Source organism: Citrobacter sp. S46_ASV_140 (assembly GCF_018919545.1).
Lineage (GTDB): Bacteria > Pseudomonadota > Gammaproteobacteria > Enterobacterales > Enterobacteriaceae > Citrobacter > Citrobacter braakii.
Window position 1 is genome coordinate 1 of record NZ_JAHLRC010000011.1, and the last position, 57,671, is coordinate 57,671.

General features: G+C 53.1%; 51 protein-coding genes and 1 pseudogene (1 of these 52 running past the window's edge). 17 read left to right on the forward strand and 35 right to left on the reverse strand.

Annotation, left to right across the window (positions count from 1 at the left end; all coding sequences use genetic code 11):
• Nucleotides 1-268: 268 nt before the first annotated feature.
• Nucleotides 269-835, reverse strand: a complete 567-nt coding sequence (gene gmhB / locus KQJ19_RS05290) for a D-glycero-beta-D-manno-heptose 1,7-bisphosphate 7-phosphatase (protein ID WP_016151783.1) — start codon at nt 833-835, stop codon at nt 269-271.
• Nucleotides 836-1,024: 189 nt separating this feature from the next.
• On the opposite strand from gmhB, the gene metN reads away from it, so the two are divergent.
• The 7 genes from metN (at nt 1,025) to KQJ19_RS05325 (ending at nt 7,496) form a co-directional block, all read left to right on the forward strand.
• Nucleotides 1,025-2,056 carry a methionine ABC transporter ATP-binding protein MetN gene (metN, locus tag KQJ19_RS05295; protein ID WP_216403404.1) on the forward strand — a complete coding sequence of 344 codons (1,032 nt, stop codon included), beginning with the start codon at nt 1,025-1,027 and terminating at the stop codon, nt 2,054-2,056.
• The gene (locus tag KQJ19_RS05300) at nt 2,049-2,702 is read left to right on the forward strand and encodes a methionine ABC transporter permease MetI (protein WP_016151781.1); all 654 of its coding nucleotides are present in this window, start codon (nt 2,049-2,051) and stop codon (nt 2,700-2,702) included. The genes metN and KQJ19_RS05300 overlap by 8 nt, the downstream gene beginning before the upstream one ends.
• Before the next feature lie 44 nt (nt 2,703-2,746).
• A complete protein-coding gene (metQ, locus tag KQJ19_RS05305) occupies nt 2,747-3,562 on the forward strand; it encodes a methionine ABC transporter substrate-binding lipoprotein MetQ (protein ID WP_006686809.1) in 816 nt (271 codons plus the stop codon).
• A gap of 116 nt (nt 3,563-3,678) precedes the next feature.
• Nucleotides 3,679-4,083, forward strand: coding sequence for an Rcs stress response system protein RcsF (gene rcsF / locus KQJ19_RS05310; protein WP_016151780.1), 405 nt, complete (start codon nt 3,679-3,681; stop codon nt 4,081-4,083).
• Complete coding sequence (tsaA, locus tag KQJ19_RS05315) at nt 4,080-4,787, forward strand: tRNA (N6-threonylcarbamoyladenosine(37)-N6)-methyltransferase TrmO (RefSeq protein WP_153689705.1); 708 nt, start codon at nt 4,080-4,082, stop codon at nt 4,785-4,787. The genes rcsF and tsaA overlap by 4 nt, the downstream gene beginning before the upstream one ends.
• A gap of 113 nt (nt 4,788-4,900) precedes the next feature.
• Nucleotides 4,901-6,619 (forward strand): proline--tRNA ligase, encoded by a 1,719-nt coding sequence (proS, locus tag KQJ19_RS05320; RefSeq protein ID WP_016151778.1) that lies wholly within the window; start codon nt 4,901-4,903, stop codon nt 6,617-6,619.
• Between the two features lie 52 nt (nt 6,620-6,671).
• Nucleotides 6,672-7,496, forward strand: coding sequence for a YaeF family permuted papain-like enzyme (locus KQJ19_RS05325; RefSeq protein ID WP_053389214.1), 825 nt, complete (start codon nt 6,672-6,674; stop codon nt 7,494-7,496).
• Between the two features lie 47 nt (nt 7,497-7,543).
• On the opposite strand, the gene nlpE is transcribed toward KQJ19_RS05325, so the two are convergent.
• Genes nlpE through KQJ19_RS05340 form a run of 3 tightly spaced genes read right to left on the reverse strand, consistent with a single transcriptional unit; the run spans nt 7,544 to nt 9,240 of the window.
• Nucleotides 7,544-8,245 carry an envelope stress response activation lipoprotein NlpE gene (gene nlpE, locus KQJ19_RS05330; RefSeq protein ID WP_087121852.1) on the reverse strand — a complete coding sequence of 234 codons (702 nt, stop codon included), beginning with the start codon at nt 8,243-8,245 and terminating at the stop codon, nt 7,544-7,546.
• A gap of 30 nt (nt 8,246-8,275) precedes the next feature.
• Complete coding sequence (gene arfB / locus KQJ19_RS05335) at nt 8,276-8,698, reverse strand: alternative ribosome rescue aminoacyl-tRNA hydrolase ArfB (protein WP_016151775.1); 423 nt, start codon at nt 8,696-8,698, stop codon at nt 8,276-8,278.
• Nucleotides 8,698-9,240: a YaeQ family protein gene (locus KQJ19_RS05340; protein ID WP_016151774.1), complete on the reverse strand. Its 543-nt coding sequence runs from the start codon at nt 9,238-9,240 to the stop codon at nt 8,698-8,700. Before KQJ19_RS05340 ends, arfB begins: the two co-directional genes overlap by 1 nt.
• Nucleotides 9,241-9,428: 188 nt before the next feature.
• Between KQJ19_RS05340 and KQJ19_RS05345 the strand changes: the two genes are divergently transcribed.
• Complete coding sequence (locus tag KQJ19_RS05345; RefSeq protein ID WP_003018499.1) at nt 9,429-9,629, forward strand: YaeP family protein; 201 nt, start codon at nt 9,429-9,431, stop codon at nt 9,627-9,629.
• Nucleotides 9,616-9,876, forward strand: a complete 261-nt coding sequence (rof, locus tag KQJ19_RS05350) for a Rho-binding antiterminator (RefSeq protein ID WP_047417117.1) — start codon at nt 9,616-9,618, stop codon at nt 9,874-9,876. The genes KQJ19_RS05345 and rof overlap by 14 nt, the downstream gene beginning before the upstream one ends.
• 54 nt (nt 9,877-9,930) lie before the next feature.
• Here the strand turns inward: rof and tilS are convergent, their stop codons facing one another.
• The 20 genes from tilS to rpsB form a co-directional block, all read right to left on the reverse strand.
• Nucleotides 9,931-11,223: a tRNA lysidine(34) synthetase TilS gene (gene tilS / locus KQJ19_RS05355; RefSeq protein ID WP_216403405.1), complete on the reverse strand. Its 1,293-nt coding sequence runs from the start codon at nt 11,221-11,223 to the stop codon at nt 9,931-9,933.
• Nucleotides 11,224-11,284: 61 nt separating this feature from the next.
• Nucleotides 11,285-11,674, reverse strand: coding sequence for a VOC family protein (locus tag KQJ19_RS05360; RefSeq protein ID WP_016151771.1), 390 nt, complete (start codon nt 11,672-11,674; stop codon nt 11,285-11,287).
• Nucleotides 11,675-11,740: 66 nt separating this feature from the next.
• Nucleotides 11,741-13,879, reverse strand: coding sequence for a lysine decarboxylase LdcC (ldcC, locus tag KQJ19_RS05365; RefSeq protein WP_181221221.1), 2,139 nt, complete (start codon nt 13,877-13,879; stop codon nt 11,741-11,743).
• Between the two features lie 99 nt (nt 13,880-13,978).
• On the reverse strand, nt 13,979-14,938 hold the full coding sequence (gene accA, locus KQJ19_RS05370; RefSeq protein WP_216403406.1) for an acetyl-CoA carboxylase carboxyl transferase subunit alpha: 960 nt from the start codon (nt 14,936-14,938) through the stop codon (nt 13,979-13,981).
• Between the two features lie 12 nt (nt 14,939-14,950).
• Nucleotides 14,951-18,433, reverse strand: a complete 3,483-nt coding sequence (dnaE, locus tag KQJ19_RS05375) for a DNA polymerase III subunit alpha (protein WP_216403407.1) — start codon at nt 18,431-18,433, stop codon at nt 14,951-14,953.
• Nucleotides 18,434-18,457: 24 nt separating this feature from the next.
• A complete protein-coding gene (rnhB, locus tag KQJ19_RS05380; RefSeq protein ID WP_019078405.1) occupies nt 18,458-19,054 on the reverse strand; it encodes a ribonuclease HII in 597 nt (198 codons plus the stop codon).
• Nucleotides 19,051-20,199, reverse strand: coding sequence for a lipid-A-disaccharide synthase (gene lpxB, locus KQJ19_RS05385; RefSeq protein WP_047498529.1), 1,149 nt, complete (start codon nt 20,197-20,199; stop codon nt 19,051-19,053). The genes rnhB and lpxB overlap by 4 nt, the downstream gene beginning before the upstream one ends.
• Complete coding sequence (gene lpxA, locus KQJ19_RS05390; protein ID WP_003018525.1) at nt 20,199-20,987, reverse strand: acyl-ACP--UDP-N-acetylglucosamine O-acyltransferase; 789 nt, start codon at nt 20,985-20,987, stop codon at nt 20,199-20,201. The genes lpxB and lpxA overlap by 1 nt, the downstream gene beginning before the upstream one ends.
• A 3-nt stretch (nt 20,988-20,990) precedes the next feature.
• Nucleotides 20,991-21,446, reverse strand: coding sequence for a 3-hydroxyacyl-ACP dehydratase FabZ (gene fabZ, locus KQJ19_RS05395; protein WP_003018528.1), 456 nt, complete (start codon nt 21,444-21,446; stop codon nt 20,991-20,993).
• A gap of 103 nt (nt 21,447-21,549) precedes the next feature.
• Nucleotides 21,550-22,575, reverse strand: a complete 1,026-nt coding sequence (gene lpxD, locus KQJ19_RS05400; RefSeq protein WP_047498531.1) for a UDP-3-O-(3-hydroxymyristoyl)glucosamine N-acyltransferase — start codon at nt 22,573-22,575, stop codon at nt 21,550-21,552.
• Nucleotides 22,576-22,578: 3 nt separating this feature from the next.
• Nucleotides 22,579-23,064 (reverse strand): molecular chaperone Skp, encoded by a 486-nt coding sequence (gene skp / locus KQJ19_RS05405; protein WP_016151765.1) that lies wholly within the window; start codon nt 23,062-23,064, stop codon nt 22,579-22,581.
• A 122-nt stretch (nt 23,065-23,186) separates the two neighbouring features.
• Entirely contained in the window at nt 23,187-25,601 is a 2,415-nt protein-coding gene (gene bamA, locus KQJ19_RS05410; protein ID WP_016151764.1) for an outer membrane protein assembly factor BamA, read from the reverse strand.
• Nucleotides 25,602-25,630: 29 nt separating this feature from the next.
• Nucleotides 25,631-26,983, reverse strand: a complete 1,353-nt coding sequence (gene rseP / locus KQJ19_RS05415) for a sigma E protease regulator RseP (protein WP_016151763.1) — start codon at nt 26,981-26,983, stop codon at nt 25,631-25,633.
• Nucleotides 26,984-26,994: 11 nt separating this feature from the next.
• A complete protein-coding gene (gene cdsA / locus KQJ19_RS05420) occupies nt 26,995-27,852 on the reverse strand; it encodes a phosphatidate cytidylyltransferase (RefSeq protein ID WP_016151762.1) in 858 nt (285 codons plus the stop codon).
• A 12-nt stretch (nt 27,853-27,864) separates the two neighbouring features.
• Nucleotides 27,865-28,623, reverse strand: coding sequence for a (2E,6E)-farnesyl-diphosphate-specific ditrans,polycis-undecaprenyl-diphosphate synthase (ispU, locus tag KQJ19_RS05425; RefSeq protein ID WP_003018543.1), 759 nt, complete (start codon nt 28,621-28,623; stop codon nt 27,865-27,867).
• A gap of 312 nt (nt 28,624-28,935) precedes the next feature.
• Nucleotides 28,936-30,132: a 1-deoxy-D-xylulose-5-phosphate reductoisomerase gene (gene ispC, locus KQJ19_RS05430; protein WP_049281543.1), complete on the reverse strand. Its 1,197-nt coding sequence runs from the start codon at nt 30,130-30,132 to the stop codon at nt 28,936-28,938.
• A gap of 218 nt (nt 30,133-30,350) precedes the next feature.
• Entirely contained in the window at nt 30,351-30,908 is a 558-nt protein-coding gene (frr, locus tag KQJ19_RS05435) for a ribosome recycling factor (RefSeq protein WP_016151760.1), read from the reverse strand.
• Nucleotides 30,909-31,047: 139 nt separating this feature from the next.
• On the reverse strand, nt 31,048-31,773 hold the full coding sequence (pyrH, locus tag KQJ19_RS05440) for a UMP kinase (protein WP_005132114.1): 726 nt from the start codon (nt 31,771-31,773) through the stop codon (nt 31,048-31,050).
• A gap of 145 nt (nt 31,774-31,918) precedes the next feature.
• Nucleotides 31,919-32,770 (reverse strand): translation elongation factor Ts, encoded by an 852-nt coding sequence (tsf, locus tag KQJ19_RS05445; RefSeq protein ID WP_003018551.1) that lies wholly within the window; start codon nt 32,768-32,770, stop codon nt 31,919-31,921.
• A gap of 134 nt (nt 32,771-32,904) precedes the next feature.
• Complete coding sequence (gene rpsB / locus KQJ19_RS05450; protein ID WP_016151758.1) at nt 32,905-33,630, reverse strand: 30S ribosomal protein S2; 726 nt, start codon at nt 33,628-33,630, stop codon at nt 32,905-32,907.
• Nucleotides 33,631-34,079: 449 nt separating this feature from the next.
• Here rpsB and map point away from each other — a divergent pair, with 449 nt between their 5' ends.
• The 4 genes from map (at nt 34,080) to KQJ19_RS05470 (ending at nt 39,013) form a co-directional block, all read left to right on the forward strand.
• Complete coding sequence (map, locus tag KQJ19_RS05455; RefSeq protein WP_016151757.1) at nt 34,080-34,874, forward strand: type I methionyl aminopeptidase; 795 nt, start codon at nt 34,080-34,082, stop codon at nt 34,872-34,874.
• Nucleotides 34,875-34,988: 114 nt separating this feature from the next.
• Nucleotides 34,989-37,661 (forward strand): bifunctional uridylyltransferase/uridylyl-removing protein GlnD, encoded by a 2,673-nt coding sequence (glnD, locus tag KQJ19_RS05460; RefSeq protein ID WP_016151756.1) that lies wholly within the window; start codon nt 34,989-34,991, stop codon nt 37,659-37,661.
• A 31-nt stretch (nt 37,662-37,692) separates the two neighbouring features.
• The gene (gene dapD / locus KQJ19_RS05465; protein WP_003829186.1) at nt 37,693-38,517 is read left to right on the forward strand and encodes a 2,3,4,5-tetrahydropyridine-2,6-dicarboxylate N-succinyltransferase; all 825 of its coding nucleotides are present in this window, start codon (nt 37,693-37,695) and stop codon (nt 38,515-38,517) included.
• 109 nt (nt 38,518-38,626) lie between these two features.
• Nucleotides 38,627-39,013, forward strand: a complete 387-nt coding sequence (locus KQJ19_RS05470) for a DUF3461 family protein (RefSeq protein WP_003018562.1) — start codon at nt 38,627-38,629, stop codon at nt 39,011-39,013.
• Nucleotides 39,014-39,055: 42 nt separating this feature from the next.
• On the opposite strand, the gene cdaR is transcribed toward KQJ19_RS05470, so the two are convergent.
• The 3 genes from cdaR to dgt all read right to left on the reverse strand — a co-directional run bounded on the left by cdaR (nt 39,056) and on the right by dgt (nt 43,442).
• On the reverse strand, nt 39,056-40,213 hold the full coding sequence (cdaR, locus tag KQJ19_RS05475) for a DNA-binding transcriptional regulator CdaR (protein ID WP_016151755.1): 1,158 nt from the start codon (nt 40,211-40,213) through the stop codon (nt 39,056-39,058).
• 148 nt (nt 40,214-40,361) lie between these two features.
• Nucleotides 40,362-41,795, reverse strand: coding sequence for a serine endoprotease DegP (gene degP, locus KQJ19_RS05480; protein WP_016151754.1), 1,434 nt, complete (start codon nt 41,793-41,795; stop codon nt 40,362-40,364).
• 129 nt (nt 41,796-41,924) lie between these two features.
• Nucleotides 41,925-43,442, reverse strand: a complete 1,518-nt coding sequence (dgt, locus tag KQJ19_RS05485; RefSeq protein ID WP_200108410.1) for a dGTPase — start codon at nt 43,440-43,442, stop codon at nt 41,925-41,927.
• Between the two features lie 83 nt (nt 43,443-43,525).
• Here dgt and mtnN point away from each other — a divergent pair, with 83 nt between their 5' ends.
• The 3 genes from mtnN to KQJ19_RS05500 are packed head-to-tail and all read left to right on the forward strand — an operon-like array spanning nt 43,526 to nt 45,678.
• The gene (gene mtnN / locus KQJ19_RS05490; RefSeq protein WP_016151752.1) at nt 43,526-44,224 is read left to right on the forward strand and encodes a 5'-methylthioadenosine/S-adenosylhomocysteine nucleosidase; all 699 of its coding nucleotides are present in this window, start codon (nt 43,526-43,528) and stop codon (nt 44,222-44,224) included.
• A complete protein-coding gene (gene btuF / locus KQJ19_RS05495; RefSeq protein ID WP_016155723.1) occupies nt 44,217-45,017 on the forward strand; it encodes a vitamin B12 ABC transporter substrate-binding protein BtuF in 801 nt (266 codons plus the stop codon). Before mtnN ends, btuF begins: the two co-directional genes overlap by 8 nt.
• A gap of 37 nt (nt 45,018-45,054) precedes the next feature.
• Entirely contained in the window at nt 45,055-45,678 is a 624-nt protein-coding gene (locus tag KQJ19_RS05500) for a TRIC cation channel family protein (RefSeq protein ID WP_047498537.1), read from the forward strand.
• A gap of 119 nt (nt 45,679-45,797) precedes the next feature.
• On the opposite strand, the gene erpA is transcribed toward KQJ19_RS05500, so the two are convergent.
• The 3 genes and pseudogenes from erpA to clcA all read right to left on the reverse strand — a co-directional run bounded on the left by erpA (nt 45,798) and on the right by clcA (nt 47,645).
• Nucleotides 45,798-46,142, reverse strand: a complete 345-nt coding sequence (gene erpA, locus KQJ19_RS05505) for an iron-sulfur cluster insertion protein ErpA (protein WP_216403408.1) — start codon at nt 46,140-46,142, stop codon at nt 45,798-45,800.
• Nucleotides 46,135-46,200, reverse strand: a pseudogene (gene yadW / locus KQJ19_RS05510) (small protein YadW). The gene erpA and the pseudogene yadW overlap by 8 nt, the downstream one beginning before the upstream one ends.
• A 23-nt stretch (nt 46,201-46,223) precedes the next feature.
• A complete protein-coding gene (clcA, locus tag KQJ19_RS05515; RefSeq protein WP_019078400.1) occupies nt 46,224-47,645 on the reverse strand; it encodes a H(+)/Cl(-) exchange transporter ClcA in 1,422 nt (473 codons plus the stop codon).
• A 168-nt stretch (nt 47,646-47,813) separates the two neighbouring features.
• On the opposite strand from clcA, the gene hemL reads away from it, so the two are divergent.
• A complete protein-coding gene (gene hemL / locus KQJ19_RS05520; RefSeq protein ID WP_016151749.1) occupies nt 47,814-49,094 on the forward strand; it encodes a glutamate-1-semialdehyde 2,1-aminomutase in 1,281 nt (426 codons plus the stop codon).
• 100 nt (nt 49,095-49,194) lie between these two features.
• Here hemL and fhuB read toward each other — a convergent pair whose 3' ends face one another.
• The 5 genes from fhuB to mrcB all read right to left on the reverse strand — a co-directional run.
• The gene (fhuB, locus tag KQJ19_RS05525; RefSeq protein WP_103766818.1) at nt 49,195-51,177 is read right to left on the reverse strand and encodes a Fe(3+)-hydroxamate ABC transporter permease FhuB; all 1,983 of its coding nucleotides are present in this window, start codon (nt 51,175-51,177) and stop codon (nt 49,195-49,197) included.
• Complete coding sequence (gene fhuD / locus KQJ19_RS05530) at nt 51,174-52,064, reverse strand: Fe(3+)-hydroxamate ABC transporter substrate-binding protein FhuD (RefSeq protein WP_019078397.1); 891 nt, start codon at nt 52,062-52,064, stop codon at nt 51,174-51,176. The genes fhuB and fhuD overlap by 4 nt, the downstream gene beginning before the upstream one ends.
• Entirely contained in the window at nt 52,064-52,861 is a 798-nt protein-coding gene (gene fhuC, locus KQJ19_RS05535) for a Fe3+-hydroxamate ABC transporter ATP-binding protein FhuC (RefSeq protein WP_216403409.1), read from the reverse strand. The genes fhuD and fhuC overlap by 1 nt, the downstream gene beginning before the upstream one ends.
• 47 nt (nt 52,862-52,908) lie before the next feature.
• Entirely contained in the window at nt 52,909-55,158 is a 2,250-nt protein-coding gene (gene fhuA / locus KQJ19_RS05540; protein WP_216403410.1) for a ferrichrome porin FhuA, read from the reverse strand.
• Nucleotides 55,159-55,390: 232 nt separating this feature from the next.
• Nucleotides 55,391-57,671, reverse strand: partial view of a bifunctional glycosyl transferase/transpeptidase gene (gene mrcB, locus KQJ19_RS05545; protein WP_016151745.1) — the 3' portion only. Its footprint extends 260 nt past the window's final position; the window shows 2,281 of its 2,541 coding nt (coding positions 261-2,541); its start codon lies beyond the right edge, outside the window — the gene reads right to left on this strand; it ends in the stop codon at nt 55,391-55,393.

Consider the following 57,671-nt stretch of genomic DNA (forward strand, 5'->3'; position numbering starts at 1 on the left):
CTTCGAGTGCCCACACAGATTGTCTGATAAATTGTTAAAGAGCAGGTGCGACGCGCTTTAGCGCTCTGTCGCGAGGTGGCGTATATTACGCTTTCCTCTTTCAGAGTCAACCCTCATTTTCAGGTTTTTCTCTTCAACCGAACCGGCTGTTTGTGTGAAGTGATTCACATCCGCCGTGTCGATGGAGGCGCATTATAGGGAGTCGACTCAGGAAGACAAGCGGAAAAATGCATTTTTGTTTCAACCGCTCACCTTTTATCCATTGCGCTTACTTTTGCTGCTTTTTTATCGCCATTGGCAAGTCTGCCAGACTATTTATGACCAAATCTGCCGCATTTTCTGCTTCCGGCGTAACAGGTTTACCCGTGCGCACCAGAACCTTCGTTCCAACATTCGCCGCTGCCGCTGCCTGCATATCTTCTATCTTGTCGCCTACCATATAGGAAGCGGCCATATCGATATGCAGGAAGTCTCGGGCGGAGATCAACATTCCAGGATGCGGTTTACGACAGTCGCAGACCTGACGATACTCTTCTACTGTGCCCTGCGGATGATGCGGGCAATAGTAGATACCATCCAAATCAACGTCGCGATCGGCCAGCGACCAGTCCATCCATTCGGTCAACGTTTCAAACTGTGCCTCAGTAAATTTGCCACGAGCGATACCAGACTGGTTTGTCACGATAATGAGCGCGTAACCCATATTTTTAAGTTCACGCATGGCATCAATAACGCCGTCGATAAACTCGAACTCGTCAATCTCATGTACGTAACCGTGGTCCACATTAATGGTGCCGTCGCGGTCGAGAAAAATTGCGGGTACAGATTTTGCCACCTTTTATAGCTCCTGAATAAGGCATGTGGCTCTAGTATCGCATGTTTCGGCGGGCAAGAAAGTGCTCATCGTGCAAAGCTAGATTGATTTAGACGTCTGGATGCCTTAACATCCATCTTGTTGACGGCTTCGACCGTCCCAGACAGACGAAAATGCCACGGCTAACTTAATTACGATAATAAATAACCAATGATTAAACTTTCGAATATCACCAAAGTGTTCCAGCAGGGGACTCGCACCATTCAGGCGCTAAATAAAGTCAGCCTGCACGTTCCTGCCGGGCAGATTTATGGCGTCATTGGCGCCTCCGGTGCCGGTAAAAGTACGCTCATTCGCTGCGTTAACTTACTTGAACGCCCAACCGAGGGCAGTGTTCAGGTTGGCGGTCAGGAGCTGACGACGCTTTCTGAATCCGAGCTGACTAAAGCTCGCCGTCAAATTGGCATGATTTTCCAGCACTTTAACCTGCTTTCTTCCCGTACCGTGTTTGGCAACGTCGCGCTGCCGCTGGAACTGGATAACACGCCAAAGGAAGAGATCAAATGCCGTGTAACAGAACTGCTGGATTTAGTCGGCCTTGGCGACAAGCACGACAGCTACCCGGCCAACCTTTCCGGTGGACAAAAACAGCGAGTGGCGATTGCGCGTGCGCTGGCCAGCAATCCAAAAGTGTTGCTGTGTGATGAAGCCACCAGCGCACTTGATCCGGCAACAACCCGCTCGATTCTGGAATTATTGAAAGACATTAACCGTCGTTTGGGACTCACCATTCTGCTGATTACCCATGAGATGGACGTTGTAAAACGCATTTGTGACTGCGTGGCGGTCATCAGTAATGGTGAGCTGATTGAGCAGGACACCGTCAGCGAAGTGTTCTCCCACCCGAAAACGCCGCTGGCACAGAAATTTATCCAGTCCACGCTACACCTGGATATCCCGGAAGATTATCTGGAACGTTTAAAAGCAAAGCCAGAAGCCGACAGCGTGCCAATGCTGCGCATGGAATTCACCGGTCATTCGGTTGATGCGCCATTACTTTCTGAGACGGCCCGTCGCTTTAATGTGAATAACAACATTATTAGCGCGCAGATGGATTACGCCGGCGGCGTGAAGTTCGGCATCATGCTGACTGAAATGCACGGCACACAGGAAGATACACAAGCGGCCATTAACTGGTTGCAGGAACACCATGTAAAAGTAGAGGTACTGGGTTATGTCTGAGCCGATGATGTGGCTACTGGTTCGCGGCGTATGGGAAACGCTGGCAATGACCTTTGTGTCCGGTTTTTTTGGTTTTGTGATTGGCCTGCCGGTTGGCGTGTTGCTGTACGTAACGCGGCCGGGGCAAATCATTGAGAACGCGAAGCTCTACCGCACGCTCTCTGCACTGGTGAATATTTTCCGTTCCATCCCGTTCATTATCTTGCTGGTGTGGATGATTCCGTTCACCCGCATGATCGTTGGCACCTCTATTGGGCTGCAGGCCGCTATCGTCCCGCTGACCGTCGGCGCCGCGCCGTTTATCGCCCGTATGGTGGAAAACGCGCTGCTCGAAATCCCGACCGGGCTGATTGAAGCCTCTCGTGCAATGGGTGCCACGCCGCTGCAAATTGTACGTAAGGTATTACTACCAGAAGCACTGCCTGGACTGGTCAATGCGGCCACCATCACCCTTATCACGCTGGTGGGGTATTCCGCGATGGGCGGTGCCGTCGGTGCCGGTGGTCTTGGCCAGATTGGTTATCAGTACGGTTATATTGGCTACAACGCTACCGTCATGAATACAGTGCTGGTATTGCTCGTCATTCTGGTTTATTTAATTCAGTTATCCGGCGATCGCATCGTCCGGGCTGTCACGCACAAATAACGTTGCACACAACACTAAAAACTCATTAAGAAAAGGAAATAAGCATGGCGTTCAAATTCAAAACCTTTGCGGCAGTTGGAGCCCTGATCGGTTCTCTGGCACTTGTGGGTTGCGGTCAGGATGAAAAAGATCCTAACCACATCAAAGTGGGCGTTATTGTTGGCGCAGAGCAGCAGGTCGCAGAAGTCGCGCAGAAAGTGGCTAAAGAAAAATACGGTCTGGACGTTGAGCTGGTCACGTTTAACGATTACGTCCTGCCTAACGAAGCACTGAGCAAAGGCGATATTGATGCTAACGCCTTCCAGCACAAACCGTACCTGGATCAACAGATCAAAGATCGCGGCTACAAACTGGTTGCCGCAGGTAATACTTTTGTTTACCCGATTGCGGGCTACTCTAAAAAAATCAAGTCACTGGATGAGTTGCAGGAAGGTTCTCAGGTCGCGATTCCAAACGATCCGACTAACCTTGGCCGCTCCCTGCTGCTGCTGCAAAAAGTGGGCTTAATCAAACTGAAAGACGGTGTTGGTCTGCTGCCGACCGCGCTGGACGTGATTGAAAACCCGAAAAACCTGAAGCTGGTTGAACTGGAAGCGCCGCAGCTGCCGCGTTCCCTGGACGATGCACAAATCGCACTGGCGGTCATCAACACGACCTACGCCAGCCAGATCGGCCTGACCCCGGCTAAAGACGGTATCTTTGTTGAAGATAAAGATTCTCCGTACGTAAACCTGATCGTGACTCGTGAAGACAATAAAGATGCTGAGAATGTGAAGAAATTCGTTCAGGCATACCAGTCTGACGAAGTGTACGAAGCAGCAAACAAAGTCTTCAACGGCGGTGCTGTTAAGGGATGGTAATTTTAGGCTGTTTCCAGAATCTGTAATATCATCAGGACGGGCGCTTGCCCGTCTTGTCATTTATGCAAGCACCTGATTCAATATCTGACGTTTAGATCATTCATTGAGGAAATATTATGCGTGCTTTACCGATCTGTTTAGTAGCACTCATGCTGAGCGGCTGTTCTATGTTAAGCAGATCCCCTGTTGAACCCGTTCAAAGCACCGCTACCCCGCCTAAAGCGGAGCCGGAAAAACCCAAAGCACCGCGCGCGGCGCCAGTAAGAATCATTACTAACGCTGAAGATTTAGTTGGCAAACCGTTCCGCGATCTCGGCGAAGTCAGCGGCGAATCCTGCCAGGCATCCAACCAGGATTCTCCACCGAGCATTCCAACCGCACGCAAACGCATGCAGATTAACGCATCTAAAATGAAAGCAAATGCGGTATTGCTGCACAGTTGCGAAGTAACCAGCGGAACGCCGGGTTGCTATCGCCAGGCGGTTTGCATCGGTTCTGCACTGAACATTTCGGCGAAATGAGCCATTTTCAGCTCGAGCAAATAGGCGTTATCCGCTCACCTTATAAAGAAAAGTTCGCCGTTCCACGCCAGCCAGGTCTGGTGAAAAGTGCCAACGGTGAACTGCATTTGCTCGCACCTTATAACCAGGCCGATGCCGTTCGCGGCCTGGAAGCCTTCAGCCATTTGTGGGTGATTTTTGTTTTTCACCAGACAATGGAAGGTGGATGGCGTCCAACCGTGCGCCCTCCCCGTCTTGGCGGCAATGCCAGAATGGGCGTCTTTGCCACGCGTTCAACGTTTCGTCCGAACCCTGTTGGCATGTCGTTGGTTGAGCTGCGGGGCATCCGTTGCCATAAAGAGCATGTAATCCTTGAGCTCGGCGGGCTGGATCTTGTTGATGGCACGCCGGTAGTGGATATAAAACCGTATCTGCCGTTTGCCGAATCGCTGCCTGATGCTCGCGCCAGCTATGCTCAGGACGCGCCGCAGGCCAGTGTAGACGTGACGTTCAGTGAAGAGCTCGCTGAGCAACTACCAAAGCTCGAACAGCGTTACCCGCATCTTCGTCAGTTTATTGCCGAAGTGCTGGCGCAGGATCCGCGTCCTGCCTACCGTAAAAACGAGGAAGAAGGCAAAACCTATGCCGTCTGGTTGCTGGACTTTAACGTCCGCTGGCGCGTGACGCCGTCAGGATTTGAGGTCTTTGCTCTGGAAGCCCGCTAATTTGCATCGCGTACTCTTTTGACATCCCCTTCTCGCTGGTAAACTAAACCACTTTTGTTTTGTGCCAGGCTCATTTTGAGCCTGTTCGATCGTTCAACTGGAACCGTAACAACATGCGTACTAGCCAATATCTGCTCTCCACTCTGAAGGAGACACCTGCCGACGCCGAGGTCATCAGCCACCAGCTGATGCTGCGCGCCGGGATGATCCGCAAGCTGGCCTCCGGGTTATATACCTGGCTGCCGACCGGCGTGCGCGTCCTGAAAAAAGTCGAAAACATCGTGCGTGAAGAGATGAATAACGCCGGTGCGATCGAGGTGTTGATGCCGGTCGTTCAGCCTTCTGAACTGTGGGAAGAGAGCGGCCGTTGGGAACAATACGGCCCGGAACTGCTGCGTATTGCTGACCGTGGCGATCGTTCGTTCGTACTCGGCCCAACGCATGAAGAAGTGATCACCGACCTGATCCGTAATGAGCTGAGCTCTTACAAACAGCTGCCGCTGAACTTCTATCAGATCCAGACCAAATTCCGTGACGAAGTGCGTCCGCGCTTCGGCGTGATGCGTTCCCGCGAATTCCTGATGAAAGATGCCTACTCTTTCCACACCTCTCAGGAATCTCTGCAGGAAACCTACGACGCGATGTACGCTGCGTACAGCAAAATCTTCAGCCGTATGGGGCTGGATTTCCGTGCGGTACAAGCGGATACCGGTTCTATCGGTGGCAGCGCCTCTCACGAATTCCAGGTGCTGGCGCAGAGCGGTGAAGACGATGTGATCTTCTCTGACTCTTCCGACTATGCGGCAAACATCGAGTTTGCCGAAGCTGTTGCACCGAAAGAACCGCGCGCCGCTGCAACGCAGGAAATGACGCTGGTTGATACGCCGAACGCTAAAACTATCGCCGAGCTGGTTGAACAATTCAACCTGCCTATCGAGAAAACCGTGAAAACCCTGCTGGTGAAAGCGGTTGAAGGCAGCAGCTACCCGCTGGTTGCGCTGCTGGTTCGTGGCGATCACGAGCTGAACGAAGTCAAGGCGGAAAAACTGCCGCAGGTTGCCAGCCCGCTGACCTTCGCCACCGAAGAAGAAATTCGTGCGCTGGTTAAAGCAGGTCCAGGATCTCTGGGTCCGGTGAACATGCCTATTCCGGTGGTTATCGACCGTACCGTTGCGGTAATGAGCGATTTTGCTGCCGGTGCCAACATCGACGGTAAACACTATTTCGGTATCAACTGGGATCGCGACGTGGCCACCCCGGAAGTGGCTGACATTCGTAACGTGGTCGCCGGCGATCCAAGCCCGGATGGCAAAGGTACGCTGATGATCAAACGCGGTATCGAAGTGGGCCACATCTTCCAGTTGGGTACCAAGTACTCTGAAGCGATGAAAGCCGCCGTTCAGGGAGAAGATGGTCGTAACCAGACGCTGACCATGGGCTGCTACGGTATCGGGGTCACTCGCGTTGTGGCTGCTGCGATTGAACAGAACTACGACGATCGCGGCATTGTATGGCCAGACGCCATTGCCCCGTTCCAGGTTGCTATTCTGCCGATGAACATGCACAAATCCTACCGTGTGCAGGAGCTGGCTGAAAAGCTGTACGCGGAGCTGCGCGCGCAGGGTATTGAAGTGCTGATGGACGATCGTAAAGAGCGTCCAGGCGTGATGTTTGCTGATATGGAGCTCATCGGTATTCCGCATACCATCGTGCTGGGCGACCGTAACCTCGACAACGACGATATCGAATACAAATACCGTCGTAACGGCGAGAAAGAGCTGATTAAAACCGGCGACATCGTCGACTACCTGGTCAAAGCTATTAAAGGCTAATACCAGCACAAGGCCCTGAGGATCAGGGCCTTTTTTACATGGATTGTATAAAATGGCTAAACCAACGGCGTATTACCGCCTGCTCCTCCCCTTCGTTCTTCTGCTTTCAGCCTGCACGATTGACGTCAGTCAGCAAAATTCATCAGCAACCGCTGTTGATGCCCAGGCAAAGAAATGGGAGATAAAACTCCAGCATCAAAGCTCATTTACCGATCAAGCGCTGCATGAAATTACGGATACCGACCTCAGGCCGGGCGACCTGCTGTTTTCCTCTAGTCTTGGGGTGACCTCATTTGGTATTCGCGCGTTCAGCACCTCTTCTGTCAGCCATGTCGCCGTTTACCTTGGCGATAATGAAGTTGCCGAAGCGACCGGGGCGGGAGTACAAATCATTTCGCTCAAAAAGGCTGAAAATCACAGCGATAAGCTTTTTGCTCTGCGGGTCCCCAACCTCACGCCGCAGCAGGCCGAAGAAATCAAAACATTCGCTTATAAAATCAAAGATAGCGGCTATAACTACCGCGGCATCGTCGAATTTATTCCGTTTATGGTGACCCGGCAAATATGTTCATTGAATCCTTTCTCAGAGGATTTTCGCCAGCAATGCGTCAGCGGGCTGGCAAAAGCACAGTTGAACAATACCAGCGAAGGAGAAAAGAAGGCGTGGTTTTGCTCCGAATTCGTAACCGATGCGTTTGCCACAGCCGGGCACCCGCTAACAATGGCGCAGCCGGGTTGGATTAGCCCTTCCGACCTGATGCATATGCGCGAAGGTGACATTTCCGCGTTTAAGTCTGAAACGCAGCTACAGTATATCGGCCACCTGAAGTTAGGGATTTATATCAAAACCAGCCGTTTTGTTGGATTGATCCGATAAGGAAAAACTGTCCGGGCGATCGCCGGACAGTTTTTATAAGCTGCAGATTAATCATCGCAACTCTGACCAGGGATAAACTTAATTTCTTTATCCGCTCTTAAGGTTTTCACTGGCGTGCCTGTATCAGGATTTTCTTCCATCGTGAAGTGCCCTTCCACAGTAAGCAGAACTGCCTTATCCGTTGCACCACGCGCAGTCAGATAATCTCGCTCCAGTTGTGCATTGTTCGCGACAGAGACTCTTTTACCCGTCGCACAATCAGTGAAGGTTGCCGCGTCAGCCATATAGAAGTACATCCCCCGCATCGGCATTGGCGTCACCGGTAAGCTGGCAGAAACTGGCTCAAGCGTGTAGTTGAACTGTGACTCAATCGGGTTACCTTCACGATCGAGCATCTCCAGCGCTTCACCTTTTGCCCGGTAGTACGACTTTTCACCTTTGCTGTCAGTCAGCACCAGCTTATCGGCAGTGCGCGCCCATGTACCATAAGAAGCAAAGGAGGACGGTTCATCCCGCACGCCCTGATAGCGTTCGTTCATCACCCATGTGCCGTCTTTTTCCAGGAACAGAGAGGTTTCAATTCCTTCGCAGTCCGCGCAAGGCAAAATGCCACGCCAGCTTTGCTGCATCGGTTTTAATTCTGCCGCCCGCGTCGGCTGTAGTACATCGACTTCAGTACGGTTGTTACAGCCGATCAAGGAAAAAAGCGTGCATGCAGCGACCACGGACAATATTGCTGTTTTCACTATGAATTCCTTATAATTTTTTATTCCCGCTCGTCAGTCTTGCGTTCGACGAACTCTCCCACGCAGTGCTTTCACTGTGGATTTTTGCGCCTTCGATGACAACCTGCGCTCTTTCGAGGCGCGCGTAGGACGTGTTGCCTGTCGGCTTTTTTGCACCGCGGTTAATTCTTTTATCACCGCTACCAGTCGGGAGATTGCCGCTTCCCGATTTAACTCCTGGCTACGGTATTCCTGCGCCTTAATGATAATAACGCCATCGCTGCTAATCAGATGATGGCTGGCGGCCAGCAGACGTTCCTTGTAATACTCTGGCAGGCCTGAGGCCCGAATGTCAAAGCGCAAGTGGATAGCCGTCGAGGTCTTGTTAACGTGCTGACCGCCCGCGCCCTGTGCCCGAATCGCCGTGATTTCCAGCTCACTGTCAGGGATAGAGACGTTTCGGGAGATAACAATCATCAACGCGGCTGCCACGCGGTCAGATGAATTTCCAGATTGTTCTGAGAATCAGACAGCCAGATAGCGCCATCCTGGATAGTTGCCTGCAGCGCCATTGTACGACCAGCAAAATCACTCAGTTGCGCCAGCTGTTCATCATCCAGATACCACACGGTGAGATTTTTAAACTGCGCACACTTGTTCTGGTTTTGCTGCCACCAGATCTGGGCCGCACGGCTGTTGTAAGTAAACAGAGCAACCTCACCAGACTGGGTACAGGCTTTTTTAATACGACGCTCATCCGGCAGACCCAGTTCAATCCAGAGATCGATGCCCAGATGGTCGTTACGCAGCCATGCTTCAGGCTCGTCTTCAGCACTCAGGCCACGCGTGAACTGCAACCGTTCATCGGCATATTTAATCCAGGCCAGCAGGCGCAGCATCATGCGCTCCTGGGTTTCAGAGGGATGACGCGCCAGCGTCAAGGCCGCGTCAAGGAACTGGTTGCGGTCGAGATCCGCTACGTTGACGACGGCTTTATAAATTGTCGCTTTAAGCGCCATGAGAGAACTCCTTTCGAATCAGGCGCTCATTGTAGCGAAAACTGCGGCAAAAGGCTGCTAACAGCTCCTCAATCAAGGCGCTGATATTGCTTGAATGAGTATGGTATAGTCACCTTGCTAAACAGAGTTTATCTTCGTAGGCTTAGACTTGCATCCACGGTTAAGTCAGAGTGCTGACAGGAGGGCATGTGGAAAAATATTGTGAGTTAATACGCAAGCGGTACGCGGAAATCGCCAGCGGAGACTTAGGGTATATCCCGGATGCGCTGGGTTGCGTATTGAAGGTGCTTAATGAAGTGGCGGCAGACAGCGCCCTTCCAGAGTCGGTCAGGGAAAAAGCGGCCTATGCTGCCGCCAACTTACTGGTGAGCGATTATGTCAATGAATGAAACGTATCAACCCATCAATTGTGATGATTACGACAATCTTGAACTCGCCTGCCAGAACCATTTGTTACTGACGCTGGCGCTAAAAGATGGCGAAGTTTTGCAGGCGAAAGCGAATGACCTGGTTTCACGCAAAAACGTGGAGTATCTGGTCGCAGATGTCGCGGGTGAAACCCGGGAGCTTCGTCTCGATAAAATTGCCAGCTTCAGCCACCCGCAAATCGGTACCGTGGTCGTCAGCGAATCTTAACTTTTCTTGCACCTTATCAGGCCTAAATGACCAGGCCTGATAATCGCACCGCCATCAGGCATGCCAAATCAGACTCAGACCTTCTTCATCTACCGCCGCCCCCTCACGCGTCACAAAAACACCCGCAGCCGCAATCAACGTTTCACCGTAAAACAACAACGGCGTGGTATCTCGTCGCCAGGGCGGGATCCCCTGCTCCTGCCAGATTTTCTTTAATTTACGTCCACCGTTACGCCCGACAATATGCAATACGCCTGGCGCTTTAAAACGAATACTGATCGCTTCACCTGCTTGCGGCATGCGCAATTCGCCAGCAGAGATTAGCTGCACCGAGCCTAACCCGGCAGGCAATGTCAACGGCGTTTCCCGACATGACCACGGGATGACGGTTTCGCTTTGCCCGTCGACCGATTTAACCCACCATAGCTGTGACTGATAGCGACGGACCTCATATTCTCCTAGACGAAAACAGGGGGAAGCATCTTCTCGCGCCAACGCCACTTCCTGCCAGATACGTTCCAGCCCGTCCCGGGAAGGCATCGGCGCATTTAACCCCGCCAGCCAGCGACGCAGCAAAGCGGCACGCCGCACGCCACTCATCATCATTAACGGTGCCAGTAACAGTGTGCCTTGAACAGTCACGCAGTCGGCTAAATCGTTGGCCAGCAGTTCATCCAGTAAACTCTCCTGCTCGGCGCACAGCGCGGCGCTGCGGGCTGCGGCTTGCGCGAAGTGCGGCCATCGTTGTTGGAGCAACGGGGTAACGCGCAATCTGAGAAAATTGCGATCGTAGGCATCATCCTGATTACTTTCATCTTCGATCCAGCATAATTCATGCTGTCGCGCCCATACTTCAAGCGCCTCTCGCGTTTGCGCCAGCAGCGGTCGAATCAGTTGGGTTCCGGCAAATGGTGAGCTTTCGCCCATGGCGGAAAGCCCGGCAGGACCACTGCCGCGCTTAAGCGCCAGTAGAAAGGTTTCACACTGGTCGTCGAGATGCTGGGCGGTCATCAGCACTTCACCCGGTAGTAAGGTCTGCGCAAATGCCTGATAGCGCGCGCGTCGCGCCTGAGCTTCGATGCCCAGACCATCATCCTCAAGTTGGACCCGTTCAACCACCAGCGGCACCTGCCACTGTGCGCATACCGACTCACAGTGTTGCACCCAACTGTCTGCCTGCGGGCTTAATCCGTGATGAATATGGATTGCGCGCAAGGCAACCTCAGGATTTTGCGCTCGCCACAGTACCAGCTGATGCAGCAGCACGGTGGAGTCCAGCCCGCCGCTAAAGGCGGCCAGAATCGATTGAGAATTTAGCAGTGAAGTATTCAGCGTGAGTGTCGTCATGATGGTTACTTACAATGGCATTGCCCGGCACATTGCCGGGCTAATGCCACAATGATAAGACTTACAGCTCGTACAGTTCGAGCGGTAATCCGTCCGGATCGTTAAAAAACGTAAAGCGTTTGCCGGTAAACGGATCGATACGCACGGATTCGCACTTCACGTGGTGAGCTTCCAGATGCGCGATCGCTTTTTCCACGTCATCTACGCTGAACGCCAGATGGCGTAAACCGCAGGCTTCCGGTCGGCTCGGACGGCAAGGCGGAAATGGAAAAGAAAAAAGCTCAATCACATACTGACCGTTCAATGCCAGATCACCCTTCCACGAGTCACGTTCTTCCCGGTAGGCTTCGCTGATTAGCGTAAAGCCCAGCACATCACAGTAAAATGCCTTACTCGCCGCGTAATCCGTCGCAATAATGGCAATATGGTGAACCTGTTTTAATCCCAGCATAGCGTCATCGCCTCTTTCGTTTTTCTGCCAGCACGTTACTCGTGCGTAATGGGTTCACGCAAGTCGTCATGCCATTTTTAGGACTCGCACGCGATACACGCCATCCTCACCCAGTTTAGCGCCATGGATATCGGTTTCAAATCCGGGATAGTGATGACCCACTGAACACAACATCAGCAGAAAATCGAGTACAGCCCGACTTTTGGCCGTGATCATTTCCCCGGGCATCAAGAGCGGCACACCGGGAGGATAAGGCAGAATCATATTGGCAGAAATGCGCCCCACCAGTTGATCGAGCGCCACCGTTTCGACCTCACCTTTGATCTGCCGCTGCCAGGCCTGGTGCGGGGTCATTTTCATTTCCGGTAAGGTATCAAATGCCCGCAGCATCAGCCCGGAGAGATCGTGCTGGCGGATCAGCTTATGGATCCCCTGCGCCAGATCCTGAATACGCATATTACGATAGAAATCGGGATCCTCGGCATACAGATCCGGCAGCATATTTTTCACGCGTAAATTCAGATCGTACGAGCGTTTAAATTCCGTCAGGCCGCGCAGTAGCCCCATCGCCCGGGTTTTATCAATGCCAATACTAAACAGGAACAACAGATTATACGGTCCTGTTTTCTCGACAACGACGCCGCGCTCATCAAGGAATTTCGCCACCAGCGCCGCAGGGATCCCCTCTTCACTCATATTTCCCTGTTCATCCATTCCCGGCGTAAGAATGGTGACCTTCACCGGGTCGAGGAACATATGATCGGCGTCAGCATCAACAAATCCGTGCCAGTCTTCACCAGGCGCTACCGGCCAGCACTCCGCTTCATCTACCCTTTCCGGCTGCCAGATATCAAAGAACCAGCCATCCGACTCTTCGCGTAGCCGCTGCACTTCTTTACGGAAATGCAGCGCCCGCTCCACCGAACGATTGATCAACCGCTTGCCTGAATTGCCACGCAGCATTGCCGCCGCCGTTTCTATCGACGCGACAATCGGGTAGCTCGGGGAAGTGGAAGTGTGCATCATAAAGGCTTCGTTGAACGTCTCTTCGTCGTAGTCGCCCTTAATGTGGATCAGAGAAGCCTGTGATAGTGCCGCCAGCATCTTGTGGGTTGACTGGGTTTCAAAAATCACTTTCCCCGGCACCCGTTCGCCGCTCATCCCGCTTTTCCCCTGATAGATCGGGTGAAAATGGGTATACGGCACCCAGGCAGAATCAAAATGAATGGAGGGCACATCCAGGGTTTGCTTGATCCAGTTGGTGTTATACAACAGGCCGTCATAGGTGGAATTGGTGATCACCGCGTGTACCGGCCATTGCGCCTGAGGGGTCTCTTCTACCTTGCGTTCAATGCTTGCGCGGGTGAATTCCCGACGAGGTATACCGCCGAGGATCCCCAGCGCATTGCGCGTAGGCTTCAGCCAGATTGGCACCACATCGCTCATCATTAGCAAATGCGCCAGCGACTTATGACAGTTGCGATCAATCAGTAGCGTACTGCCTGAAGGCGCGGCATACATGCCGACAATCTTGTTCGACGTCGAGGTGCCGTTGGTCACCATATAGCTCTGCTCGGCGCCAAAGGTGCGCGCGATATACTCCTCCGCTTCCAGATGCGGGCCGGTATGATCCAGCAGCGAACCCAGTTCAGTCACGGAAATAGACACGTCGGCCTTCAGCGTATTGCCGCCAAAGAAATCATAGAACAGGCAGCCGACCGGGCTTTTCTGATACGCCGTTCCCGCCATATGTCCGGGCGTGCAGAAGGTGTACTTTCCTTCCTTCACATAGGTAAACAGCGCCTTGGTGAAAGGAGGCGTGATGTTATCGAGGTATTCGCTGGTGTACTGACGGATGCGGGTTGCAATATCTTCAGACTGGCCCAGCGCATACTCAAAAAACCACAGCGCCATGCGCAGGTCGTGCGCGCTAACATCCATCGTCGAATGGGTATTAATAAAGGCGTAGAGCGGGAGATACTCGTTGAGCTGGTTGATGTCACTGCACAGATCCAGACTGTATTCATCCCAGTCAAAAATGACACCGCAAATTCGTGGGTTATGTTCGATAAACTTAAGCAGGTCGACGCTATTCTGCGGCCAGATAATCTGAAACCCCTGCTGTTGCAGCGCACGCTCAAGTTCCTTGATGGGCTCATCTTTATAAAAGACGCCATGCGGTCCCATGATGGCAATGATATTCATGCGATCCTCCTGGAAAAACCTTAGTTAATCATAGCCTGGTGAAACCACAGGTAAAAAAAAGGGCCACAGCGTTGTGGCCCTTTTCAGAATTAATGCAGTTTACGCGTAACCGTAGCTCATCAGACGCTGGTAACGACGGTTTTTCAAATCATCTTTGCTTAACACGTCGAGGTCGGCGAGATCGGCCAGCAGTTGTGATTTCAGGGACGCAGCCATCACTTCCGGGTTGCGGTGCGCGCCGCCCAGCGGTTCCGGGATGATAGAGTCGATAAGCTTCAGCTCTTTCAGACGCGGCGCGATAATCCCCATCGCTTCTGCGGCCAGCGGCGCTTTGTCGGCGCTTTTCCACAGAATGGAGGCACAACCTTCCGGGGAGATAACGGAATAGGTGCTGTATTGCAGCATATTCACTTTATCGCCTACGCCGATCGCCAGCGCGCCGCCGGAACCACCTTCACCAATAACGGTGCAGATTACCGGTACGCTCAGACGCGACATTTCACGCAGGTTGCGCGCAATCGCTTCAGACTGACCACGTTCTTCCGCGCCCACGCCCGGATAAGCCCCAGGGGTGTCGATGAAAGTAATGATCGGCATATTGAAACGCTCGGCCATTTCCATCAGACGCAGCGCTTTGCGATAGCCTTCCGGTGCCGGCATGCCGAAATTACGACGAATTTTTTCTTTGGTCTCACGGCCTTTCTGATGACCAATGATCATCACCGGACGACCATCCAGACGCGCGATGCCGCCGACAATAGCTTTATCATCCGCATAGGCACGATCGCCCGCCAGCTCATCAAATTCATCAAATGCCAGGCGGACATAATCCAGGGTGTACGGACGCTGTGGATGGCGCGCCAACTGGGCTACCTGCCATGCGCCAAGATCGGCGAAGATTTTACGCGTCAGCTCTACGCTTTTTTCACGCAGACGATGCACTTCTTCATCGATGTTAATATCCAGTTTCTCATCCTGACGGCTAACCGCAGTCAGAGAATCGATTTTTGCTTCCAGCTCTGCAATCGGCTGTTCAAAATCAAGGAAATTCAGACTCATAGTATTCCTGTATTAGTCAAACTCCAGTTCCACCTGCTCCGAACCAATAAGGCCACGGAGATCGTTTAGCAAACGATCGCTCGGAGAAACACGCCACGTTGCGCCAAAACGCAATCGCGCACGTGCATCCGCCCTCTGATAGTAGAGATGTACTGGAATTGTCCCCGAGCGGTGGGGTTCCAGAGACTGACGGAGTCGGTTTAAAAGCTGGTCATCAATTTGCCTGTCCGTCAGCGAGATAGCAAGCCCGCGAGCATATTTTTCCCGGGCTTCGTCAATATCCATGACTTCACGGGCCATCATTTTAAGCCCGCCGCTGAAGTCATCAAAGCTGACCTGTCCGCTGACGATAAGTATGCGGTCTTTTTCCAGCAATTGCTGGTATTTATCCAGGGCGTCGGTAAACAACATAACTTCCAGACGCCCGGAACGGTCATCCAGGGTACAGATGCCGATACGATTGCCGCGCTTGGTGACCATTACCCGCGCAGCAATGACGAGCCCCGCAGCCGTGGTGACTTTACCACGTTCTGTCGGATGCATGTCTTTCAGCCTGTGGCCTCCAACATAGCGCTCAATTTCTTTTAAATACTGGTTGATGGGGTGTCCCGTCAGGTAAAGCCCTAACGTTTCACGTTCCCCCTCTAATACCACCTGCTCCGGCCACGGTGTACAGTTAGCATAAGACTGTTCAATTTGTTCCGGCTCTTCAGCCAGCACGCCAAACATGTCCGCCTGACCCGTTGCCTCGGCTTTCGCATGCTGATCGGCGGCTTTTAGCGCATCGTTGAGCGAATTCATCAGCGCCGCACGATGCGGACCAAGGCGGTCAAACGCCCCGGACATGATTAACTTTTCCAGCACCCGGCGGTTGAGTTTTTTGATGTCCGTGCGCGCACAGAGATCAAACAGCTCGCGGAAGTAACCGCCTTCGTTTCGCGCCTCAATAATAGCTTCAATTGGCCCTTCACCCACGCCTTTTATCGCGCCGATGCCATAGACAATTTCGCCATCATCATTCACGTGAAAATGATAAAGCCCGGAGTTGATGTCCGGCGGCAGGATTTTGAGCCCCATACGCCAGCATTCATCCACCAGCCCGACCACTTTCTCGGTGTTATCCATATCGGCGGTCATTACCGCCGCCATAAACTCGGCGGGGTAATGCGCCTTCAGCCATAGCGTCTGGTAAGAGACCAGCGCATAGGCAGCGGAGTGCGATTTGTTAAATCCGTAACCGGCGAATTTCTCCACCAGGTCAAAGATTTTCATCGCCAGTTCGCCGTCGACGCCGCGCTTTTTCGCCCCTTCTTCAAAGGTGCCGCGCTGCTTAGCCATCTCTTCCGGCTTTTTCTTACCCATCGCACGACGCAACATGTCCGCACCGCCAAGGGTATATCCGGACAGCTCCTGGGCAATCTGCATAACCTGTTCCTGATACAGGATAATGCCGTAGGTCGGCTCCAGTACCGGTTTCAGACACTCATGCTGCCATTGTACGTCCGGGTAGGAAATCTCTTCGCGACCATGCTTACGGTCGATAAAGTTATCTACCATCCCCGACTGTAGCGGACCCGGACGGAACAGGGCCACCAGGGCGATCATATCTTCGAAGCAGTCAGGCTGCAGACGTTTGATAAGATCTTTCATGCCGCGGGATTCAAGCTGGAAGACCGCCGTGGTCTCCGAGCGTTGCAGCATGTCGAAGCTTTTCTTGTCATCCAGCGGGATAGCGGCGATATCCAGCGGCGGCTCGCCGTTCTTTTCACGGCGCGCGTTAATCATTTCCAGCGCCCAGTTGATGATGGTGAGCGTACGCAGGCCGAGGAAGTCGAACTTCACAAGGCCGGCATATTCCACGTCGTTCTTATCAAACTGAGTAACCGGGTGCAGCCCCTGTTCATCGCAGTACAGCGGCGCAAAATCGGTAATTTTGGTCGGCGCGATAACTACACCACCGGCGTGTTTACCGGCGTTACGCGTGACACCTTCCAGCTTACGCGCCATATCGATCAGCGCTTTAACCTCTTCATCTGCCTCATAGATTTCCGGCAGTTGGGGTTCGGCTTCAAAGGCTTTTGCCAGCGTCATGCCCGGATCGGGCGGCACCAGTTTCGAAATACGGTCCACGAAGCCGTACGGGTGTCCCAGCACGCGCCCCACGTCGCGGATAACCGCTTTGGCCGCCATCGTACCGAAGGTAATAATCTGCGAAACCGCATCACGACCGTACATTTCCGCCACGTGTTCAATTACCCGGTCGCGTTTCTCCATACAGAAGTCAACGTCGAAGTCGGGCATTGAGACACGTTCCGGGTTCAGGAAACGTTCGAACAGCAGGTCAAATTCCAGCGGATCCAGGTCGGTAATTTTCAGCGCATAGGCGACAAGCGAGCCGGCACCGGAACCACGTCCAGGGCCTACCGGTACGCCGTTATCTTTCGACCACTGGATAAATTCCATCACGATCAGGAAGTAGCCAGGAAATCCCATCTGGTTGATAACTTTAAGTTCAACTTCCAGACGTTCGTCATAAGGCGGGCGCTTCTGCGCGCGAACTTCAGGGTCCGGGAACAAAAACGCCAGACGCTCTTCCAGACCTTCGCGCGATTTCGCCACGAGGAAATCCTCGGTGGTCATATCACCGGTCGGGAACTGTGGCAGGAAATACTCACCCAGACGTACCGTCACGTTACAGCGCTTAGCTATCTCAACGGTGTTTTGCAGCGCTTCCGGAATATCGGAAAACAGCTCGCACATCTCATCTTCGCTACGCATGTACTGCTGCGGCGAATAATTACGCGGGCGTTTCGGGTCGTCAAGGGTGAACCCGTCGTGGATTGCCACGCGGATTTCATGCGCGTCAAAATCACCGGTTTCAAGGAAACGAACATCGTTGGTCGCCACCACCGGAAGACCACGCCTTTCCGCCAGTTCTACCGCTGCATGCAGATAATTTTCTTCATCTTGTCTGCCGGTGCGGATAAGCTCGAGGAAATAGCAATTTGGAAAATGTTCTTCGTAAAACGCTACGCACTCATCAACCAGCGCGTTATTACCGCGCAGCAGGCTGCGCCCGACGTCGCCCATGCGGCCGCCGGAGAGCAAAATCAAACCTTCTTTTAACTCGGCCAGCCAATCCCGGTCGATGACCGGCCCTTCTGCGCCATAACCACGCTGATAGGCTTTCGATATCAACAACGTCAGGTTCTGATAGCCAGTATTGTTTGCGGCCAGCACGGTGAGCTGCGTGAGTTCATCGCCCAGCAGCTCGCTACGGACATGAAAATCTGCGCCAACTATCGGCTTGATACCCGCACCGTGACCCGCTCCGTAAAACTTCACCAGACCACACAGGTTGGTAAAATCGGTGATCGCCAGCGCAGGCATGCCTAACGCGGCCGCCTTTTTCACCAGCGGCCCGGTTTTCGCCAGCCCATCGATCATGGAGTAGTCGCTGTGCACCCGCAGGTGGACGAAACGAGGTTCAGACATCTTCAGATTCCTTCGACACAAGAATCAGGACGTGAGTCCCAGTGCGCGTTTGACGGGGCCAAAACTACGGCGATGGTGCTCTGTTGCGCCATGCATTGCCAACTTTTCCAGATGAAAAGCGGTTGGATAGCCTTTGTGCTGTGCAAAGCCATACTGCGGGAACACCGTATCCAGGGCCGCCATTTCAGCATCACGAGTGACTTTTGCCAGTATCGACGCCGCGCTAATCTCCGCCACACGGCTATCACCTTTTACCACCGCAAGCGATGGCACCGGTAATGCCGGGCAACGATTGCCGTCGATCAGTACGTATTCCGGCGCTATATGCAGACCCGCAACCGCACGCTGCATGGCCAACATGGTGGCATGTAAAATATTCAACTCGTCGATTTCATGTGGTTCCGCACGCCCCAGGCTCCAGCTTAACGCTTTTTCTTTAATCTCATCGAATAGCGCCAGGCGACGTTTTTCCGACAGTTTTTTTGAGTCGTTAAGACCGATAATAGGGCGAGCCGGATCCAGAATGACGGCGGCAGTGACGACCGCGCCGACCAAAGGACCACGTCCAACTTCATCTACACCCGCCACTAAATGCGTATGCGGATATACAAATTCAATCATTGCGCTAACTCCAGGACCGCATCCGCCGCCTGCTCATCAGCGTTGCAACGGATCTGCTGATGCAGTTCACGGAATGTGTCGTGCATCGCATGGCTGGTTTTGCCATTCGCCAGCAACGGCAACAGCGCTTGCGACAGCGCCTGCGGTTCGCACTCTTCCTGCAACAGCTCTTTAACCAGTTCTCTTCCCGCCAGCAGGTTAGGTAGCGAAACGTAATCGGTCTTCACCAGACGCTTTGCCAGCCAAAAGGTGAAAGGTTTCATACGATAGCCAACCACCATCGGGCATTTTGCCAGCATACATTCCAGCGCAGCGGTGCCGGAAGCCAGCAGTGCGGCATCGCTGGCAACCATCGCTTCACGTCCCATCCCATTAAGCAGATGTACGGAAAGCTCCGGCGCAACTTCAGCTTTAATGCGCTCAAACTGCTCGCGACGTTTGGCATTCACCAACGGCACTACCACTTCGAGATCTGGATAATGCTGGCGTAACAACTGCGCCGTTTTCAGAAAATCGGCGCTGAGCATCTCCACTTCTGCGCCACGGCTTCCTGGCAATAGCGCCAGGCAGTGAACGTCATGGGGAATACCCAGAACATCGCGAGCCGCGTTTTTATCCGGGTCCAACGGCATGGCATCTGCCATGGTATGACCGATAAAGCGGCACGGGACGTTAAATTTGTCATAAAACGCTTTTTCGAAAGGCAGAAAGGCCAGCACCATATTGGTGGATCTGCCTATTTTGAAAACGCGTTTCTGTCGCCAGGCCCACACAGAGGGGCTGACGTAATGAATGGTTTTAATGCCCTGCTTTTTCAAATTCCCTTCGAGGGTAATATTGAAATCAGGCGCATCAATACCGACGAAAACATCCGGCTTTAAGTCGGTAAATCGGCGAGTGAGATCGGCGCGAATATGCAGTAAACGGCGCAGGCGTCCGAGCACTTCAACAATGCCCATTACCGCCAGCTCTTCCATTTCGTACCAGGCTTCACAGCCTTCGGCCTGCATCAGCGGACCCGCCACGCCAACAAAACGCGCATTGGGAACGCGAGCCTTGAGTGCACGAATTAACCCTGCACCAAGAATATCGCCGGAGGTTTCTCCGGCGACGAGGGCAATCGTTAAAGGACGCTGCTCAGTCATTAACGAATCAGACCACGCGTTGAGCGCTCAAAGAAGTCGCTGAAAGCCTGAACTTCAGGGTACTGTTTCGCCAGTTCCGCGATTTCCGGTTTCACTTCTTCCAGCGTTTTACCGCTACGGTACAACGCTTTGTAGGCATTACGAATCGCGGTAATCGCTTCGCGGGTGAATCCACGACGCTTCAGACCTTCGATATTGACGCCAAATGGCGTTGCGTGGTTGCCCTGGGCGATAACGTACGGAGGCACGTCCTGAGCAACGCCAGAACAGCCGCCAACCATCACATGCGCGCCGATGATGCAGAACTGATGCACCGCAGTCATGCCGCCGATGATAACAAAATCATCCAGCGACACATGCCCGGCAAGCGTGGCGTTATTCGCCAGAATACAGCGGTTGCCTACCGTACAATCATGCGCGACGTGCGCATTAATCATCAGTAAGTTATCGCTGCCCACCTTCGTCACTCCACCGCCCTGCACTGTGCCACGATGAATGGTGACGCTTTCGCGGATGCGGTTGCGATCGCCAATTTCCACGCGGGTCGGTTCACCAGCATATTTCAGATCCTGGTTAACTTCACCGATGGAGGCAAACTGATAGATCTCGTTATCGCGACCAATTTTTGTATGGCCATTCACGACAACGTGAGACTTCAGTACGGTACCCTCACCAATTTCAACATGGGGTCCAACAATACAAAATGGGCCAATGTGAGCGTTAGCGCCAATGCTGGCGCCTTCTTCCACAATGGCAGTTGGGTGAATAAAGGCGGATTTATCAATCACGTATCAGGCCTCCCGGCTACGGGCACACATCATCGTTGCTTCGCACACAACTTTACCGTCGACCAGCGCAACCCCTTTAAAACGGGTCAGGCCGCGGCGCGTTTTCTCGAAAGTCACTTCCATGATCATCTGATCGCCTGGCACGACAGGACGCTTAAAGCGCGCTTCGTCAATACCCGCAAAATAGTACAGTTCACCTGGTTCCAGTTTCCCTACGCTTTTAAACGCAAGGATACCGGTGGCCTGCGCCATTGCTTCCAGAATCAGTACGCCTGGGAAAATAGGTTTACCCGGGAAGTGGCCCTGGAAGAAAGGCTCGTTAACAGATACATTTTTCACTGCGCGCAGAAAACGACCTTCTTCAAAATCCAGCACGCGGTCAACCAGCAGAAACGGAAAACGGTGCGGCAGAAGTTCTAAAATCTCTTCAATATGCAGAGTATGAGTGTTAGTAGTCAAAATACTCTTCCTGTCAAAATATACTAAAAGGCAATAATAACACGGCCTGTCGCAATCGTATGAATGGGACAGGCCGAAAAGTCAGACATGCAAAAACGGTGCTTTAGTCTTGTTGATTAACCTTGCGCTCAATCGCTTTGAGACGCTTGCTCATATCATCAATATTCATCACCAGTGCAGCTGTTTTACGCCATACCTTATTGGGCTGTAGCGGAATGCCTGAGGAATAGACGCCAGGTTCGGTGATAGGACGCATCACCATACCCATGCCAGTAACCGTGACTTTATCGCATATTTCCATATGCCCATTGATCACGCTGGCGCCGCCAATCATGCAGTAACGGCCAATCTTCAGGCTACCCGCCATAATGACGCCACCGGCTACCGCCGTATTGTCGCCAATCACAACGTTATGCGCAATCTGGCACTGGTTATCAATGATAACACCATTACCGATCACAGTATCGTCCAGCGCACCACGGTCAATGGTGGTACAAGCGCCGATCTCGACGCGATCGCCGATAATCACGCGACCAAGCTGCGGGATCTTCACCCAGTTACCGCGATCGTTCGCGTAACCAAATCCATCAGATCCGACGACAGTGCTGGACTGGATCAGGCAATTCTCACCGATCTGAATGTCGTGGTAAATCGTCACATTCGCCCACAAGCGTGAACCTGCGCCGATTTTAGTATTTTTTCCGACGAAGCAGCCAGCGCCGATAACGACGTTATCGCCCAGTTCTACGCCAGACTCAATGACCGCATTTGCGCCCACAGAAACATTATTACCCAGCTTCGCCGTCGCATCGATCACTGCACTCGGTGCAATGTTTTGTGCGGGCTGCGGCGTGGTATCTAAGATTTGCGCCATACGTGCATAGGTCAGGTAGGGATTCTTCACTACCAGCGCTGCACTCTTAGCAAAAGGAAGATCGTCCTGCGTCATCACAACGGCAGAAGCCTGGCATGTGCCTAAGTGTTCACGGTACTTAGGATTCACCATGAACGTGATATTGCCAGTTTGCGCAGATTGCATGGACGCTACGCCGGTGATGACGATATCGCCATCACCGTGTAATTCTGCATCCAACTGCTCTGCTAAATCAGCCAGTCGAATTGAAGGCATTACTTATTTAACCTGTTTCAGTACGTCAGCGGTGATGTCTTTTACATCGCTGCTGTTGTATGCAACGGTGTTTGCGTCAACAACCAGATCGATGCTCTGACTGTTAGCAACAGATTTCACAGCTGTCTGGATACGAGTAACCAGTTTGCCACGTTCTTCGTTGGAACGACGCGCACGATCCTGCTCAAAAGCCTGAGCTTTCTGAGAGAAAGTCTGACGCTGAGCCATGACGTCTTTTTCCAGCTTGGTACGATCGCTACCCGCTTTCATGGATTGCAGACGCTGCATTTTAGATTGCAGATCAGATTCCATACGCTGCAGTTCGCTGGCACGGCCTTTGAACTCGTTTTCCAGCGTAGCAGAAACGCCCGTCTTCTGTGCAACCTGTTGGAACAAGCTACCCATGTTGACGATTGCAATTTTGTCAGCAGCCTGTGCGGACGTTGCCATCGCTAAACCGAGACCTGCAGCTAATAACCACTTTTTCACAATTAACTCCTTACCATCCCATTTGCACCCGAAGGTACAGTTCTTTGCGTGGCCAGGCGATCCCATGCAAGATCGCCTAAAGTCATCGCTACACTACCACTACATTCCTTTGCGAAGAACAATTACCAGGTTTTACCAATGTTAAACTGGAACTGTTCCGCTTTGTCTCCATCGTACTTCTTGAACGGCTGGGCGTAGGAGAAAACCAACGGCCCCAATGGGGACATCCATTGTAAAGCGATACCCGCTGACATACGGATATTGTTCGGATCGCTGTAGTCCGGATAACCAGAGTACTTAGCTGAATCCCAGTTCGTATCCCAAACGGTACCCATATCCCAGAAGAATGAGGTACGAACCGAGTTGGCATACTTGTCGCTGATAAACGGCGTCGGGGTAATAAATTCCAGGCTGGCGACAGCCATGGCGTTACCGCCTACCGCATCATCCGATTTACACGGTGAAGTATTGGTGGCGTCACATTCGTTATCGTAATCGCTATCGTTGTTATAACGATTAGCCGGTAAATAGACAGCCTTTGGACCGATGGTGTTGGACTGGAAACCACGCACGGTGCTGGAACCACCGGCATAGAAGTTCTCGTAGAATGGCATCTCTTTGCTGCCGATGCCGTCACCATAGCCCCACTTCGTGCGACCCAGAACAACCCATTTGTGATCGTCATCGATCGGCACATAGGTCGCGGTATCCAACGTCGCTTTGTAGTATTCGTTGTCAGAACCCGGAATGGTTACTTTACCGTTCAGGTTGACACGCGTACCTTCCGTTGGGAAGTACCCACGGTCCAGCTTGTTATATGTCCACCCATAGTTGAAGGTGAAATCGTCTGATTTAAAGCTATCAGCGTCAGGATCCTTACCCATTGAAACCAGATAACGTTGCATTGCAACCTGTGGATCCATGTTAGACAAGGAGTTATGCACATAACCCACACCCGCACGCAAGGTGTTGTATTCGTTGATCGGGAAGCCGAGCGTTGCGTCAGTACCATAACTTTTGTTGGTATAGTCGGACAGGTCTGCATCATCCGCTTTAAAGTCATTGTAGAAAACGCGACCACCAAGGCTCACCCCATCAACGGTGAAATATGGGTTGGTGACAGACAACTCAGTATAGGTCTGATAGTCGTTTTTGGTGCCGTTGATGCCGACTGAATAACCGGTACCTAACCAGTTATCTTGCTGAACGCCAGCCTGGAAGCTCACGCCGCTTTCAGTACCGTAACCAACGCCGAAGTTAAAGCTACCGGTGTTACGCTCTTTGACCTTATAGACCACATCAACCTGATCCGGGCTACCCGGTACACGCTGAGTATCGGTATCGACAGTTTCAAAGTAACCCAGACGGTTCAGACGCTCTTTACCCTGATCGACCAGATCGCTACCCAACCAGGCACCTTCCATCTGGCGCATTTCGCGACGCAGAACGGAATCTTTAGAGGTGTCGTTACCTTCAAAACGAATCTTACGCACGTAGAAACGGTTACCTGCATCCACGTTTACGCGTAATTTAACGGTTTTGTCGGCGTCGTTGATTTCAGGTTGCGACTGTACGCGCGGATAGGCATAGCCATAGCGACCCAGAAGCTTCTTGATATCATCTTCCATTTTGGTCACTTTGGTGCCGTTATAGAGTTCGCCTGGCTCGATTTTGGTCAGGGTCTCAATTTCGGCGGAGTGCCCAGCCAGATTACCGCTCACCTGTACCCCTGAAAGCTTGTATTGATCGCCTTCAGTGATGTTAACGGTAATGTAGATACCTTTTTTATCCGGCGTCAGGCTTACCTGGGTGGAATCGATATTGAAGCGAGCATAACCGCGATCCAGATAGTAGCTGCGCAAGGTTTCAAGATCGCCCGCCAGTTTCTGTTTCTGGTATTTACGATCGCCCACCACGTTCCACCACGGCACTTCATCACGCAGTTGGAAGTGAGAGATCAGTTCGTCGGTCGAGAAAGCATGGTTGCCGACGATATTGATCTGTTGGATCTTCGCCGAAACGCCTTCCTGGAAGACCAGCTTGAGGTCAACGCGGTTACGCGGCAACGGCGTTACCACCGCTTTCACACTGGCGCTGTACTTACCGACGCTATAGTAGAAATCTTCCAGCCCTTTTTCGATATCGGCTAGCGTGGTGCGATCCAGAGACTCGCCAACACGCACACCAGAAGCCTCGAGGTTTTGCTTGAGCATGTCATCTTTCACCGATTTGTTACCGGAGAAAGTGATGCTGGCAATCGTCGGACGTTCTTTTACCTGAACCAGAAGGGTATCACCATCGCGCAGGACGCGGACATCCTCAAAGTTACCGGTGGCGAACAGAGCACGAATGGTATTACTGATGTCTTCATCATTAACCGTGTCGCCTGTGCGCACCGGCATACTGAGGAGAGCCGCACCAACGGCGACTCGCTGTAGGCCTTCGAAATGAATGTCCTTCACTACGAACCCTTCAGCACCGTATACGGTGGCGCTGCTAAACAGCAGCGACGCTATGAGCAACTTTTTCATCGCCATCGTTATTATGCGTTCTTCCTAACACTCTCTTACAACCGAGAGAAATCATTGAAAAGTGCAAGCCCCATTAACAACACCAGCAAGATAGAGCCAATGCGATAACTAAAGTCTTGAACCCGCTCGGATACCGGACCGCCCTTCAGCTTTTCAATCGCCAGGAACAGCAGATGCCCCCCGTCAAGAACGGGCAACGGAAACAGGTTGATTATCCCTAAGTTCACGCTGATAAGCGCAAGGAACATCAGGTAATAAATAACCCCGAACTCCGCTGACATCCCAGCCCCCTGGGCGATAGAAATAGGCCCACTGAGGTTGTTCAGTTTTACATCACCGGTAATCAATTTTCCCAGCATACTGACCGTCAGCTTCATCAACTGCCACGTTTTATCCGAGGCTTCGAGGATGGCGCTGAATGGCCCATACTGGCGTACAGTCTTATACTCATCAGGCAGAGGAATAACTTTAGGCACCACGCCCGCAAAACCCTCTGCCTTCCCGTTAACCTGTTTTGAATCTGGGGTTAACGTTAAAGACAAGGAACTTCCTTGTCTTTCAATATCTAGCGCTAACGGCTTATCCGGATTATCGCGCACCAGCGTCACGAACGTCATCCATTGCGTCAGCGGCTGACCATTGACTTTAACGATCCTGTCGCCAGCTTGCAAACCCGCCTTACTTGCAGCGGAGTTTACCTGCACTTCTGACAGCACCGATTCAATCTGCGGACCGCGTGGGCGAATCCCTAAACTGGAAACAGGATCCTCTTTGTCTGGCTCAAATGCCCAATGGCGTAAATCCAGCGTTTTGTCCTGCCGCTGGTTGCTGCCAAACTGCGCCACGCTGAGAGTCGTATGTTCATCGCCAATTTTGGATACCAGTTGTAATCGCACGGCATCCCAATCAGGGGTTTCGATACCATCAACCGCTTTTAGTTCCGTACCCGGCTGAATTTGCGCCTGTGCGGCAATCGAGTTGGGTGTTATTTCACCAACAACCGGACGAACGCCAGGGACACCGATGATAAACACCAGCCAATACGCGAAAATAGCAAAAAGGAAGTTGGCAATCGGACCTGCGGCGATGATGGCTGCGCGTTGTCCAACCGTTTTATTGTTGAAAGCGTAATGGCGCAGCTCCGGTGCGACCGGTTCAGCGCGCTCATCCAGCATTTTGACGTAACCGCCGAGGGGAATCAGGGCGATGACGTATTCCGTACCTGATTTATCGGTACGCCGCCAAAGCGCTTTTCCAAAGCCAATGGAAAAGCGTTCGACGCGGACTCCGCAGCGCCGTGCAACCCAGAAATGACCAAATTCATGCACGGTGATAAGCACACCAAGTGCAACGATGAATGCAGCCAGATTCCAGAGAATACTCAGCATAAGACCATCCGTTAGAGCGTCCTGAATACCAGTAACAACAGGCAGGCAAAGACCGGTACCGCAGCCGTCAGGCTATCAATACGATCCAAAATACCGCCGTGTCCTGGTATTAAGTGACCACTGTCCTTAATACCTGCTTCACGCTTAAACATACTCTCGGTCAGGTCACCCAGCACGGAGGCCAGGGCTGCAACGATGGAGCAAATAAGCAAGGTGACAGGCGCAACCTCAAGATTCGCCCACATGCCATAACCCCATGAGATCACGGCCGCAGTGGCGAGTCCGCCAATAAAACCCTGCCAGGTTTTACCAGGAGAAACCTTCGGCGCCAGCTTATGTTTGCCAAACAACTTACCAAACATATAGGCACCCGAGTCCGCTCCCCAGACGAGGATCATGACATACAGCAGCCATAGCGCGCCACTATAATGATTCTCATCATAGTGCCATGCACGTAGCGCCAGCATTCCCCAAAAGAAAGGGACTATGGTTAACACGCCGAAAATTATGCGTAATGTTTTGGAATTACGCCAGACCGACGCAGAGCCGGGATAAAACAGCACCAGTAACAGCGCCACGACCCACCAGCCCAGCGACGCCCACAGCGATACTTCAACCAGCGGCTGATGAATATTGCGATGGTATTCCGGCAACAAAAATAGCATCAGTGCCAGCAGTAGCCCGCACAAAACAGCCAGCCAGACTCGCTGCGTACGCGTGGTAAAACCGCTTAACTGTCCCCATTCCCAGGCGGCCAGCATACAGACGGCCAGCGTAACAATGGCGAACCCCACCGGCGGCAGCAAAAACAGCGCCGCGATGACAACGGGTATTAAAACAAAAGCAGAAATCAGGCGATACTTCAGCAAAAGCGACCCCCATCAGGCTTTTTCATCACCGGGCTCGGTGCCGCCGAAACGACGCTCACGATTAGCAAAGGCATGCAGCGCACCTTCAAAGTCTTGTTCATCGAAATCGGGCCAGAGAACATCCGTAAAGTAAAGTTCGGCATAGGCAATTTGCCACAACAGAAAATTACTAATTCGATGCTCTCCCCCAGTCCTTATCACTAAATCCACAGGAGCCAGTTCATGCATACAAATTTGCTGCCCCAGCATCTCTTCATCGATTTGCTCTGGACGCAGCAGACCGTCCTGCACCTGTTGTGCCAGTTGTCTGACTCCCTGGACTATATCCCACCGTCCACCGTAATTCGCTGCAATATTTAGCGTCAACCCGGTATTCTGGGCGGTAATCGCTTCTGATTTGCGAATCCGTTCTTGCAAACGTGAGTTAAATCGACTGATATCCCCGATAATACGCAGACGTACGTTATGGCGGTGCAGGTTTTTCACTTCGCTATCAAGCGCCCACACAAACAGCTCCATTAACGCGCTCACTTCCTGCGCAGGTCGGTTCCAGTTCTCACTGCTAAAGGCATACAGCGTTAACGCATCAATACCGTTATTGGCAGCAAAAGAGACAGCCCGGCGGACGGACTTTGCTCCGGCCTTATGTCCAAAGGCGCGAATCTTCCCTTGCTTTTTCGCCCAGCGGCCATTGCCATCCATGATAATTGCTACATGGCGACAACCATGTGCTGGCAAATTTTCGCTTAATGGTTTAGTTGCAGACAACATAACGCGTTTTTAGTCCCTGAAAGGATTATACGGTACTCAGGAATACTGAAGCCTTTTGCGCTTCATCCTTCAGGCTGCTCCTTCGTCGGCTGTGATCTTCGCCCAAGTCACATACTCTTTGTATGCTCCAGGGGACTCATCCACTTGCCACCTTGATGCAACCTGAATGATTTTGTGCATCCACAAAAAAGCCGTGTCAAACCACGGCTTACCCGACCGAAAAAAAACAAATACCCGCGATCGAGTGGCGCAGACTATATCACTGAAGCCCAACGCTAACAAATAGCGCGATTCTCCGAGGAGGGATTATCATCAGCTTGAGCGTCGCATCACTTCTTTTCTGGCGACTTCCCGCGCGATAGCATCAACCTTCAGCACGTCATCAACGCTCTGTGGCTCCTGCAAATCCATCTTATCCAGTACGGATAAATTCAGGTCAGCAATATCGGTAAATCGGATCTGCTGCGCCAGGAATGCGGCAACGGTAATTTCATTCGCTGCGTTCAAAGCGGTCGTCGCCGCCTGCCCTTGCTCAAACGCGTCCATCGCCAGTTTCAGGCATGGATAACGCTGGTAATCAGGTGCGGAAAACGTCAACGCACTGAGCTTGCAAAAGTCGACAGGCTTAACGCCGGACGTCACTCGTTCTGGCCATGCCATCGTATGAGCAATAGGTGTACGCATATCAGGTTCCCCCAACTGCGCCAGAACGCTACCATCCTGATAACGCACCATCGAATGAATAACCGACTGCGGGTGAATCAGCACTTCCATCTGGCCTGCATTGGCATTAAATAACCAACGCGCTTCAATGTATTCCAGACCTTTATTCATCATGGTGGCTGAATCGACAGAGATTTTTCGTCCCATCGACCAATTCGGATGACGACATGCCTGATCGGGGGTCATAGAAACCAGATCGCGCAATGCCGTTTCACGGAAAGGGCCACCAGACCCGGTAAGCAAAACTGATATGACGCCATTTTGCTCAAGGTCAGCGTATCCCAGATTGTGTTGGATAGGTTGCGGTAAACTCTGAAAAATCGCGTTATGTTCGCTATCTACCGGCAAAAGCTGTGCTTTGTGGCGTTGCACGTCGTCCATAAACAGACGCCCGCAGGTCACCAGAGACTCTTTATTCGCCAGCAAAATGCTTTTGCCCGCGCGGATTGCCGCCAGCGTCGGTAGCAAGCCCGCCGCGCCGACAATCGCCGCCATAACCTGATCAACATCATCCAGCGCAGCCATATCACAGGCAGCCTGCTGCCCGCTCATAACCTCAGTACGACTACCCTGCTCCAGCAGAGCTGCTTTTACCAACGCAGCGCTTTTTTCATCGTCCATTACCGCATAGCGAGGAGAAAATTCCAGACATTGCTCAACCATACGGACGACATTTTTACCCGCCACCAACGCAGCAACACGAAATTTTTCCGGGTTATGGCGTACTACATCCAGCGTACTGCAACCAATGGAACCGGTTGATCCCAGGATGGTTAATTGCTTCATCAGACATCCAGAAGAATTTTACTCGTCATATTTCAAGTTGCATGTACGTTGGCTCTCCTCGTTCACCCCTGTCACGCACAGGTGTACGCTCCCGGGGATGCCCTGCGTCGCCGCCTTCCTGCAACTCGAATATTTAGAGTATATAGACAGAAAAAAGCAAAACGCCGCCATCCAGCCTTCTCAGGCCTTCTAAGCGGCGTTTTTAGCGTACAGGCGAATCAGAACTGCATCAGTTCCGTTTCTTTCTCTGCCAGCGCCGCATCAACTTTCTTGATAGCTGCGTCAGTCAGTTTCTGTACGTCGTCCTGAGAACGGCGATCGTCATCTTCGCTGATCTCTTTTTCTTTCAACAACGCTTTCACTTTGTCGTTGGCATCGCGGCGTACGTTACGTACGGCAACGCGCGCGCCTTCAGCTTCGCCACGCACGATCTTGGTCAGATCTTTACGACGTTCTTCAGTCAGCGGCGGCAGCGGAACGCGGATGTCGGAACCCGCAGAGCTTGGATTCAGACCGAGGTCGGAAGCCATAATTGCTTTCTCAACGGCTGGCCCCATAGAACGGTCGAACACGTTGATTTTCAGGGTACGGGAATCTTCAACCGTTACGCTTGCCAGCTGGCGCAGCGGGGTCGGTGTGCCGTAATATTCCACGACAATACCATCCAGCAGGCTAGGAGAAGCACGGCCCGTGCGAATTTTGCTGATTTGGTTTTTGAACGCTTCGACGCATTTGTCCATGCGTACTTCAGCATCTTTTCTGATATCGTTGATCACGTTACGAATCCTTGAAAGCTTGTTTCAGTCAGACCATACCCACCACGCAAGATGTGACAAGTATAGTCTTGATTAATTTTGAGGGACGTATCCCGCGACATTAAAGCGGAATATTACCTGCATTTAGCCGCAACGGGAATTATTCCGTGATTAACGTGCCTTCTTTTTCACCCATAACAACACGGCGCAGCGCACCCGGTTTGTTCATGTTAAAGACACGAATCGGTAATTTGTGGTCACGAGCCAGTGTAAACGCCGCAAGATCCATCACTTTCAGCTCTTTATCCAGTACTTCAGCATAGGTCAACTGTTCGTACATAGTCGCCGTTGGATCTTTAGCCGGGTCAGCCGTAAATACGCCATCGACTTTGGTGGCTTTCAGTACCACATCCGCTTCAATTTCAATACCACGCAGGCAAGCCGCAGAGTCGGTAGTGAAGAACGGATTGCCAGTACCCGCAGACAAAATAACAACGCGGTTGTTACGCAGCAGGCTGATTGCTTCCGCCCAGCTGTAGTTATCACACACGCCATTCAGAGGAATTGCGGACATCAAGCGAGCGTTCACATAGGCGCGGTGAAGCGCATCGCGCATCGCCAGACCGTTCATGACGGTGGCTAACATGCCCATGTGGTCGCCCACAACGCGGTTCATCCCTGCTTTCGCCAGACCAGCGCCACGGAACAGGTTACCACCACCAATCACTACGCCAACCTGGATACCCAGCTCAACCAGCTCTTTGATTTCCTGAGCCATACGGTCAAGGATGCTTGCATCAATACCGAAGCCTTCTGAACCTTGCAGAGCTTCGCCACTTAACTTAAGCAGAATACGTTTGTAGACGGGTTTTGCATTGGTAGCCATGTTTCTTTCCTGAGACTGTCAACGAATGAGATGAATTAATTCCGGCGACATTGTATGTCGCTTTTCAGCATGACCACTATAGCGGTTCGCTGAATTTACAAGCCAGACACAAAAAGAAGCCGCCCTCAGGCGGCTCCTTTAAAAATTAAGACTGCTTGGACATCGCAGCAACTTCTGCTGCAAAGTCAGTCTCAACTTTTTCGATGCCTTCGCCCACTTCAAAGCGGATGAAGCCAGTTACGTCAGCATTGTGCTCTTTCAGCAGCTGACCAACAGATTTGCTCGGCTCCATAACGAAAGGCTGGCCGGTCAGAGAAACTTCGCCGGTGAATTTCTTCATACGGCCTTCAACCATTTTCTCTGCGATTTCTTTCGGCTTACCAGACTGCATCGCGATGTCCAGCTGAACCTGGTATTCTTTCTCTACCACTTCAGCAGAAACGTCTTCCGGCTTAACGAATTCTGGTTTGCTTGCAGCAACGTGCATTGCCAGCTGTTTAACCAGCTCTTCGTCAGCGCCAGTTGCAGCAACCAGAACACCGATACGAGCACCGTGCTGGTAGTTACCCAGAACTTCGCCTTCCAGGGAAGCAACGCGACGGATGTTGATGTTCTCACCGATTTTAGCAACCAGAGCAACACGTTCTTCTTCGAACTGCGCTTTCAGAACTTCAACGTCAGTGATTTTGCCAGCAACGGCAGCGTCCAGTACTTTGTCAGCAAATGCCTGGAAACCAGCATCTTTAGCAACGAAGTCAGTCTGGCAGTTAACTTCCAGAATGAAAGCGATGTTGCCGTCGATTTTGGTTTTGATTACGCCGTCAGCAGCAACGTTGCCTGCTTTTTTCGCCGCTTTGATTGCGCCGGACTTACGCATGTTTTCGATTGCCAGCTCGATGTCGCCATTAGCTTCAGTCAGTGCTTTTTTGCAATCCATCATGCCTGCGCCAGTACGCTCACGCAGCTCTTTTACCAGGGATGCGGTAATTTCAGCCATTCTAAAATCCTCGGAAGATTTGATCTGCCCGGCATGAAACCGCACAGATTTAAAAGTGAAAAAGGGGCCTAAAGGGCCCCTAACCAAACGTGATACTACCTGGTTTATAAGGGGGCTCGAACGAGCGTGCCTTATTATTCAGCTTCTACGAAGCTTTCTTCCGCCTGGGAAGCCAGATCCTGAGAACGGCCTTCACGAACGGTAGTAGCTACAGCGCCCAGGTACAGGGTCACAGCACGGATTGCGTCGTCGTTACCCGGGATAACGAAGTCAACACCGTCCGGATCAGAGTTGGTATCAACGATAGCAAATACTGGGATACCCAGGTTGTTTGCTTCTTTGATAGCAATGTGCTCGTGGTCAGCATCGATTACGAACAGAGCGTCCGGCAGACCGCCCATGTCTTTGATACCGCCCAGGCTGTTTTCCAGTTTCTCAAGCTCACGAGTACGCATCAGCGCTTCTTTCTTGGTCAGCTTTTCGAAAGTACCGTCCTGAGACTGAGTTTCCAGATCTTTCAGACGTTTGATGGACTGACGAACGGTTTTCCAGTTAGTCAGCATGCCGCCCAACCAGCGATGGTTCACGAAGAACTGGTCGCAGTTGTTAGCAGCTTCTTTCACCGCTTCGCTTGCAGCGCGTTTAGTACCAACGAAAAGGATTTTACCTTTACGAGCAGAGATCTTGTTCAGTTCAGCCAGAGCTTCGTTGAACATCGGTACAGTTTTCTCAAGGTTGATGATGTGAACTTTGTTACGCGCACCGAAGATGAACGGCTTCATTTTCGGGTTCCAGTAACGGGTCTGGTGACCGAAGTGAACACCAGCCTTGAGCATGTCGCGCATGGAAACAGTTGCCATGATTAAAACCTCTATATATAAAAGTTGGGGTTAAGCCTCCACGCATCCCATATTACCGACCCCAAAGGGCACCCCGGAATATGTGCCGATACGTGTGTGTTGTTACACAAAGTGAGATTTGTCGCTCCCGTCCATCGTGTGTAGTCTTCAAATGGATCGGAAGTCCGGCGCGCTTTATACCACAAATACGCTACCGACACCAATAATTGTTGGCGGTGCGTGCTGAATGAACGATGAATTTCGTGTTACAGGGAGGCAGCCAATTTTTGCATCTCCGGGAGCCTACATGCAGTAAGCGGCTGGAGTGAGCAAATACAGCCAACACACCTGTGGCACGAAAGGCGAAGTTCAGAATGATTCTCAATTTGGCAGCATGTATGCCGGACTGATACCATTAGCACCACTTAAACAATTATTGCCGATATCATCGGCACTGATGGACAGAATTCATGGCTATCTCAATCAAGACCCCTGAAGAAATCGAAAAAATGCGCGTCGCTGGCCGTCTGGCCGCCGATGTACTGGAAATGATCGAACCGTTTGTTAAGCCAGGCGTCAGCACCGGCGAACTGGATCGCATCTGTAATGACTACATCGTGAATGAGCAGCAGGCCATTTCCGCCTGCCTGGGCTATCACGGTTATCCGAAGTCCGTGTGCATCTCTATTAATGAAGTGGTGTGCCATGGGATCCCGGACGACGCCAAGCTCCTGAAAGACGGCGATATCGTCAACATCGACGTAACCGTGATTAAAGACGAGTTCCACGGTGATACCTCGAAAATGTTCATCGTCGGCAAACCAACCATTCTGGGCGAGCGTTTGTGCCGCGTCACGCAGGAAAGCCTGTATCTGGCGCTGCGGATGGTAAAACCGGGTATTCGCCTGCGCACGCTGGGCGCTGCGATTCAGAAATACGCGGAAGGCGAAGGCTTCTCTGTGGTCCGTGAATATTGCGGTCACGGCATCGGTCGCGGCTTCCATGAAGAGCCGCAGGTCCTGCACTACGATGCAGACGACGGCGGTGTGGTACTGCAGCCGGGCATGACCTTCACCGTAGAACCCATGCTGAATGCCGGTGATTACCGCATCCGCACCATGAAAGACGGATGGACGGTGAAAACCAAAGATCGGAGCTTGTCTGCTCAGTACGAGCATACTATTGTGGTGACGGAAAAAGGCTGTGAAATTCTGACATTACGCAAGGATGACACCATCCCGGCGATCATCACACACGACGAATAATGTTTTGCCTGATGGCGATGCGCCCGCATCTTATCAGGCCTACAAATTGTACTACTTCGTAGGCCGGGTAAGGCGTTCACGCCGTCATCCGGCTTTTTTAATGGGTGGCGCATAATGAATACTCTTCCTGAACAACACGCAAATACTGCCCTCCCCACCCTGCCAGGCCAACCGCAGAACCCCGGAACCTGGCCGCAGCACGATCTCAACTGCCCCGGCATTAAAGCGCATATCGACACTTTCCAGCACTGGTTAGGTGACGCGTTTGACAGCGGGATTTCCGCAGAGCAGCTGATTGAGGCCCGCACCGAGTTTATTGACCAGTTACTGCAACGTCTGTGGATTGAAGCCGGTTTCGGTCAAATTGCCGACCTGGCGCTGGTTGCCGTTGGCGGTTACGGGCGCGGCGAACTGCATCCGCTTTCCGATATTGACCTGCTGATCCTGAGTCGTAAAAAGCTACCAGACGCGCAGGCCGAAAAAGTTGGCGAACTGTTAACGCTGCTATGGGACGTGAGGCTCGAGGTTGGGCACAGCGTGCGCACGCTGGAAGAGTGTCTGCTGGAAGGATTGTCAGATTTAACCGTCGCCACCAACCTGATTGAAACGCGCCTGCTGATTGGTGATGTGGCGCTGTTTCTTGAGCTACAAAAGCATATTTTTAGCGAAGGTTTCTGGCCGTCCGATAAGTTTTACGCAGCCAAAGTTGAAGAGCAGAATCAGCGCCACCAGCGCTATCACGGCACCAGCTATAACCTGGAGCCGGATATCAAAAGTAGTCCCGGCGGCCTGCGCGATATTCATACCCTGCAATGGGTGGCCCGCCGCCATTTTGGCGCCACCTCACTGGATGAAATGGTCGGTTTCGGCTTTTTGACGCAGGCAGAACGTGCCGAGCTGAATGAATGTTTGCATATCCTGTGGCGCATTCGCTTTGCCCTGCATCTGGTCGTTAGTCGTTACGACAACCGTCTGCTGTTTGATCGTCAGCTCAGCGTGGCGCAACGCCTGAACTACGGCGGTGAAGGCAACGAGCCTATCGAGCGGATGATGAAAGACTATTTCCGCGTCACACGGCGGGTCAGCGAACTGAACCACATGCTGTTGCAACTGTTCGACGAGGCGATCCTCGCCCTGCCCGCCGATGAAAAACCACGTCCGATTGATGACGACTTTCAACTGCGCGGCACGTTGATTGATCTGCGCGACGACGACCTGTTTATTCGCAAACCCGAAGCAATATTGCGGATGTTTTACATCATGGTGCGTAATAGCGCGATCAGCGGAATTTACTCCACTACGCTGCGCCATTTACGTCATGCCCGCCGTCATTTAACGCAGCCGCTGTGCTACATCCCGGAAGCGCGTTCGCTGTTTCTCAGTATGTTGCGCCATCCGGGCGCGGTGAGTCGCGGCCTGCTGCCTATGCATCGCCACAGCGTGTTGTGGGCCTATATGCCGCAATGGTCGCATATTGTCGGCCAAATGCAGTTTGACCTGTTTCATGCCTATACGGTGGATGAACACACCATTCGCGTAATGCTCAAGCTGGAAAGTTTTGCTAACGAAGAGACCCGTCAGCGCCATCCGCTGTGCGTGGATCTGTGGCCGCGTCTACGACAGCCGGAGCTGATTCTGATTGCCGCGCTGTTCCACGATATCGCCAAAGGTCGCGGCGGCGATCACTCGGTTCTCGGCGCCCAGGATGTGCTCAAATTCGCCGAACTGCACGGGCTGAACTCCCGCGAAACGCAACTGATCGTGTGGCTGGTGCGCCAGCATTTACTGATGTCGGTTACCGCTCAGCGCCGCGATATTCAGGATCCCGAAGTCATTAAGCAATTCGCCGAAGAGGTGCAAACGGAACATCGTCTGCGCTTTTTGGTGTGCCTGACCGTCGCAGATATTTGCGCCACCAACGAAACGCTGTGGAATAGCTGGAAGCAAAGCCTGCTGCGCGAGCTGTACTTCGCGACGGAAAAACAGTTACGCCGTGGGATGCAAAACACGCCGGATATGCGTGAGCGCGTACGTCATCATCAACTTCAGGCGCTGGCGCTACTGCGCATGGACAACATTGATGAAGAAGCGCTGCACCATATCTGGTCGCGCTGTCGCGCCAACTATTTCGTACGTCACAGCCCAAATCAGTTGGCCTGGCATGCACGTCATCTGCTGCAACACGATCTCAGCAAGCCGCTGATCCTGCTCAGCCCGCAGGCCACGCGAGGCGGGACGGAAATTTTCATCTGGAGCCCTGACCGCCCTTACCTGTTTGCTGCCGTCTGCGCCGAACTGGACAGGCGCAACCTTAGCGTCCACGATGCGCAGATTTTCACCACCCGCGATGGGATGGCGATGGATACGTTCATTGTGCTGGAACCAGACGGTAGCCCGCTGTCGTCAGACCGACACGAAGCGATCCGTTTTGGGCTGGAACAGGCGATCACCCAGCGTAGTTGGCAGCCGCCGCAACCGCGTCGCCAGCCGGCAAAATTACGTCACTTTACCGTCGATACCGAGGTCACTTTTCTGCCGACCCATACCGACCGAAAATCATTTCTTGAGCTTATCGCTCTCGACCAGCCAGGACTGCTGGCGCGGGTCGGGCAGATTTTTGCCGATCTGGGAATTTCGCTGCATGGCGCCCGAATTACAACTATTGGCGAGCGAGTAGAAGATTTATTCATAATCGCCACCGCCGACCGGCGCGCCCTTAATAATGAGCTGCAGCAGGAAGTGCATCAACGGTTGACAGAGGCCCTCAATCCAAACGATAAAGGGTAATGTTTTTATTTATTATGGAAAGAGTTTAACAATGCAGCAGTTACAGAACGTTATTGAGTCCGCTTTCGAGCGCCGTGCCGACATTACTCCGGCAAATGTAGATACCGTAACCCGCGAAGCGGTGAATCAGGTTATTTCTTTACTGGATTCCGGTGCACTGCGCGTCGCAGAAAAGATTGAGGGTCAGTGGGTCACGCATCAGTGGCTGAAAAAGGCGGTCCTGCTCTCTTTCCGTATTAACGATAATCAGGTTATCGAAGGTGCGGAAAGCCGTTACTTCGATAAAGTGCCGATGAAATTCGCCAACTACGACGAAGCGCGCTTCCAGAAAGAAGGTTTCCGCGTGGTTCCGCCTGCGGCAGTGCGTCAGGGCGCGTTTATCGCCCGTAACACCGTGCTGATGCCGTCTTACGTGAACATCGGCGCTTATGTTGATGAAGGTACGATGGTTGATACCTGGGCGACCGTGGGTTCCTGTGCGCAAATCGGTAAGAATGTACACCTGTCCGGTGGCGTTGGTATTGGTGGCGTACTGGAACCGTTGCAGGCTAACCCGACCATCATCGAAGACAACTGCTTCATCGGCGCGCGCTCTGAAGTGGTTGAAGGCGTGATCGTCGAAGAAGGCTCCGTCATCTCCATGGGTGTATATATCGGCCAGAGCACCCGTATTTACGATCGCGAAACCGGCGAAGTGCATTACGGCCGCGTTCCAGCGGGCTCCGTGGTCGTTTCCGGCAACCTGCCGTCGAAAGATGGCAAATACAGCCTGTACTGCGCGGTGATTGTGAAGAAAGTCGATGCCAAAACGCGTGGCAAAGTGGGAATCAACGAACTGTTACGCACCATCGACTAACAGCGATTTGAAAAAGCGGGCTTAGCCCGCTTTTTTTACATCTGCGAGTGGCATAAACAAGGCTTTTCGTTAATTATTCAATGGTTATAGTGAGCTTAAGGGTACCGCTATGTATGACAATCTGAAAAGTCTGGGCATTACTAATCCTGAAGAGATCGATCGTTACAGTCTGCGGCAAGAAGCCAACAACGATATCCTGAAAATCTATTTCCAGAAGGATAAAGGCGAGTTTTTTGCCAAGAGCGTGAAGTTCAAATATCCCCGTCAGCGTAAAACGGTTGTCGCCGATGGCGTCGGTCAGGGTTACAAAGAAGTGCAGGAGATCAGTCCCAACCTGCGCTACGTGATCGACGAACTGGATCAGATCTGCCAGCGAGATCGCAGCGAAGTCGATCTTAAACGCAAGATCCTCGATGATTTACGTCATCTGGAAAGCGTCGTGACCAACAAGATCAGCGAGATTGAAGCCGATCTGGAAAAACTGACGCGCAAATAAGTCGATTGTTGCCTGATAGCGCTACGCTTATCAGGCAATTAATCAATGCTGCTCATCCAGCTGCAACGCCACATACAGCAGCAGTCGATCGTCAAAATTCCCCAGATCCAGCCCGGTCAGCTCTGAAATACGGTTCAGGCGATACTCCAGCGTATTGCGGTGAATAAACAATGCTTTTGAGGTCGCCAGCGGCTGAACGTTATGTCGAAACCATGCCGATAATGTTCGACGCAGCAAACCGTTGTTATCCATCGCTTTCAGCCTTACCAGCGGGCGCGCCAGCTCATTGGCCTGCCAGCCGCCGCGCAGGCTGTCCAGCAGCACCGGCAGCATCAAGTCCTGATAGAAATAGCTCCGGCTTTCCGGCATCCGCTGCTTGCCGACCATCATGGTGGTGCGCGCCGTACGATACGAACGGGCAATGCTGCCTGGCCCGGTAAAATAGTTGCCCAGCGACACGCGAAAACGCAGTTGTCCATTCTCTTTCATGCGGGCAATCAGTTGCTCAACGCGCTTGCGATGATCTTCAGCGTCCCAGCGGCCAAACTGATTGAGCGCTGGTTTCAGCACCACCATCTCGGTCAGAGAAACAATCGCAATCAGATTATTACGTTCGGGTGTAGTCAACGCGTTCTGCAATTGCTGTAGCTCCGCCATCGCACTATCAACGCCAAGCTGACCGCTGTCGACCTCCACTACCGCCACCACGCGCGGCTGGTTCAAATCAATGCCCAATCGCTGTGCCCATTCCATCAGTGCCGGGGTATTCTCTTCCGCCTGAATCAGGTTCATCACCAGCTCTTCACGCAGACGGCTATCCTGCGCTAACAGATGCATCAGACGCGACTGTTCCAGCATCATTTCGGCGGTCATGCACACCAGTTCGCCATACTTGCGCAGATGTTCCGGCTCGCCGGTAAGACCGATAACGCCAACGATTTCGCCTTCCAGACGCAGCGGCAGGTTTATCCCCTGACGCACTCCATGTAAATGCCGGGCTACCGCATCATCAATATCGACCACCCGACCTTGCGAAAGCACCAGCAGCGCGCCTTCGTGCAATTCACCAATTCGTTCGCGATCGCCGCTGCCAATGATCCGCCCGCGGGCATCCATTACGTTGATATTGGTATCAATGATGCGCATGGTTCGCGCTACGATATCCTGCGCCATTTTGGTATCAAGATGCCAGCCAGCCATAAACCCCTCCTGTGAGCAGAGCTCAAGCATAGGGAAGATAATAAGCGGCGGCATTGTGCAACTGCACAAAGCGAGAGGGAGAAGTATGGAGTTGTGGGAAGTATCACAAAAAGAAACCCCTTCCTGTGCAGGAAGGGGTTTAGGGAGATTACTGCATCAACAGATAGATGGAGCTGTCACCACGCTGAATGTTCAGCGCCAGTACAGCCGGTTTGCTGTCGAGGATTTTGCGCAGTTCGGCGATATTTTTCACCGGCTGCTGGTTCGCACCGATAATCACATCCCCTTTCTTCAGGCCAATCCGTGCAGCCGGAGAATTCGCTTTCACCTCGCTGACCACGACCCCTTTGTCCTGGCCTTTGTTGCTCATATCAGCCCCTTCAATGCCTTTGAAGATAGAGCTGGAATCAACCTGAGTCTGGCTGCTCTGCTGCAGTTCCAGATTCACAGTGACCGGCTTACCGTCACGCAACAGGCCAAGGTTAATTTTGCTGCCTACCGGCATCGTACCCACCTGCGCACGCAGGGCGGCGAAGCTGCTGATCGGTTTACCGTTTAGGGAGGTAATCACATCCCCGGCTTTAATACCTGCTTTCGCTGCGGAAGAGTTCGGCATCACCTGGCTGACAAATGCGCCACGCTGAGCATCAACTTTCATCGCTTTCGCCAGCTCAGAGCTCAGCTCGGTACCCATAATACCCAGCTCACCGCGTTTAACCTGACCAAACTCAACCATCTGCGACGTCAGGTTTTTCACCATGTTGCTCGGGATTGCAAAGCCGATACCGATGTTGCCGCCGTCCGGCGCAAGGATCGCGGTGTTAATACCGATCAGCTCACCGTTCAGGTTGACCAGTGCGCCGCCGGAGTTACCCCGGTTGATCGCGGCATCCGTCTGAATAAAGTTTTCGTAGTTTTCCGCGTTCAGGCCGCTACGGCCCAGCGCAGAAACAATACCGGAGGTCACGGTCTCACCGAGGCCAAACGGGTTACCAATTGCTACGGTATAATCACCCACACGCAGCGCGTCGGAATCTGCCAGCTTAATCGCCGTCAGGTTTTTCGGGTCCTGAATTTGGATCAGCGCGATATCGGAGCGCGGATCTTTACCCACGATCTTCGCATCAAATTTACGGCCATCGCTCAACTGAACCTTAATCACCGTGGCGTTATCCACCACGTGGTTGTTGGTCACGACATACCCTTTCGCGGCATCAATAATTACGCCGGAACCCAGCGCCATAAATTTCTGCTGCTGGCCGCCGCCGTTGTCAGCGCCCGGTGCGCCGCCCTGGCAGAACGGTGAACTCTGGAACGGTGAACCGTCCTGGCAGAATGGTGAATTATCACCGAAGAACTGCTGGAAATTACGCGGCATACGCGGCGTATTTACCGTCGTGCTCCCCTCGACGTTAATGCTTACCACCGATGGCATCACTTTTTCGAGCATCGGGGCCAGGCTTGGCATCTGTTGGGCGGTCATTGCTGAAGACGACGTCTCAGCCGCTGTGGCAGACAGGGGGGACAACGCCAAACCTAAACTCAGAGCCAGTGCACTCATTGCTAATGTGGTTTTTTTCATGTGTTTCGTTCTCGATTAACAGGTAACGCAAAATTGCTGTATACGTCAGAGTCGTTTTATAACGCTAAGTTCCAGAATTGAGTTTAAGGAAAAAGTAAAATTTTATTGGCCGTCTTTACAAATGAGTATTTATTGTTCTACGGCCATCAAGCGACGATATTCATCCCAGGCATACAGATCGGTCATCCCGCTGATATAATCCTGAATCAGCCGGCAGCGATAATAATATTCCATTACCGAAAACTCAGCGCAACCCGTTGATATTTTACTAACCGCCTCGACATAAGCAAGACGATGGCGAGTAGACAACTTCTGAAATAATCGTGATTCGATAGGAAAACGTTTAACTCTTTCATTGTCGACCAGCTCAGTAAAATCTGACTGGGACATTTTTAATAAAGGCTGATAGATCTCCAGCAACCCGCTGATCACCCGATACCCCTGCAATTCCAACTGCTCAACGTCCGGATGACTAAATACGTGTTTTATCGCCACATTTTTATAGACCCCCAGCAACTGACTAAAGCTACTGGCATCTTCTAACAGCGCGTGATTAAAGCTGCCGTCAAAAACCTGCGGTAAATTATCAATAAACCGCTGGGCTGCATACGGCACCAGTTTATTCAGCGTATTGACGCGTAAATACATAAAGAACTGATCTTCCGTGCTCCGGCTTAATGTATTTGACCGTGATTTCTCCCAGGCATTCTCAACAACCTGGCTAAACAGGGAACCTTTTTCGTGGTGCCCCCACGCCTCATGCAGATGGTGATAAAGTTGCTCGACGCTAAAGATTCTTTTCTCAACGGCATCTTCCAGGTCGGCCACGCAATAAGAGATATCATCGGCAGCTTCCATAATCCAGGTTAATGGAAAGCGACTGTAAGGCGCTAATGATAATTCTTTACGTAACCGTTCAATATACGGTTCTTCAGAAAGGTAATAGCCCGGTTTCTTCATTAAATAGTTATGCGTCGTAGGCGTACTTCCACGCCACCACGCCGGACGGGTATATTTTAAAATACCACCAACCTGGGCCCAGGTAAGATTCATACGCATCAAAGTATGCACCAGACGAATACCTTGGGCATTACCTTCAAAATGGCACAGGTCCTGGCGCACCTTACGGCGAATATCATTCAGCGACTCTTCGCCTTCGCGCAAACGTAACGCCGCCACCAGGCAGCGGTCGTCGCTGAGGGGCTGACTTTCCGCGTCGGCGGGATACAGCCGCTGGCGGAACCAGTCATTAATCGCCGCTTCACCAAAATGACCAAACGGCGGATTGCCAATGTCATGCATCAGGCATGACATTTCGACAATACTCTCAAACGGTCCCGTCAGTTCATCCAGACCATACTGCTCCAGCAGTTTTAGTTCTTTCAGTCGGCTGAGGATCTCTTTAGCGATATAGCGCCCAACTTGCTGAACTTCCATCGAGTGCGTCAGCCGCGTGCGCACCGCCGCGTTACGCTCCAGCGGAAAGACCTGGGTTTTTTGTTGCAGTCGGCGAATAGCCGGAGAATTGATAATACGTCCACGATCGCTTTCGAAAATACGCAGGATCTCATGCTCCGTCTTCACGCCCTGCGGCGAACGGTAACGACGATGCCAGTTTATTTTTTTTCGGAAATCGATCTGTACCATATCCTCTCCCGCCTGAGAAATGCGCTACCCCTTAAGCGCATGATAGACTATGCCCTCAAATCTGGCTTATCGCGAGTAAATCTATGAAAATCGGCATCATTGGTGCAATGGAAGAAGAAGTTACGCTGCTGCGTGACAAAATCGAAAACCGTCAGACCCTCTCTCTCGGCGGTTGTGAAATTTACACCGGCCAACTGAACGGTACAGAGGTTGCGCTACTGAAATCAGGTATCGGTAAAGTGGCGGCGGCGCTGGGCGCTACGCTGCTGCTTGAACGCTGCAAGCCGGATGCCATCATTAACACCGGTTCCGCGGGCGGCCTGGCCTCTACGCTGAAAGTCGGCGATATTGTGGTTTCTGACGAAGCGCGCTATCACGATGCCGACGTTACCGCCTTTGGCTATGAATTTGGTCAGTTACCGGGCTGCCCGGCTGGTTTTAAAGCCGATCCTGCGCTGATTGCTGCAGCAGAATCCTGCATTGCGCAACTCAATCTGAACGCCGTTCGCGGACTAATCGTCAGCGGCGATGCCTTCATTAATGGCTCCGTGGGTCTGGCTAAAATTAAGCATAACTTCCCGCAGGCCATTGCCGTTGAGATGGAAGCGACCGCGATTGCGCACGTTTGCCATAACTTCAATGTGCCGTTTGTCGTGGTTCGCGCCATCTCTGACGTCGCCGATCAGCAGTCCCATCTCAGCTTTGACGAGTTCCTGGTTGTTGCCGCGAAACAGTCAAGCCTGATGGTTGAAACGCTGGTACAGAAACTGGCGCATGGCTAAATTACTCTCCAGGGCGCTGGTCGCCCTGCTTTTCACTCTTCCGGCGTTCCTGTACGCCGCACCGCGTGTTGTGACGCTTTCTCCTGCCAATACCGAACTCGCCTTTGCCGCCGGCATTACACCCGTAGGCGTCAGCAGCTACTCAAACTACCCGCCAGCGGCCAAAAATATCGAGGAGGTTTCCACCTGGCAAGGTATGAACCTTGAACGCATTGTGGCGCTTAAACCGGATTTAGTCGTCGCCTGGCGCGGGGGAAATGCTGAGCGGCAGGTGAATCAGCTGACCGCCCTGGGAATTAAGGTCATCTGGGTGGACGCCGTAACCATCGAGCAGGTCGCCGATGCGCTCCGCCAGCTGGCAGCGTGGAGCCCAAAGCCTGAGCAGGCAAAACAGGCGGCGCAAACCATGCTTGATGACTATGCTTTACTAAAATCTCGGTATGCCAACAAACCGAAAAAACGCGTGTTTCTCCAGTTTGGCGCAAATCCTCTGTTTACCAGTGGAAAAGGCTCCATTCAGCACGAAGTTCTTGAGGTATGCGGTGGAGAAAACATCTTTGCCGGCAGTCGGGTCCCCTGGCCACAGGTTAGCCGTGAGCAGGTCCTGGCACGAGCGCCCCAGGCTATTGTTGCAACCGGAGGACCAGGCGAAACTCTGAAAATTGAACAATACTGGGGAAACCAGCTAAAAATACCCATTATTACACTTAATAGTGACTGGTTCGAACGCGCGAGCCCGCGTATTATCCTCGCCGCAAAACAACTCTGTAATGCGCTTTCACAGATAAATTAGCGCCTGCCCCCACCAGGTCTGTTGTGAGGATTTAAAAATGCTCGTCTATTGGCTGGATATTGTCGGCACCGCGGTATTTGCTATCTCTGGCGTCTTACTGGCCGGAAAATTGCGGATGGACCCGTTTGGCGTCCTGGTCCTCGGGGTGGTTACCGCCGTTGGCGGCGGAACGATCCGCGATATGGCGCTGGATCATGGGCCGGTATTTTGGGTTAAGGATCCCACCGATCTGGTGGTGGCAATGATCACCAGTATGCTGACAATCCTGCTGGTACGTCAGCCACGACGTTTACCGAAGTGGATCCTTCCGGTGCTGGATGCCGTTGGCCTGGCTGTGTTCGTGGGGATTGGCGTCAATAAAGCATTTCTCGCAGGGACGGGCCCCCTGGTGGCGGTTTGTATGGGGGTGATTACCGGCGTCGGCGGCGGGATCATTCGCGATGTGTTAGCTCGTGAAGTCCCGATGATTCTGCGCACCGAAATCTACGCCACGGCATGTATTATCGGCGGGATCGTGCATGCGACAGCGTTTTATACCTTTAATGTATCGCTGGAAAACGCCAGTATGATGGGGATGATCGTCACCCTGCTGATTAGGCTTGCCGCCATTCGCTGGCATTTGAAATTGCCGACGTTTGCACTGGATGATAACGGGCGCTGATGTGATGATGCAGAACATGTAGGCCGGATAAGGCGTTTACGCCGCCAACCGGCACATTGCCCGGTGGCGCTACGCTTACCGGGCCTACACCATCAGACCATCGGTATTACAGGCAGCAATCAGATGCTGAAAGAAGAACCACACCCGCAGGTGCTTTTCGCATTGGGGTTAGTCACAATGAAGCGGGAACCTTCCAGACCTTCGGTATAGTCAACCGCGCCGCCCACCAGATATTGCAGGCTCATCGGATCAACCACCAGACCCACACCTTGTTTCTCAATGGTCATATCACCATCGTTCACCTGATCATCAAAGGTGAAACCGTACTGGAAACCGCTGCAACCACCGCCGGTGATATACACGCGTAATTTCAGATTCGGGTTATCTTCGTCAGCGATCAGGCTTTTTACTTTATTGGCTGCTGCTTCAGTAAATTGCAGTGGCAGCGCTACGTCATCACTCATATTTTGCTCCAAACGACATTGGCAATTGGGCAAATTATAACCCAATGGTTAAGGCCATTATCTAATACCCTGGTATTTCGTTCAAGTATTCTCGCCAGCGGCGGTACTCTGGCTTTTTGCCGCTTGCTCCGCTTCCTGTTTTGCCAGCGTGCGGGCAAGGATAGTCGAGTATAGCGGCTTTCCACCCATAAATTGGGCTAATAGTGTTGCGCCAAGACAGGTAATAATCATTGGCAAAATGAGCTGATAGTTATCGGTCATCTCCAGCACCAGTACAATACCGGTTAGCGGTGCACGTACCGAAGCCGCCAGCAAAGCCCCCATTCCGGCAATGGCAAAGGTTCCGGCCTCCAGATGATACTGTGGAAAAGAGGCCGCCGCGGCCATACCGAACGCGGTGCCAAGTAACGTACCCAGCGCCAGCATCGGGGCAAAAATCCCACCGGGCGCGCCGGAAGAGAAGCACAGCAGCGTGGTGATCACCCGGGTAATAAATATAAACAGCAGTAAACCGACGCTAAAATTACCCGCCGCGGCGATAGGAATCAGGTTAAACCCGCCGCCTGCCGCTTCCGGTTTAATTAATCCCAGGATCCCGCACAGGCCACCAATTGCGCCGCCCATCAGCACCCATTTTTTAATTTCACCGCCGTGGAAGCGCTGGAACATATCCTGGGTACGCAACACCATGGTGTTGAACAACGGCCCGACACAGCCAAAAATAAGCCCCAGCACAAGATACAGCCACAGCGTATTTACCGGCGCATTAGACAGCTTCCCGACTTCAATAATCGGTGCTTCACCGTTGAACACACGAAACACAATGCTCGACATAATAACGCCGGTAAACACGGCTTTGATCGAGACGAGGTTATAGCGAAACTGCGGGCGCATCTCTTCAATAATGAACAGGATCCCCGCCAGAGGCGCATTAAACGCCGCCGACAAACCCGCAGCCGCACCGGTGGCCAGCAGGGTATGTCGCGCTTCAGCGCTGCGCATGCGGAAAATATCCAGCACCATGCGCCCAATGTTCCCGCCTATCTGTACGGTCGGCCCTTCTCGCCCGAGCACCATACCGGCTCCCAGCGTGCCCATGCCGCCAATAAATTTCACCGGCAGAACGCGCCACCAGCGCACAGGTCGTAGCTCTTCCAGCGCGCCTTCAATCTCAGGGATCCCCGAGCCTCCCGCTTCCGGCGCAAATTTACGAACCAGAAAATAGCCGACCATCGCCAGCAATGCAGAGAGAATAAACGCCAGCGGCCACAGCAGAATGGCATGGTCCGCAACCTGGGCCAGGGCGCCAATGCGCTGATTTTGCACCCAGGTCACCGCTTTCTCAAATGCCACGCCAACAAGCCCCGTCACGGTACCGACAACGGCGGCCATCAACAGGATCGCCAGCGGCGTTTTGTCGCGTTCCAGGAGTCGACGGATTTGATCCCTGCGGCGTAAACGCACAATTTGTTGTGCTTCAAAAGAGGGAGAGTCAGTCTTCATCAGATGATCATTAATTGGTAATACAAATACGGAATCGGCATTCTACTCGCACATTTCACGAAAATCCCCTGCAAATCGCATTGTTTCAAATGCGTAAAACTTTCATAACCTTCTCTGAATAACTAGAATAGCGGGCATTTACTTTTTCTACGAACCAGGACCCCATCCATGAGTAAGTCTGAAAATCTCTACAGCGCAGCACGCGAACTTATCCCTGGCGGCGTTAACTCCCCCGTTCGCGCCTTTACTGGCGTGGGTGGTACTCCGCTGTTTATCGAAAAAGCGGACGGCGCGTATCTGTACGATGTCGATGGTAAGGCCTATGTCGATTACGTCGGTTCCTGGGGACCGATGGTACTGGGCCATAACCACCCGGCAATTCGCAATGCGGTGATTGAAGCCGCAGAGCGCGGTTTAAGCTTCGGCGCGCCGACCGAGATGGAAGTGAAAATGGCGGAGCTGGTCACTGAACTTGTGCCGACCATGGATATGGTGCGTATGGTGAACTCCGGTACGGAAGCGACGATGAGCGCAATCCGTCTGGCGCGCGGTTTCACCGGTCGCGATAAGATCATCAAATTTGAAGGCTGCTATCACGGTCATGCCGACTGCCTGCTGGTTAAAGCTGGTTCCGGCGCGTTAACGCTGGGTCAGCCAAACTCCCCGGGCGTTCCAGCCGATTTTGCGAAACACACCCTGACCTGCACCTACAACGATCTCTCTTCAGTTCGTGCGGCATTTGAACAGTATCCGCAGGAGATCGCCTGCATTATCGTTGAGCCGGTCGCAGGCAACATGAACTGCATCCCGCCGCTGCCAGAATTCCTGCCGGGCCTGCGTGCCCTGTGTGATGAGTTTGGCGCGCTGTTGATCATCGATGAAGTCATGACCGGTTTCCGCGTGGCGCTAGCCGGTGCGCAGGATTATTACGGCGTCGTTCCGGATCTGACCTGCCTTGGCAAAATCATCGGTGGCGGGATGCCCGTTGGCGCATTCGGCGGTCGCCGTGATGTGATGGACGCGCTGGCGCCGACCGGTCCGGTTTATCAGGCGGGTACGCTTTCAGGTAACCCGATTGCGATGGCGGCAGGCTTTGCTTGTCTGAACGAAGTGGCCCAGCCGGGTATTCATGAAACGCTGAATGAACTGACGACGCGCCTGGCGGAAGGTCTGCTGGAAGCCGCCGCAGAAACAAATATTCCGCTGGTGGTTAACCATGTGGGCGGGATGTTCGGGATTTTCTTCACCGATGCAGAAACCGTGACCTGCTATCAGGATGTGATGGCATGCGACGTTGAACGCTTCAAGCGTTTCTTCCACATGATGCTGGATGAAGGGATTTACCTGGCGCCGTCCGCCTTCGAAGCGGGCTTTATGTCCGTCGCGCACAGTGAAGACGATATCAATAACACCATCGACGCCGCGCGCCGGGTGTTTGCGAAATTGTAAAAGAGAACGTCCAGAAATAACGTAGGCCGGGCAAGGCGAAGCCGCCACCCGGCTTTTTTATTGCCAGATGGCGACGCAGCCTAAATAGAAGGGATAAACCTCAGCGACTCTGCTTACGTAGCAGATAGATAAAGTACGGCGCGCCAATAAACGTCGACAGTAATCCTGCCGGGATCTGATACGGAAACAGCACCATCCTGCCGCACCAGTCAGCAAAGACCAGCAGCACACCTCCCGCCAGCGCCGAAATCAGCATATGCGGCATCGCGCGACGAAAACCCATCATTCGGGCAATATGCGGAGCCATCAGCCCGACAAAACTCAACGGTCCAATGGTCATGGTTGCTGTCGCCGTTAGCCCCGCAGCCAACAGCAATAACCCCACGCGTGACGGCGTGATCGCCATACCCACCGCACGCGCCGTATCGCCGCCGAGCGGTAAAATCGTCAGCCAACGACGACACAGCGGTGTCAGCGCCAGCAGGATAACCATCACAATTCCGGTGCGCAGTACCTGTTCGCCCGTCGCGTTATAAGTTGAGCCGGAGATCCAGGTCAGCACGCCCGCCATACGCGGATCGCCGCTGGCCTGCAGCATCATCAACAACATAGTAAACGCCGTACTGAGCGCCATCCCTGCCAGCAGCATACGGTGCGGCGAAAAACCACCGCGCCCGGCGGCAATCATAATGATAAGCAAGGTGACCGCAGCCCCGAGACTCCCTGCGGGCAGCAGCCAGCCAAAGGCATTTCCGGGGACCAGAAACAGCATTAACACCACGCCAAATGCCGCGCCGGAGCTTATGCCCAGAACTTCCGGGCTAGCCATTGGGTTTCCGGTCAGACGCTGAATAATACAGCCCGCTACCGCCAGCATCACCCCGGCAATCAACGCCGCCAGAATACGTGGCCAGCGCCAGGGCATCAGTTCATCCAGCATCGCGCCGCTGGCCCATGTCCAGCCGTGCGCATCGCGGCCAAACGACAGCGCCACCACCAGAGTCAGCAGCAAAACCACCCCGCCCGCCAGCGCAAACATCAGTACATTCTGACGCTCCGCGGCGATACGGTTGCTGGCATTCATATCCGGTGCGCTCATACTTCTAAGGCGCGGCAACAACCACAGCAGCAATGGCGCGCCAATCAGCGCCGTCACCGAACCGGTGGAGACCTCCATCCATACGCGGGTCAGCCACAGAATGATTTGGTCAGAGAGCCAGAGGATCAACGCACCAATCAGCGGGGCCAGCATCAGACGCGCCAACAGACGCCGCGCGCCGAGCATTTTCGCCAGCAGCGGTGCAAACAGGCCAATAAAGCCGATAATCCCAACCGCGTTAACCAGCAAGGCGCTGATGACAATCGCCAGCGATAAGGCCGCCAGGCGCGCCAGCGACAACGCCAGACCGAGGTTACGCGCCACGCCGTCATCCAGTCCCATCAGCGTCATTGGACGCAACAGCAGCAGAGTCAGCATCACGCCGCCCAGCAGCTGTGGCCACAGTCGCTGTACGCCGCTCCAGTCGGTTTGGGTTAGCGTGCCGCTGCTCCATAAAAACATGCTTTGCAGTTGATCGTGATGGAAGATAACCATCAACTGGTTAATCGCCCCGCAGTACAGGCTGACCACCAGTCCGGCGAGGATTAACGTCACCGGAGAAAGACGTTTGCCCCAGGCGACGCCAAACACCAGCGCCCCAACGACACAAGCACCTGCCAGCGCAGCAAATTGCGTGGTGAGCGCACCGGGAATAGCCCACAGCGTCGTGACGGTAATGCCCAACTGCGCACCGGTCGCAACGCCTAGCGTGGTTGGCTCCGCCAGTGGGTTACGCAGCACCTGCTGAAACAATACGCCGACCAGTCCCAGCCCGGCACCGACCAACAGCGAAATCGCCAGCCTCGGCAGCAGGCTGTAGTGGAAAACCATCTGTTTAATGGCATCGATATCCGGTGACCAGATAGCCTGTTGCCATTGGCTGCGCGGTAGCGCAACGGAGAAGTTAACCCATGTGAGCCAACAGGCGGCAACAAACAGAACCGCCAGCAGGAGAATGGGGAACAGCGCGATACGTTTACTCACGCTTTGCCTCCCAGCGCATTATCCAGAATGCGGGCAAAATGCATGGCTGATAGCGTTGCGCCATAGAACCAGACGGCCGGCACGCGCTGAAAACGTCCGCTGCGAACAAAGGGCATCGCCTGCCACAACGGCGTAGACATCAGTGCAGCCATCTCTTTATCGTTGCCGTGATCAAAGCACAATACATCGACATCCTGAAAAGCAGCCAGACGGTCAATACTCACGGCAGTGCTGCCCCAAAAGTTTGTCTCTCCCTGCCAGGCGTTGGGGATCCCATATTCGTCCAGCACGTCCTGAAACAGGCTGTTTGGGCCAAACACCAGCATATGCCGCGAATCAAGCAGGGAGGTGAGAAGCACAGGGCGCGCACCGCGTTGAATGAAGCGCGGCTTCAGGCTGGCAATAAAACGATCGTACTCAGTCAGATGGCGTTCAGCAGAGGCCTGCAGATTGAACAATTGCGCCATTTCCTGCAGCGATTGTCGCGCAACGACCAGCGGTTTTTTACCGTCGCTGAAGTTAAATCCCCGACCAGGTGCAATACGTGCCAGCTTTTCAGGGGAAGGACCATAGCCTGCCGACCAGAGCAGAAACGAGGGTTTCATTTCGGTCAGCAGTTCGAGATTGGGTTCCGTGCGTAGCCCGACATCAATCACCGAGTCCGGTAGAGGTGGCTCACTGACCCACAGCTTGTAGTTAGGGATATCCGCAATGCCATACGGCGTAATACCCAGCGCCAGCAACAGCTCTACCGGCAGCCATTCCAGCGCCACAATACGCTGCGGATCAATCGCCGCGGCGGACGCCGTATTCATCCGCCACAGCAGCGGCGAGAGCGCCATCGCCGTAAGCAGACGCCGACGGGTAATATGATGTAATTCAATCATTAATAGACAAAACTCACGGGTGCGGCACCGGCCGGATGCGGCAAAATGCCCATCGGGATACCGTAAATCTGTTCCAGAGTTTCACTGCGCATCAGTTCAGCAGGCGTTCCTTGCGCAATCATTTCACCACCGCGCAGCGCAACTAAGTAATCGCAGTAGCGGGCCGCCATGTTGATATCATGCAGCACCGCAATCACCGTTAGCCCACGCTGCTGGCTTAAGCGATGCACCAGCGCCAGCACGTCAACCTGATGAGCGATATCCAGCGCGGAAGTCGGCTCATCAAGCAGCAGACAGCGGCTGTCCTGCGCCACCAGCATGGCAATCCACGCACGTTGGCGTTCTCCGCCGGACAGGCTATCCACCAGGCGGTGCGCCAGCGGTTTTAAGCCGACCAACGAAATAGCTTCTTCTACTTTCTCTCTGTCGGCAACGCCAAAACGTCCCAGCGCCCCGTGCCACGGATAGCGGCCAATCGCCACCAGTTCACGCACCGTCATCCCTTCGGCCTGAGGCAACTGCTGCGGCAGATAGGCGACCTTGCGGGCAAACGCTTTACAGCTCCAGTTCTCCAGCGGCTGTTCGTCGAGCAGGATTTCACCTTCCGACGGCGGCTGATGACGTCCCAGCATTTTCAATAACGTCGATTTTCCGGACCCGTTGTGGCCGATAAGGCCGGTTACTTTCCCCACCGGAAAAGTTAATGAGAGAGGATGCAACAGCGTGCGGCCAGGCACACGAAAGGAGACATTACGCAACGCGAAAGTGGTGTCGGGATGGGATCTGTTTTCCTGCATAGCAGCCAACTTGTAAAACGGGCACGCAAAGCGTGCCCAAAAAGAAATTAGAAACGGAAGGTTGCGGTTGCAACGACCTGACGTTCTGCGCCCCAGAAGCAGCCATAGGTATTGAAGCAGCTGGCGACGTACTCACGGTCAAACAGGTTGTTCACATGCAGCGCCACGTTGGAACCCGCCATGCCGACGCGCGCCAGATCGTAACGTACTAACGCATCCACCAGCGTATAGCTTCCCACTTTGAAGGAGTTTGCCGGATCGCCATAGCTGGAGCCAGTATAACGAATCCCCGTACCCAACGTCAGCCCGGAAAGCGCGCCGTCATAAAGGGTGTAATCCCCCCACAGTGATGCCATATGTTTTGGCACCTGAGCAGGCGTGTTGCCTTTGTAGTTGGTGTCGGTGGTGTACTCCGCATCGGTATAGGTATAAGAACCGACCACGTTAACGCTGGCTGAGAGCGCCGCTTTCGCTTCAATTTCCACACCACGTGAGCGAATTTCACCGCCTTCAACTGACCAGAATGATCCGTTCGGGTCGGCCATCAGGTTGTTGGTTTTGGTCAACTGGTAAACAGCACCGGTGATCACGATCGGACGATCGCTCGGCACATACTTCACGCCCGCTTCGTACTGCTTACCTTTAGATGGAGTAAAGATATTACCGCTTTCCCCGACCTGAGAACTAGGTTCAAACGATTCGCTGTAGCTGAAATACGGAGTCACACCGTTGTCGAACAGGTAGTTAACACCGCCACGCCAGGTGAACTGTCTGTCATCACGCGAATCCAGCACGCCAGAAACACGGTTCAGTGAGTCCTGCTTAGCCCAGTCGTAACGACCGCCCAGAGTGACCAGCACCTTATCCCACTGCATCTGATCCTGAGCGTACAGGCCCGTTTGTTCCTGTTTATTCAGAACACGGTAGGGAGCGCCCGGTCCAGTATGCGCCCCAAAATCAAAGTCGCTACGGTCAAGGTTATAAATATCTGAAGGCGCTACCGAACCAGCCCAACCAAACCAGGAGTTGATATCGTTACGCATCCGCATATAGTCAACGCCGGTCAGCAATGTGTGATCCAGGGAACCTGTGGCGAATTTGCTCTGCAACTGGGTATCAACAGCGAAGTTCTGCAATTTTTCATTATCGTCAACATACTGACGCGTCAGCGTGTGAGCCCACTCGGACTGAGGAACGCTGGCGCAAGGACTGTTAGCCGGATCCTTTGTATAGAGCGGATCAGAGCACATACCGTAGCCATACACGCTGTTCTGCGAAACCTTGTTTTGCGCGTAACGCAGGTTCTGACGCACGGTAAAGGTGTCGTTAAATTCGTGGTCGAAGCTGTAGCCCACCATCTTCTCGTTACGAGAGTAGGTATTGTTGTTCGCACCTTCGTTGAAATCGGTAGGCAGACGCTTGCCGTTCGGCAGCTCAGTCACCGTCCCCTCTTTCGGCAACCAGCCGTAATAGCCAGTTTCCGGCTCGTTCTGGAAGTAGGAGAGGAAGGTAAAGTTCGTTTTATCATCCGGACGCCATGTGAACGATGGCGCGATGGCGTAGCGTTGTTCTTCCGCGCCCTGCTGCTGCGCATTCGCGGAACGCGCCAGGCCGGTCAGGCGGTATGAGTACACACCATCGTCATCCAGCGCATCGCTGAAGTCAAAACCGGTCTGGAACAGGCTGTCAGTGCCCATCTTGAACTGAATTTCTTTTAACGGCTCTGTGGTCGGGCGTTTGCTGACCATGTTCAACAAGCCGCCAGGGTTACTCTTTCCGTAAAGAACGGAAACCGGACCGCGCATCACTTCAGCGCGTTCCAGCATATACGGGTCGATTACCGCATCGTTGTAGAAGTTCCCCTGCATCTTCAGGCCATTCAGATAGTTATTCTGACTTTGGCCGTCGGCGGCAAATCCGCGAATAATCAGGTAGTCATAGGTGTTAGACGCGCCGCGGGTGCCTACGGCTACGCCTGGCGTGTAGCTGAGCGCCTCTTTAACTGATTTCGGCTGATGCAACGCCATCTCTTCGGCGGTGACCACTGAAATAGACTGAGGAACTTTTTGAATCGGGGTGTCAGTTTTGGTCGCCGTAGCAGACTGTCGTGCGGCGATGGTTGCCGCTGGCCCCCATGCGCTTTCTTGTGCGGCAGGTGCAGCAGTTACGGTGATGGTTTCTTCTTTCGGGTCAACCGCCGCCTGTGCATAGACAGACATGCCGCTAACCGCTGTGGCTACCACTACTGCGATTTTACGCAGCGATGAACTTGGCTGAGCAGTTTTAAGACGCGCCATTGGTATTTCTCTGATGAAAGTGAATGATAACGTAAACGAGAATTATTATTATAACGGCAGCATAATATTCGAAACTCTGGCGAGATAGCAAGCAATACGCGTCCCTACTAAAACTGAGGGGTTAAGAAATAACCAGATGAAAAGAAAGGGTTAATAAATTAGGCTGGAATGTTATTCGGCCCTGAGAATGGACCAAAGAAGAAAAACCCGCCGAAGCGGGTTTTGAGCAATATCAGTTACTGCCGAACATATCCTTTATCCAGCCAGCGACACCGTCGCTATCTTTCTTTTCCTGCTGCGCCGGTTGTTGCTGCTGCTGTTGAGGCTGCTGCTGCGGCGTTGACTGATCGAACGGATTCCCGGTCGGCTGTTGCATCATTTCACCCTGCTGACACAGCGAATCAGGATCGGTAGTCCATACCGGAAGCGTACGCATCCCCCCGCTACAAACGAAGTTACCGTCGTAGTCCACGCCCATATCCACCACATCTTCCGGCGGCGTCAGCACCAGCGGTGTTGGCGTCTGGTTAGCCAGATAACGCTGATAAATCGACATCGCACCGCTGGCACCGTACAGCTTGGTTGGCTGGTTGTTATCACGGCCCACCCAGGTGATGGTTACCTGGCTGCCGTCGATCCCGGCAAACCAGGTATCCACGTTGTTATTAGTGGTCCCGGTTTTCCCTGCCAGATGAAGCCCAGGATATTTCGCGCCAAGCTGACGCCCCGTACCACGCTGAACCACCTGTTGCATGGTCCACAGCGTCATATACGCCGCCTGCGCCGGAACGGCACGCTCGGCCTGTGGGAAGCTCTGATACAGCACCGTACCATCTTCGGCAATCACCGAACGCAGCGCCGACAGCGGCGCGCGGTTCCCGCCGCTGGCGATAGTCTGGAACGCCTGCGCCACTTCGATCGGCGTCAGGTTCAACGCCCCCAGCAGCATGGCTGGAACCGGATTAAGCTGATCTTTCGGCGCGCCCAGCTTCAGCCAGGTATCGGTTACGGCAGGCAGGCCCAGCGCCATCCCCAGATTTACCGTTGGCACGTTCATTGAGCGCGTTAACGCATCCACCAGCATCACTTTTCCGCTTTCGCTATAGCGACGGTCATCGTTCTGCGGCGACCACACCTGGCCGTTAGGCTGACGCAGCGCAATCGGGGCATCGGCAATCCAGGTATTCAGACGATACAGCTTCGGCTGGCTGAGCGCGGTCAGATAGGTCGCTGGTTTAGCCAAAGAACCAATCGAACGACGTGCCTGCATCGCACGGTTATAACCAGCGAACTGCGGTTCTGCCCCACCGACCATGGCACGCACTTCGCCGCTGAAGCGGTCGACCACCACAATCGCGGTCTCCAGATCGCTCAGCTTACGTTGTTTCTTCAGCACCGGAATACCTTCCACCGCCGCTTTTTCTGCAGCATCCTGCGCCACGGAATCAAAGGTGGTGAAAATCTTCACGCCGGAGAGATCTTTAACTTTATCGCCCAGCTTTGCCTGTAGCTCCTGGCGCACCATCTGCATAAAGGCGGGCTGCGGTGAGATCACCCCACCACGCGGCTGTACGCCTAACGGACGCGCGCTCAGCATGTCATACAGATCCTGGTCGATAATCTGCTGCTGTTGTAGTAAACGCAGCACCAGGTTACGACGCTCCAGTGCCAGCTTCGGGTTACGCCACGGGTTATAGATTGACGCCCCTTTAACCATCCCTACCAGCAGCGCCTGCTGGTCGAGGCTCAGCTCTTCCACCGGACGGCCAAAGTAGTAAAGGCTCGCCAGCGGGAAGCCGCGGATCTCATTGTCACCGCTTTGACCGAGATAGACTTCGTTCATGTACAGCTCAAGAATGCGGTCTTTGCTGTAACGCGCATCCATGATCAGCGCCATATAGGCTTCGTTGGCCTTACGCCAGTAGGAACGTTCGCTGGACAGGAACAGGTTTTTCACCAGTTGCTGGGTCAGCGTACTGGCCCCTTGTACCGTGCGCCCCGCCGTCAGGTTCGCCAGCACCGCGCGGCCAATGGAATAGAGGCTGATACCGTCATGCTCATAGAAGTGACGATCTTCGGTCGCCAGCAGCGTGTCCACCAGCAGATCCGGGAATCCACTGCGCGGGACAAACAGGCGCTGCTCACCGTTAGGCGAAGAGAGCATGGTAATCAGCCGCGGATCGAGACGGAAGAAACCGAACTGGCGGTTGTTATCCATATTCTCGATGGTATCCAGATGGTCGCCATCAAAGGTCAGACGCGCGCGCACCTGCCCTTCTTTACTGTCCGGAAAATCAAACGGACGACGGATCATCTCGATGCTTTTCGCCTGCACGGTGAATTCGCCAGGGCGCGTCATCTTCGTCACCTGACGATACTGCGTAGCCTCCAGCAGTTTCACCATCTCGTTCTTGCCGATCGGCATTTCTGGCTCAAGGTTAACCATACGGCCATATACTGCCGCAGGAAGCTGCCAGACTTTACCATCTATACGGCTGCGGATTTTTTGGTCC

Bases quoted from the DNA above. Each gene is read 5' to 3' on its own strand.
- metN (WP_216403404.1), top strand. From the start codon at position 1,025: ATGATTAAACTTTCGAATATCACCAAAGTGTTCCAGCAGGGGACTCGC.
- KQJ19_RS05300 (WP_016151781.1), top strand. From the start codon at position 2,049: ATGTCTGAGCCGATGATGTGGCTACTGGTTCGCGGCGTATGGGAAACG.
- metQ (WP_006686809.1), top strand. From the start codon at position 2,747: ATGGCGTTCAAATTCAAAACCTTTGCGGCAGTTGGAGCCCTGATCGGT.
- rcsF (WP_016151780.1), top strand. From the start codon at position 3,679: ATGCGTGCTTTACCGATCTGTTTAGTAGCACTCATGCTGAGCGGCTGT.
- tsaA (WP_153689705.1), top strand. From the start codon at position 4,080: ATGAGCCATTTTCAGCTCGAGCAAATAGGCGTTATCCGCTCACCTTAT.
- proS (WP_016151778.1), top strand. From the start codon at position 4,901: ATGCGTACTAGCCAATATCTGCTCTCCACTCTGAAGGAGACACCTGCC.
- KQJ19_RS05325 (WP_053389214.1), top strand. From the start codon at position 6,672: ATGGCTAAACCAACGGCGTATTACCGCCTGCTCCTCCCCTTCGTTCTT.
- arfB (WP_016151775.1), bottom strand. From the start codon at position 8,698: ATGATTGTTATCTCCCGAAACGTCTCTATCCCTGACAGTGAGCTGGAA.
- KQJ19_RS05340 (WP_016151774.1), bottom strand. From the start codon at position 9,240: ATGGCGCTTAAAGCGACAATTTATAAAGCCGTCGTCAACGTAGCGGAT.
- rof (WP_047417117.1), top strand. From the start codon at position 9,616: ATGTCAATGAATGAAACGTATCAACCCATCAATTGTGATGATTACGAC.
- tilS (WP_216403405.1), bottom strand. From the start codon at position 11,223: ATGACGACACTCACGCTGAATACTTCACTGCTAAATTCTCAATCGATT.
- KQJ19_RS05360 (WP_016151771.1), bottom strand. From the start codon at position 11,674: ATGCTGGGATTAAAACAGGTTCACCATATTGCCATTATTGCGACGGAT.
- ldcC (WP_181221221.1), bottom strand. From the start codon at position 13,879: ATGAATATCATTGCCATCATGGGACCGCATGGCGTCTTTTATAAAGAT.
- accA (WP_216403406.1), bottom strand. From the start codon at position 14,938: ATGAGTCTGAATTTCCTTGATTTTGAACAGCCGATTGCAGAGCTGGAA.
- dnaE (WP_216403407.1), bottom strand. From the start codon at position 18,433: ATGTCTGAACCTCGTTTCGTCCACCTGCGGGTGCACAGCGACTACTCC.
- rnhB (WP_019078405.1), bottom strand. From the start codon at position 19,054: ATGATTGAATTTGTATATCCGCATACGCATTTAGTGGCGGGTGTAGAT.
- lpxB (WP_047498529.1), bottom strand. From the start codon at position 20,199: ATGACTGAGCAGCGTCCTTTAACGATTGCCCTCGTCGCCGGAGAAACC.
- lpxD (WP_047498531.1), bottom strand. From the start codon at position 22,575: ATGCCTTCAATTCGACTGGCTGATTTAGCAGAGCAGTTGGATGCAGAA.
- bamA (WP_016151764.1), bottom strand. From the start codon at position 25,601: ATGGCGATGAAAAAGTTGCTCATAGCGTCGCTGCTGTTTAGCAGCGCC.
- rseP (WP_016151763.1), bottom strand. From the start codon at position 26,983: ATGCTGAGTATTCTCTGGAATCTGGCTGCATTCATCGTTGCACTTGGT.
- ispU (WP_003018543.1), bottom strand. From the start codon at position 28,623: ATGTTGTCTGCAACTAAACCATTAAGCGAAAATTTGCCAGCACATGGT.
- ispC (WP_049281543.1), bottom strand. From the start codon at position 30,132: ATGAAGCAATTAACCATCCTGGGATCAACCGGTTCCATTGGTTGCAGT.
- pyrH (WP_005132114.1), bottom strand. From the start codon at position 31,773: ATGGCTACCAATGCAAAACCCGTCTACAAACGTATTCTGCTTAAGTTA.
- tsf (WP_003018551.1), bottom strand. From the start codon at position 32,770: ATGGCTGAAATTACCGCATCCCTGGTAAAAGAGCTGCGTGAGCGTACT.
- rpsB (WP_016151758.1), bottom strand. From the start codon at position 33,630: ATGGCAACTGTTTCCATGCGCGACATGCTCAAGGCTGGTGTTCACTTC.
- map (WP_016151757.1), top strand. From the start codon at position 34,080: ATGGCTATCTCAATCAAGACCCCTGAAGAAATCGAAAAAATGCGCGTC.
- glnD (WP_016151756.1), top strand. From the start codon at position 34,989: ATGAATACTCTTCCTGAACAACACGCAAATACTGCCCTCCCCACCCTG.
- dapD (WP_003829186.1), top strand. From the start codon at position 37,693: ATGCAGCAGTTACAGAACGTTATTGAGTCCGCTTTCGAGCGCCGTGCC.
- KQJ19_RS05470 (WP_003018562.1), top strand. From the start codon at position 38,627: ATGTATGACAATCTGAAAAGTCTGGGCATTACTAATCCTGAAGAGATC.
- cdaR (WP_016151755.1), bottom strand. From the start codon at position 40,213: ATGGCTGGCTGGCATCTTGATACCAAAATGGCGCAGGATATCGTAGCG.
- degP (WP_016151754.1), bottom strand. From the start codon at position 41,795: ATGAAAAAAACCACATTAGCAATGAGTGCACTGGCTCTGAGTTTAGGT.
- dgt (WP_200108410.1), bottom strand. From the start codon at position 43,442: ATGGTACAGATCGATTTCCGAAAAAAAATAAACTGGCATCGTCGTTAC.
- mtnN (WP_016151752.1), top strand. From the start codon at position 43,526: ATGAAAATCGGCATCATTGGTGCAATGGAAGAAGAAGTTACGCTGCTG.
- btuF (WP_016155723.1), top strand. From the start codon at position 44,217: ATGGCTAAATTACTCTCCAGGGCGCTGGTCGCCCTGCTTTTCACTCTT.
- KQJ19_RS05500 (WP_047498537.1), top strand. From the start codon at position 45,055: ATGCTCGTCTATTGGCTGGATATTGTCGGCACCGCGGTATTTGCTATC.
- erpA (WP_216403408.1), bottom strand. From the start codon at position 46,142: ATGAGTGATGACGTAGCGCTGCCACTGCAATTTACTGAAGCAGCAGCC.
- clcA (WP_019078400.1), bottom strand. From the start codon at position 47,645: ATGAAGACTGACTCTCCCTCTTTTGAAGCACAACAAATTGTGCGTTTA.
- hemL (WP_016151749.1), top strand. From the start codon at position 47,814: ATGAGTAAGTCTGAAAATCTCTACAGCGCAGCACGCGAACTTATCCCT.
- fhuD (WP_019078397.1), bottom strand. From the start codon at position 52,064: ATGATTGAATTACATCATATTACCCGTCGGCGTCTGCTTACGGCGATG.
- fhuC (WP_216403409.1), bottom strand. From the start codon at position 52,861: ATGCAGGAAAACAGATCCCATCCCGACACCACTTTCGCGTTGCGTAAT.
- fhuA (WP_216403410.1), bottom strand. From the start codon at position 55,158: ATGGCGCGTCTTAAAACTGCTCAGCCAAGTTCATCGCTGCGTAAAATC.